This window comes from Kitasatospora sp. NPDC056327 (assembly GCF_042261735.1).
Classification (GTDB): Bacteria; Actinomycetota; Actinomycetes; order Streptomycetales; family Streptomycetaceae; genus Kitasatospora.
On the sequence record NZ_JBHJRC010000012.1, the window covers coordinates 5676 to 63346 of the forward strand.

Consider the following 57671-nt stretch of genomic DNA (forward strand, 5'->3'; position numbering starts at 1 on the left):
TTATAAACAATATTTTCTGGGCCGCCTGCTTCTGTTTTTAATCTCAGTCGGTCGGCGGCCTGCGCCCGCCCCCCCGCCGCCGGCGGGAGGGGCCCCTCCCGCCGGCGGCCGGGCTCACACCTCGACCAGCACCTTCCCCCGGTTCGCCTCCCGGTCCAGGTAGAGGCTCCGGTACGCCGCGGGGATCCCGTCGAACCCCTTGTGCACGGTCTGGTGGAAGCGGATCCCACCGTCCCGGACCAGCCCGCCCAGCTCCTGGTGCATCTGCGTCAGCAGCGGCTCGGTGAACCACTCCTGGGCGAAGATCCCGCGGATCGTGGTGCGCGGGAACATGATGTACGGCAGCAGCCGCGGCCCGGTCAGCTCACCGTTCACGGTGGTCGCCCACTGCCAGCAGACCGCCACCCGGCTGTCCACGTTCAGCATGGTGAACACCGCGTCCGTGATGCTGCCGCCCAGGTTGTCGAAGTAGCGGTCGACGCCGTCCGGCACCGCGGACAGCAGCGCCTGCCGGGCCTTCTCCGCGTCGTCGGTCTGCGCGTAGAGCACCACCTCGTCGAAGCCGAGCTCGCGCAGGTACTCGGCCTTGCCGGGCGAGCCGGTGGTGCCGACCACCCGGCCGGCACCGGCCCGCTTCGCCAACTGGCCCACCAGGGTGCCGATCGAGCCGGAGGCACCGCTGATCACCACGGTGTCGCCGGGCCGGACCTCCAGGAAGCGGGTGAGCGTGCCCCAGGCCGTCATCCCCGGCGCACCCATGATGCCGAGCGCGGTGGAGAGCGGCAGCCGCTCGTCGTACCAGGACGGGTCCAGCCGGCGGTAGGCCGGGAAGAGCATCGGGAAGATGCCGGTCGTCCACAGTTCCTCGGCGCCGTTGTGGACGACGTGGCTGCGCCAGCCGCCGAAGCCCTGCACCAGGTCGCCGACCGCGAAGGCCGCCTCCGGCCCGGCCTCGACCACCTCCATGATCGAGTCGGCGCCCATGTGGTGACCCACCGGCGTCTCCAGTGCCAGCCCGTTCTGGTACGGGTCCACCGAGACGTACCTGGTCCGGAAGAGCATTTCGTCCGGCCGCAGCCGCACGTCGACCTCCTCGGTCACCTTGCGGTAGATCCGGTTGACGTCGGGCACGCCGTCCAGGTGCTCCCGGACCACCCACTTCTCGATCCTCATGCCAGGGCTCCCGTCTCCACGTTCTCGCTGTCCTCGTTGCGCGCCGCCGCGCCGACGGCCGCCGGCACCACCCGCCGGGCCGGTTCCGCGGGACGGCCCACCGGGATCACCAGGTGCGTCGGCGGCGGGGCGCTCAGATCGGTCTCGGCCCTGAACTCCAGCCCGTCGTCCCGGCAGACGAACTGCATGACGTGCCGCCCCGCGGCGGCCGCCCGGATCAGCCCGCCGATGGTCGCCCAGACCCCGGAGAGGTAGAAGTTCGACAGGCCCGGCAGCACCGGGCCGCTCTTCTTGATCTCCTCCTCCACCGTCTCGGCGCCCTCCACGAAGGGGTTCCAGCCCGGGAAGGTGCCGTCGTAGACGCCGGTGTAGCGGACCTGGGTGAGCGGGGTGGACACGTCGGCGACGGCCACCGCGGCCTTGAACCCCGGGTAGCGCTCGTCCAGGAAGCCGACGATGCCGTTGCGGACCCGCCGCTTGGCCGCCATGTACTCCCGGCCGTGCTTGACCGGCAGGGTGTGCAGTTCCTCGCCCCGCCGCACCCGGGAGGACTGCTCCGGACCCTCGTGCAGCGCCCGCCAGGCGGCGATCTCGGAGAAGTACGTCGCGAAGACCACCGTGGAGTCCTCCGGCGCCAGCTCCGGGTAGTGCCGGGTGCGGAACTGCACGTTCATCGACGGGCAGCGGATGCCGGTCAGCCCGGCCGCCGTCCGCTCGTCCAGCAGGTGGGTGGTGCACGGGTCGCCCTCCGGGAAGGGCTTGCGCAGGCCCAGGAAGAGCGACACGTAGCCGGGCGACAGCTGGCCCGGCTCGTCGATCAGCGAGGTGTAAAGCCGGCGGTAGGTGTCGTTGAGGTACTGGCCCTTGAGCAGCTTCATCACCGTGGTGTGGCCGTCGGCGGCCGACACCACGATGTCCGCGTGGTACTCCCGGCCGTCGCTGAGCCGCACGCCCACCGCGCGGTCGTCCTCGACCAGGATCTCCTCGACCTTGGCGTTGTAGGTGATCTCGCCGCCGAGCCGGCGGTAGCGGTCCTCGATCGAGCGGGCCAGCGCGAGCGAACCGCCCTCCGGCACCCCCGCCGCGTGGTTGGCGTGCGAGGCGAGCTGGAAGTAGAACGGCAGCACCGGGAAGGCCGGGTGCTTCTCGTAGAGGATGAAGTTGAACGCCTCGCGCAGCAGCGGGTCCCGGAAGCGCTGCGAGAAGTCCGTCATCAGCACCGTGATCGACTTGCGGATGGTGTTGAAGTACGGGGTGAAGGAGGCCAGCATCCGCCAGCGCTCCAGCCGGCCCATCAGCCCGACCGGCTTCAGGAAGGGGTAGGCCGCCAGCGCCTTGCGGAACGTCCGGATGCCCGCGCAGAACTCGCGGATCGGCGCGGCGTCGGCCGGCGAGAGGCCGAGCAGGTGCGCCTCCAGCCGGTCCGGGTCGGAGTAGAAGTAGACCGCCCGGCCGTCCCGGCCCCGGACGATGTTGAAGACGTCGAAGTGCCGCATCTCCTTGCCCTGGAGCGCGCCCAGTTCGAGCCAGATCTGGTACATCTCGTTGCCCGGCCCGTTGCCGAGCAGCCAGCTGATGCACCAGTCGAAGGTGAAGTCGCTGCGGTCCCAGCCGGTGCAGGATCCGCCGGGGATCTCGTGCATCTCGAAGATCCTGGTCCGGTAGCCGTTCATCCGGGCGTAGCACCCGGTGGACAGCCCGCCGAGACCGCCCCCGACGACGATCATCGACTCCCGTCGGCGTGGGGTGTCCTTCTGCCGTGCCATGACTGGCCTTCCTCCTCGTCCTTGCCTTGCCGTGCCGTCCTTCTGCGGGGGTGTCACCAGGTGACCGGGAGCGCCTGGAGGCCGTTCACCATCGCGTCCTCCTTCCAGCGCAGCTCGTGCGGGGGGACGGCCGGGCGCAGGCCCGGGAGCCGGGTCAGCACCCGCTCGACGGCCACCTGGAGCTCCAGCCGGGCGAGGTGGGCGCCGATGCAGTAGTGCACGCCGTGGCCGAAGCCGAGGTGCGGGTTGGCCGGCCGGTCCAGCACCAGCCGCTCCGGCTCGTCGAACACCTCCGGGTCCCGGTTGGCGGCGGCGGTGGCGATCATCACCGCCTCGCCGGCCCGCACCACCACCCCGCCCAGCTCGACGTCCGCGGTCGCGTACCGGGGCAGGCTGAAGCCGGTGAGCAGCGGCACGTACCGCATCAGCTCCTCGACGGCCTTCGGGATCAGTTCCGGCTCCGCACGCAGCCGCGCCGCCTCCTCCGGGTCGGCCAGCAGGTGGTGGAAGAAGTTGCCGATCTGGTTGGTGGTGGAGACGAAACCGGCGATCAGCAGGTCGCAGGCGATGGAGAGCAGCTCCTCCTCGCCGATCAGCCGCTGCTCGCGGCAGGCCCGGACCAGGGTGGAGAGCAGGTCCTCGCCCGGCTCGCGGCCGCGCAGCTCCAGCACGCCGGCCATGTGGTCGATGAAGGCCTGGCCCTCGACCGCGAGCACCTCGCCGGGGGTGACGGCGGAGAGCACCGTCTCCGCCCACTCCCAGAGCATCCGGTGGTCCTCGGCCGGGATGCCGAGGACCTCGCAGATGATGGTGGTCGGCATCGGGATCGCGAAGTCCTCGACCAGGTCCGCGGGCGCGCCCCGGGCGAGGATGCCGTCGATCAGCTCGTCGGCCAGTTCGGCGGCCCGCTCGCGCAGCCGCTCGACCCGGCGGGCGCTGAACTCCTTGGCCACCAGCGCCCGCAGCCGGGTGTGCTCCGGCGGCTCGGTCGAGAAGAGACCGGCGCCGGTGCGGGACACCGGCCGCATCCTCGGCTGGTCCTCGCCCATCGCGGCGGCCAGGCTGAACCGCGGGTCGGCGAGCACCGTGCGGACGTCCTCGTAGCGGGTGACCAGCCAGGCGCCGTCGCCGTAGGGCATCCGGATCCTGACCAGCGGCTGTTCGCGCAGCTCGGCGTAGCGGGGGTCCAGGTCGAGGCCCTTCGGCACGAAGGGGTAGGTCAGCGGCGACTGCCGGCGGAGCATGGAGGGGTCCGTCTCTCGGGCGGGGGCGGGCAGGCCCGGGGCGGACCCGCTCGGGGCGGGCAGGCCCGGGGCGGTCTCAGGACGCATGGGTGGCGGCTCCGGTGAGGATCGACCGGGCGAGCCCGGCGTTGTGGGCGATGAACTCGTGGTCGAGCATCTCGGCGTGGGTGCCGAAGCCCTTGAGGACGGCCGTCCCGGTGGCCGAGCTGCCGTGCCAGGCGCCGTGCCGGCCGGCGTCGTAGAGCGCCACCTTCTCGTCGTCGGAGATCACGCCGATCACGGCACTGACCACCCCGAGGTTGGGCGTGCGGCTGCAGAACGACAGGTAGTCCCGGGCCTGTTCGCGGGTCTCCCGGGCGACCGCCGCCGAGCCGGTGTGCCGCTGGAGGTGCTCGGCCAGCTCCCGCTCGAAGGCCTGCAGGTGCTCGTCGCCGAGGTCGAAGGACTCCGGGATGCGGTGCGAGTCCATGATCACCACGGTCGGCACCGCCCGGCCGCGCCGCTCCAGCTCCTTGGCCACCTCGAAGGCGAGGTTGCCGCCGAGCGAGTAGCCGAGCAGGGCGCAGGGGCCCTCCGGCTGGAGCGCCTCGACGAGGTCCGCGTACCGGTCGACCTTGTCGTCCCCGGTCACGTAGTTGAAGGCGACCATCCGGTACTCCGGGAGGTGCGCCGCGAACTGCCGGTACACCAGCCCGTGCCCGCCGGCCGGCGGGAAGCAGAACAGCGTCTGCTGCTGCTCCCGGTTGAACCAGAGGTAGGGCTGGGCGCCCTCGATCCGGCCGGTGATGATGTGCTCGACCGTCCGCGCCATCCCGTGCAGGGTGGTGACCTTGAACAGCTGGCTGACCGGGATGCTGATGTTGAACTCGGCCTGGAGGCCGTGGATCAGCTCGATCAGCTTGATCGAGGAACCGCCCGACTCGAAGAAGTCGTGCTGGAGGCCGGGCTCCCCGATCCCGAGCAGCACGCGCCAGTGCTCGGCCATCCGGACCTCGTAGAGGGTGACCGGCGGCTCGGCGGCCTCCGCGGTGTCCGGGCGGGGCGCGGGCAGCGCGGCCGTGTCCACCTTGCCGTTGGCGGTCAGCGGCAGCGCGGGCAGTTCGGTGAAGTGCGTCGGGATCATGAAGGTCGGCAGGTAGCCGGCCAGGTGGCGGCGGAGTTCGCGGTGGTCGAAGCCCCGCCCGGGGGCGGGCACGCAGTAGGCGCAGAGCACGTGCTCGCCGTCGCGGTCCGGCCGCACGACGACCACCGCCCGCTCCAGCCCCGGCCATTCGGCCAGCTGGGTCTCGATCTCGCCCAGCTCGATCCGGTGGCCGCGGACCTTGATCTGCGAGTCGGCCCGGCCGAGCAGGTGCACCCCGCCGTCGGCGTCCCAGCGGGCGAGGTCCCCGGTGCGGTAGAGCCGCACCGGCCCGGTGCCGTCGGCACCGCCGAGCGGCAGGACCGCGAACCGCCGGGCTTCGCGCTCCTCGTCGCCGAGGTAGCCGAGCGAGACTCCCGACCCGCCGATCCACAGCTCCCCGGTGACACCGGGCGGCACCGGACGGCCCTGCGGGTCGAGCAGGTAGAAGGCGCTGTTGGGGAACGGCCGCCCGATCGGGACCATCCGGCCGGGCTCCAGACCGTCCGCCGGACCCTCGAACCAGGCGCTGTCGATGGTGGTCTCGGTCAGGCCGTAGGAGTTGACCAGCCGGGTGCCGGGCCCGCACAGGGCGCCGAGCCGCTGGTACTCCTCGACCTTCCAGACGTCGGAGCCGACCACCAGCAGCCGCATGAACGCCAGGTCCAGCCCGCCGCGCTCGCAGTGGTCCATGACCGTGCGGACCACCGCCGGGACGAACTCCGCGGCGTCCACCCGCTCCGCGCGCATCACCTCGTACAGCCGGGCGGTGTTGAACAGCAGCTCCCGGCCGACCAGCACCAGGGTGCCGCCCGAGCAGAGCGCCCGGACCACGTCGCCGGTGAAGACGTCGAACGACGGGCCGGCCATCTGGAGGTGGACCCGGACGTCGGTGTCCAGCCGGTACTCGTGGCGCCAGGCCTGGTACGCCGAGGAGAGGTTGCCGTGCGAGACCCGCACCGCCTTGGGCCGGCCGGTGGAGCCGGAGGTGTGGATGACGTACGCCGGGTCCCCGGTGCCCACCGGGGCGTCGGTGAACCCGTCCCCGGCCGCCCCGGCCCCGGCCGCCTCCAGTCCGGCGCAGGTGACCGGCCGGACGGGCAGCCCGGCGAGCCGGCCGGTATCCTCGCCGACGAGCAGCGCGGCCCCGGCGTGCTCCACCATGTACGCCAGCCGGTCCACCGGGTGGTCCGGGTCCAGCGGCAGGTAGGCGGCGCCGGTGCGCAGCACCGCGAGCAGGGCGACGATCAGCTCGGGCGACTTCGGCAGGCAGAGCGCCACCACCGTGCCCGGGCCGGCACCCAGCGCCCGCAGCCCGGCGGCGACCCGCCGGGAGCGCTCGCCCAGCTCGCCGTAGGACAGCCGGACCGCCGGGCCGGACTCGGCCGGCGCGACCACCGCGGGTGCCGCCGGGCCGGCCGCCGCCGCGCGCAGCACCAGCTCGTGCACCGGCTCGCCGAACGGCACCCGGCGGTCGGCGCCGCTCCACCGCCGGAGCACCGTGGCGCGCTCCTCGCGGCCGAGCAGCTCCAGCCCGGTGGCGGCCCGCTCCGGACCGGCCGTGGTCAGCGCGCCGAGCAGGTTGACGTAGTGGCGGGCCATCCGGGCCGTGGTCGCGGGCAGGAAGAGGTCGGTGTTGTACTTGAAGACGCAGTGGAAGCGGCGCTCGGCCTCGTCCTCGTAGGCGGACAGGGTGAGGTCGAACTGCCCCTCCTCCTCGGGGAGTTCGATGTACTCCAGGTGGTATCCGTACTTCTCGGTGGCCACCTTGTGGTGGAGCAGGATGAACATCGCCTGGAACACCGCCGAGCGGCTCGGGTCGTGCTGCAGCCCGAGCTTCTCCACCAGCAGCACGAACGGGTACTCCTGGTGGTCGAGCCCGCCGAGCACGGTGCTGCGCACCCGGTCCAGCAGCTCGGCGACGGTCGGCGCCCCGGCCAGCGAGACGTGCAGCGGCAGCGGGTTGACGAAGTAGCCGTAGACGCCGGCGAACTCCTCGTCGGTGCGGCCGGTCACCGGGCTGCCGACGATGATGTCGTCCTGGCCCGCGTAGGCGTGCAGCAGCAGGTAGTAGGCGCTGAGCAGCACCATGAAGACGGTGACGTTGTGCTCGCGGGCCAGCGCGTGGACGCGGGCGCTGAGCTCCTCGTCCAGGACGAAGAACTCGGAGGCACCGTTGTGGGTCTGCACCGCCGGACGGGGCTTGTCGGTGGGCAGGCTGAGGACCGGCACCTCGGCGGGCAGGTGGGTGCGCCAGTACTCCAGCATCCGCGGTGCCTCGCGGCCGGCCAGGAAGGCGTTCTGCCGGTTGAGGAAGTCCAGGTAGCGGGCGGTGACCGGCGGCAGCTCGGGCGCCCGGCCGCGGCGCAGCCCCTCGTAGACGGCGAGCAGCTCCTCGATGAAGGTGAAGGTCGAGATGGCGTCCGAGATGATGTGGTGGACGGCCTTCATGATCACCCAGCGGGCCGGGCCGCGCCGGAAGAGCCGGAACCGCACCAGCGGGTCGCGCTCCAGGTCGTACGGCCTGCGGTACTCGCGGACGATCATCGCGTGGACGTCGTCCCAGGCCAGGCCCTCGACGTCGAAGACCCCGAAGTCCGGGGCCACCACGTCGGAGATCCGCTGCACCGCCCGGCCCGCGTCCAGCACGAAGTTGGCCCGCAGGCTCGGGTGGCGCTCGACCATGGCCCGGAAGGCGAGGGCCATCAGCTCGGGCTCCAGCTCCACCCGGACCTCGACTGCGCCGCCGATGTTGTAGGCGAAGCCGTCCGGGTTCAGCTGCTTGAGGAACCAGAGCGCCTTCTGGTTCTGGGTCAGCGGGTGCGCCGACCCGTCCTCGTAGCGCTCGGCCTCGACGGCGCCCGCGCCGTCCGGGTCCTCGTCCAGCAGTTCGGTCAGCGACTCGTGCAGCCGGGCCGCCAGCTCGGCCACCGGGGTGTTGCCGAGCAGCGCCACCACCGGGAGGGTGACGCCGAGTTCACCGCCCAGCCGGGCCCGCAGCTCCATCGCGAGCAGCGAGTCCAGGCCGAGGCCGCCGAGCCCGTTGGCGGGGTCGATCTGCTCGGCCGGCACCCGCAGCACGGTGGCCGCCAGCGCGGTGAACCGCTCGGTGAGCAGTGCCAGGCGTTCCTCGTCGCCGGCCCCGCGCAGGGTGTCCAGCAGTCCGGTCCGCCCGGCCGGCGGGGCGCTCTCCCGGGCGGCGGCGGCGAGTTCGGCGACCAGCGGCGGCGGGGCGGGGTACCAGGAGAGGAACACCGGCCAGTCGACGACGGTGGCGACCAGCAGCTGGGCCCGGTCCTGGCCGAGCACCCGCTCCAGCACGGCCATCCCGGTCTCCGGGGCGAGCGAGCTCATGCCCCGGCTGTGCCGGTAGTGGTCGATGAGGCCGAGCTCCTCGATCATGCCGGTGGCCCAGGGGCCCCAGTCGAGGCTGAGCGCGGGCAGGCCGAGCGCCCGCCGGTGGTGGGCGAGGGCGTCCAGGAAGGCGTTGCCGGCGGCGTAGTTGGTCTGCCCGGCGGTGGTCAGCAGCGAGGCGATGGAGGCGAACAGCACGAAGTGGTCCAGCGGTTCGCCGGCCAGCTGCCGGTGCAGGGCGAAGGCGCCGAGCACCTTGGGACCGTGCACCGCGTCGAAGGTCTCCCGGTCCAGCTCGCCGACCAGGGTGTCCCTGACCTGCCCGGCGAGGTGGAAGACACCGCGCACCGGCGGCCGGTCCAGCCGCCGGTGGTCGGCCAGCCAGGCGGCCAGCGCGGCCTCGTCGGTGACGTCCAGCCGCGCCGTGACCGGCTCGGCGCCGAGCGCCTCCAGCTCGCGCAGGAACGCCGCCCGCTGCCCGGCCGGGCTCGCCGGGTCGAGGCCGCGCCACTGCTCGCGCGGCGGCACCGGGCTGCGGCCGGCCAGGATCAGCCGGCGGGCGCCGCGCTTCACCAGCGTGCGGCAGAGCAGCCGTCCGAGCGCGCCGAACGCCCCGGTCACCAGGTACGCGCCGTCCGCCCGCAACCGCGGCGCGAGCGGCCGGCTCAGCCCGGCGGCGGCCCGCAGCCGGACGGTCAGCCGACGGCCGTCGCGCAGGGCGATCTCGTCCTCGTCGGCGAGGGCGAACTCCCTCAGCAGCGCGTCGGCCTCGGTGGCGGCCCCGGTGGCGGCCCCGGCGGATCCGGCCCCGGTACCGGCGGTCCCGGTGTCGGCGGTACCGGTGTCGGCCGACACGGGCTCGGCGGTGCGCGGGCCCAGGTCCACCAGCTTGCCCCGGTGGCCGGGGAGTTCCTGGTGGCGCAGGACGCGGGTGATGCCCCAGGCCGGGGCGGCGAGGGGTTCGACGAGGTCGCCGGGGCCCGTGCACTGCGCGGAGCGGGTCACCACGTGCAGCCGGCTGTCGGGGAGCCCGGCGGCGAGCAGCGCCGCGAGGACGACCAGGCTGTAGGCGCCCTCGGCGGTGTGCCCGGCCACGGTCGCGCGGTCGGCGGCGGCCAGCCCGGGCCGGTCGAGGTTCCACAGGTGGACCACGGCGGCCGGATCGGGTGCGCCGGTCGCCCGGTGGTCGGCGAGCAGCCGGGCGAGGTCGCCCGCCGAGCCGGGATCGACGGTGGCCGGGCGGCCCTCGTCCGCGGGCCGGTAACCGGTGCCGGGGCGGACCAGCAGGCAGCTGCCGCCGCGCGCGGCGATCCGGTCGGCCAGGGCGTCGGCGACCCCGCCCCGGTCGGCGAACAGCAACCAGTGGTCGGGATGCCCGGCCGGTGCGCCGGCGGCGTCGGCGGCGGGCGGCAGCTCCGTCCAGACCGGCTCGGCGAGCCAGCCGTCGATGGTGCCCAGGCCCACGGAGGTGGCGGCCTGCTCGACGTCGGCGGCCCGGAACCCGGTGATCCCGCCGAGCGGGGCGCCGTGCTCGTCGTGCACCGCGAGGTCGCCGACGAGTTCGGTGCCGGCGTCCCGGGTGACGGTGGCGTGCACCCAGAGGGTGCGCTCGCCGACCGCGTCCAACCGGACCTCCCCGATCGCCACCGGCAGCCGGATGCCCGTGCCCTCGGGCCGCCCGGCCAGCAGCTGGGGCGTCAGCAGGGTCTGGAAGAAGGCGTCCATCACCACCGGGTGCACCTGGTGGTGCTCCCCCTGACCGGCCACCGCCGCGGTCGGGCGGATCCGGGCCAGCGCCTCGCCCGGCCCGACCCAGACCTCCTCGATGCCCTGGAACGCGGGACCGTAGTGGTAGCCCAGCCCGGCGAGCCCGGCGTAGCACTCGGGCCCGGTGAACCGGCGCACCGCCCGGCCGCGCACCGCCCCGACGTCCAGCGGCCGGCCGGAGCGGCGGCGCTGGCCCGGCCGGACGGTGCCGACCGTGTGCACGGTGCGCTCGGCGCCCTCGCCGGTGGCCACGGTGAACGTGCCCTGCTCGGCGGAGAGCGTGAGCCGCACGGCACGGCTCTCCCCGTCCGGCAGGAACAGCGCCCTGCGCAGCTCGACGTCGGCCAGCGCGGCGTCCGTCCCGCCGGTGAGCGCGCAGACCGCCTGGACGGCCATCTCCAGGTACCCGGCGGCCGGGAACAGCACGTCGCCCTGGATCCGGTGGTCCTCCAGGTACGGCAGGGCCTCGGCGTCCGGCCGGGCCTCCCAGGCCGGCTCGGCGCCGGGCAGCCGGCGGCCGAGCAGGGGGTGGTCCAGCCGTCCCCGCCGGACCTGCTCGACCGGGGCCGGCTCGACCCAGTGCCGGTCGCGCCGGAACGGGTAGCGCGGCAGCGGAACGATCCGCCCGGCGGGCTGGAGCACCGACCAGTCGACCGGCACGCCGAGGTTGTGCAGGGCGGCCAGCGAGGCGGTGAGGACGGCCCCTTCGTCCTCCTCGCGGCGGATCGAGGGCAGGATCCGCACCTCGGGCCGGTCCCCCGGGCCGGGGTGGGCCTCGACGGTCTCCTGGATCGAGCGGCCGAGCACCGGGTGCGGGCCGATCTCCAGGAACAGGCTGTGGCCGTCGTCGGCGAGCCGCTCCACGGCCTGCCGGAAGCGGACGCTCTCCCGGACGTTCTGCCACCAGTACCCGGCGTCGAGCTCGGTGCCGTGCGCGGTGCCCTCGCGCCCGGTGAGGTGGAGCGGGACCTGCGCCGGGCGGGCCTTGAGGTCGGCGAGCGACTCCAGCAGCTCGTCCTTGATCAGCTCCATCCGGGCGCTGTGGTACGGCACTTCGACGGTCAGCAGCCGGGCGAAGACCTGCTCGGCGGTGAGCGACTCGGCCAGCTCGGCCAGCACCGTCTCGTCCCCGGCGAGGGTGAGCGCGGTGGGGCTGTTGACGGCCGCGACCGAGACCGCGTCCCGGTACGGGCGGATCCGGCGCAGGGCCTCGGCCTCGGTGAGCGCGACGGCGAGCATGCCGCCGGTGCCGGCCAGTTTCTGCTGGAGCCGGCTGCGGTGCACCACCACCTTGACCGCGTCCGCCAGGTCGTAGACGCCGGCCTGGTGGAAGGCGGCGACCTCGCCGGTGGAGTGGCCGACGATCGCGTCCGGGCGCACCCCGCGGCTGCGCCAGAGCGCGGCGAGGCCGGTCTGGAGGGCGAAGTTGGCGGGCTGGGCCAGCCAGGTCTCGGCCATCCGGGAGTGCGCCTCGTCGGCGGTGAGCTCGTCGATCAGCGACCAGCCGGTGAGCGCGGCGAGGTGCTCGGCGCACTGCTCGACGGCCTCCCGGTAGACCGGCTCGGTGGCGAGCAGCTGACGGCCCATCGCCCACCACTGCGGGCCCATGCCGGTGAAGACCCAGACGAGCCGGCGGTGCCGGGCCTCGCGCCGCTGGTCGACGAGGACCCGGGGGTGCGGTTCGCCGCGCAGGTGGGCGCCGATCGCCTCGTCGAGGGAGTCGCGGGCGGCGTGCTCGCGGGCGTCGTAGACGACGGAGAGCCGGGCGTCGTGGTGCTGCCGGCGGTGGGCGAGGGTGTGGCCGAGGTCGGCCGGGCGGGCCGGGCTGCCGCCGCGCACTCCGGCCAGTTCGGCCTGGACCCCGGCGGCGAGTTCGGGCAGTGCGGCGGCGTCCCGGGCGGTGAGCGGCAGCACCGTCCAGAGGGGCGGTCCCCCGGCCGGCTCCCCGGCGCCACCGGCCCGCGCGGCGGGCTCCGGCGCGGCGGGCTCCGGCGCGGCGGGCTCCGGCGCGGCCTCCAGCAGGACGTGCGCGTTGGTGCCGCCGAAGCCGAAGGAGTTCACCCCGGCCCTGGCCGGCCCCTCGTGCTCCGGCCAGGGGGTGGCCTCGGTGGGGATCTCGTACGGCAGCGCCGCCGGGTCGATCGCCGGGTTGAGCCGTTCCAGGTTGATGTGCGGCGGCACGGTCCGGTGTTCGAGGGCGAGCGCGGTCTTGATCAGACCGGCCAGGCCGGAGGCCGACTCGGTGTGCCCGATGTTGGTCTTGACCGAGCCGACGTAGCACCTGTCGCCGGGGCGGCGGCCGACCGCGAGCGCCCGGGCGAGCGCGTTCGCCTCGATCGGGTCGCCGACCGGGGTGGAGGTGCCGTGCGCCTCGACGTACTGGAGGCCGCCGGGGGTGATCCCGGCCTCCGCGCAGACCCGCTCGATCAGCGCGACCTGGGCGTCCGGGTTGGGCACGGTGATGCCGTTGGTGCGGCCGTCCTGGTTGACGCCGCTGCCGATGACGACCGCGTGCACCGGGTCGCCGTCGCGCAGGGCGTCGGAGAGCCGCTTGAGCGCGACCACGGCGACGCCCTCCGCCCGGACGTAGCCGTCGGCCGAGGCGTCGAAGGTGCGCGAGCGGCCCTGCGGGGAGAGGAAGCCGCCCTTGGTCTCGGCGATGGTGTACTGCGGGGCGAGGTGCAGCAGGGTGCCGCCGGCCAGGGCCAGGTCGACCTCGCCGCGCTGCAGGCTCTGCGCGGCGAGGTGGACGGCGACCAGGGAGGAGGAGCAGGCGGTGTCGAGCGAGACGCTGGGGCCGCGGAAGTCGAAGCAGTGCGAGATGCGGTTCGACACCATCGTCATCATGGTGCCGGTGGCGGTGTGCGCGGCGATGGTCTCGAACGAGAGGTCCGAGAACTGGAGGATCTTGTAGTCCAGGGTGAACGCGCCGACGTAGACGCCGACCTCCCGGCCCGCCAGTTCGGCCGGCTTCTGCCCGCCGTCCTCCAGTGCCTCCCAGGCCACCTCCAGCAGCTTCCGCTGCTGCGGGTCCATGTGGTCGGCCTCCCGGCCGCTGATGCCGAAGAACGCCGGGTCGAACTCGTCGAACCCGTCGATGTAGCCACCGCGGCCGCCGACCAGCCGGCCGGGCCTGGCCCGGTCGCGGCTGCCGAGGGTGGCGACGTCGTAGCGGCTGCGCGGGGTGGGGGTGATGCAGTCCCTGCCCTCGACCAGGTTCTGCCAGAAGGAGCGGTGGTCGTTGGCCCCGCCGGGCAGGCGGCAGCCGATCCCGATGATCGCGATCTTCTCCTGCCCGCCGGTGGGGGCGGCGGACGGACCAGTGCTGCCGGCGGGACCGGCGGTGACCGAGGGACCTGCGGATGCCGGGGGTTCGGCGGGGTCCGGGGAGGTGACGAAGCGGGAATCCGTCATGCGAGTCGAGTCCTTGGGTCGCGGCGTTCGCGCGCGCGGCGGGGTGCGGGAGCGCCGCGCGCGCCGGGGAACTGCGGCCGTCCGCCGGTTCCGGGCAGGCCGGAAGCCGGGTCGGCCGACGGGAGAGCCGTCAGGAGGTGAGGTCCGGGGCGGGCGGTCGGGGAGGACGGACGGTTCGGGGCGTCAGGTCGGGCCGGCCGGCGACCCCTCCGGCCGCGCGGGTCGACGCCAGGCCTGGAGGTGGCTGGCGACCACCCGGCCGGTGGCGGGGAAGTCGCCCGGTTCGGCCAGCCCCACCGCGGCCGGCCGGCGCCCGGGCCGCCAGGTGAAGCTGCCGAAGGCGTGGTCCCACACCGAGAGGTCGGAGCCGTAGTGCCCGGCCTCGGCCAGGTCGGTGCTGTGGTGCAGGCGGTGCTGCTCGGGTCCCGCGAGCACGTGGTTCAGCACGCCGAGCCGGACGTCGATGTTGGCGTGCACGACGTAGCCCTGGGCGACGACGAACAGGCCCACCACGAACACCGCCGGCTCCGAGAACCCGGCCAGCGCCAGCGCGAACTGGACGCAGCCCTGGGTGAGCACGACGTCCAGCAGGTGGTTGACCCCGTTGTTGCCGACGTTCACCTTGTCCGGCACGTGGTGCACGCCGTGCAGCCGCCAGAGCCTCGGGCTGGTGTGGCACCAGCGGTGGACCAGGAAGTTGGCCAGTGAGCCGAGCAGCAGCGCGGCCGGCACCTCCGCCCAGAGCGGCAGGAAGGAGCCGGGCGGCGCCAGCCGTCCGACGATCGCGGACACGGGTACCTGGGACAGGGCCCCGCCGATCGCGGTGATCAGGAAGTAGACGCCGTAGGAACCCCATTCGCGCACACTCGGAGCCCATTCCGGTTCGTACGGAATCAGCCGTTCGAGCAGCGCCAGATAGGCGATCGTCCCGACCAGGAAGAGCTGGTTCGTCCGGGTGAGGTCCCAGCGCAGGCGCAGGGTCGCGACCGATATCACGACCATGACGACCAGCAGGAACGGGTAGGCGGCATGGCGCAGCACCGTTCGAAGCTGCTCACCCATGACGACCCCCTTCGCGGTCCGCGGTCGAACGATCACCGAAAGTGTTCGTTCAGATACTAATGGCGCCCGTAAGGCATGGCGAGGCATTTTCGAGGGGAATCATGAAATCCTCGATTTGTCTGATGATCTACAGGCGCATAATTCGCCAGCGGAGGCCCAGTTCCAGCCGCCCGCCGAATTTTAAATATGATGCGATAAAGAAATTCCCCTCATGATCGATCCGTGGTACCACTGGCGGCAGGCGATCGGAACCACGGAACGGAACCCCCATGGACCACCGGCACGGCCCCGCGCCCGGCAACTACTGGGACCCGCTGCCGACCGCGCGGCGGCTGATCGCCGAGCAGCCTCACCTGGACCTCTTCGGCGGGCGCTGGCCGGAGCGCAACTGGCGGAACGTCCCCGGCCCGTTCTACGGCGCCGACACCGACACCATGCGGATCGGCCGGCAGGACGCCCCGTTCCACCTCGCCTACGACGAGGACGGCCGGGACTTCGTCTACCGCCAGCCGACCGACCCGGGGCAGACCCGCGACCTGGTGCACGCCTGCCTCTTCGGCCACGGCGGCCACGCGATGGACGGCGACGACCACTGGACCGTCCCGGCCGTCCGGCAGTGGTGGCAGGAGCGCGGCCGGGTGCGCGAGTGGGCAGTCGGGACCGCCGACGCCCTGGCCGGGACCGGCGGCCCCTACCGGGCGCACCACCGGGACGCCGCCCAGGGCCTGCGCGACTACGCCGCCCACATCGAACGCGGGCTGGACGAGTACCTGCGCCGCTACCTCTTCTGGCTCGCCGAGCGCCGTCCGCGCCGTGCGGGCGAGGCCCGTCCGGAGCTGGAGCCGGCCCGCCGCAGGACCGCGGCGGCCCCGGCCGCCACAGCCGCCCCGGCCGCCCCGGGGAGCGGCGAACCGCTGCTCGCCGGCTACTTCGTGACCGTCCCCGAGCCGCTGACCGGCCTGGGCTTCCCGCTCGACCGGCTGACCACCGCCTGCGACTGCCTGAGCGACCGCCTCCCCCTGGACGGCTGCTGGTTCGACACCCCCCGGGCGGCCCTGGACGCCTGCGCGACGATCCGGGTCCCCGAGGGAGCACGGCTGTACGCGCTGCTGGTGCCCGCCGAACACACCGCCGGCTTCGTCTCCGACATCCGCGCGTCCGCGGTGGACGAGCCGGTCCTGCTCGGCCGGCTCGACCGCCCGGCCGCCGCCGGCCCCCCGCCCGGGCCGGCCGGGGGCGGCCGGCGGATCGGCTGGGAGGTGCTCGGCTACGACGGCGGCACGCTCCACGGCTGGCTCTGCAACGACCTCGCCCGGGACGCCGCCCGGGAGCTCGGCACGGCCCCCGACCGGCGCGGCCTCCTCCCCGGCCGGGAGTCCGCCGAACGCCTCGCCGCCTGGGCGAACGGGCGGGACGACACCAAGCCGGTCACCTGGTTCCCGGCCGCCCTGGTCGAGTGGGACACCCCGGTCGCGAGCGACTTCGTCCCGATCGTCGACGCGCCGCCGCCCCCGGTGCCGGCGCCCTGGTGGGAGCGCCTCCTCGGACTCTCCTGAGCCCGGCGCCCGCCTCAGCCCAGGGTGTGGCGCAGCCGGTACGGGACCGCCGTGGACGGGCTCCGCACGGCGAGCGCGGCGGCGTGGCGGGGCCCGGCGGGCAGGTCGGCGACGGCCCAGCCGGACGGCCGGCGGCCGGGGTCCCCGGTGCCCAGGTAGTCGGCGGCGGGCGGCCGGCCGAGCCCGACGCCGAGTCCCTTGAGGTAGGCCTCCTTGCGGGTCCACAGCCTGGCGAAGGCGCCGGGGCGCTCGTCCGGGCGCAGTCCGGCCAGTTCGGACCGCTCGGCCGGGTGCATCACGGCGGAGAGCGTCTCGACGCTGCCGGGCTCCGGCAGCGGCTCCACGTCCACCCCCACCGGGACCGCGGCGAGGCCGATGAGCACCCGGCCGCCGCCGTGCGAGAGCGAGAAGTGCGGGGCGTCACGGCCGGCCAGCCGGGGCCGGCCGTGCGGCCCCGCGCAGTCGGGGCACGGCTCCCGGGCGAAGACCAGCGCCGCCGGGTCGGTCCCCAGGTGCCGCCCGAGGACGTGCCGCAGGGCCACGTGCGCGGCGAGGTAGACGGCCCGGTCCGCGGCACGGACGAACCGGGCGGCCCGTCCGTGCTCCTCCTCGTCGAGGCCGCGCAGCTCGGCGGGGCCCACCGGCACGGCGGCGGCGTCGAGCAGCCAGAGCGCGGCGCCCTCCCGGTCCCGCGGGTCCATCCCTGCCTCCTGTTCGCTCCCCCCGGACGTGCCGCGGGCGGTCCGGGGGGAAGCCGGACCGCCCGCGTTCGCGCCCCGCGCGGGGCACCCTTCACCTGCCCGCGCGCGCCTCGCGGAACGGGCCGGTCTCGCCCACCGGCTCGGCGACGGCCGCCTCGACGCCCTGCCGCCCGAGCTTCTCCAGCACCGTCTCCAGCAGCTCGGTGTCGCAGTAGATGTGCAGCTCGGTGATCTTGCCCCACTTGATCCGGACCACGTGCACGCCCTGGTTCGAGTACTGGTTGCCCTCGCGGTCGGTGAGGTGGTCGACCCACTCGGCGAAGGCCACGGTGTCCCACGGCCAGCCCTTGGCGACGACCTTCTTCAGCTCGAAGCGCAGGTCGGGGATGACCTCCGCCAGCCGGTCGTACCACCGCTGGATCTGCTCGGTGGTCCGGCGCCCGCCCGAGAGGGCGTGCTGGCCGGAGAACCAGTGCTCCGCGTCGGGGGTGAACTGCCGCACGATGGCGGCGTAGTTGCCGCGGTTGACCTCGGCGAAGGAGTTGCGGAGGTTGCGCCGGACGATGGCGTGGTACACGTTTCCACCTCTGGTCGTAGTGGTGACGGTCGTTAGTGGTGACGGTGCGTCAGAACCTTACGACTTCTCGACGGCCAGCGGCGGTGCCCCGCCCTCGCGGAGCCCGAAGCGTTCGTACAGCCACCGCAGCGGTGCCGGCGCCCACCAGTTCCAGCGGCCGAGCAGGCGCATCAGCGAGGGCACCAGCAGCGCCCGGACGATGGTGGCGTCCAGCAGCACGCCCAGCGCGGTGCCGAGGCCGAGCTCCTTGATGAACACGATCTCGGAGGTGGCCAGCGCGCCCAGCGCGACGCAGAACAGCACGGCGGCGGCCGTGACGACCCGCCCGGTGCGGCCCAGGCCCTGGGCCACCGACTCGGTCTCGCCGGCCCCGGCGTCGCGCGCCTCCTTGATCCGGGCGAGCAGGAACACCCCGTAGTCGGTGGAGAGCCCGAAGACCATCGCGAACAGCAGCACCGGCTGGGTGGCGTCCAGGGCGTGCTGCGTGTCGGCGCCGAACAGCCCGGCGCCGTGGCCCCACTGGAAGACGAGGACCAGGATGCCGAAGGTCGCGGCGAGGGTGAGCAGGTTCATCACCACGGCCTTGAGCGGCAGCACCAGCGAGCCCGTCATCAGCAGCAGCACCAGCATGCTGCTGAGGAAGACGATCAGCGCGGCGGCCGGCAGCCGGCCGGTGAGGCTGTCCTTGAGGTCGACGAAGGTCGCGGTCTGCCCGCCGACCAGGACCTCGTCCTGTCCGGAGAGCGCGCGCACGTCCTTGACCAGGGTCTGGCTCCCCTCGCTGAGACCGGGCTCCTCGGGGACCGCCCGGAGCAGCCAGGTGTCGCCGTTCAGCTGCGCGGGCGGGGTGACCGAGGCGGCACCGGGCAGCGCGGCGATGTCGGCGCGCAGCGCGTCCATCCGCACCTGCGCCGCGCCGTGGTCGCCGCCCCCGGTGACGACCACGACCTGGATGGACTCCAGCGGGTCGGCGGGGAAGTCCGCGCGGAGCGTGTCGGCGACCGACCGGCTGCTCGCGCCGGTGGGCAGCGAGGCGGGGCCGACGGTGGTGAACGCGACCTTCAGGAAGGGGAGTCCGAGCGCCACCAGCAGCGCGCTCGCGGCGATCGCGACCAGCGGGGCCCGCCGCATCACGGCGCGGGCCATCCCGAACCAGCCGCCTTCGGTGTCCTCCGGCGCCTCCAGCGAGCGGCGCCAGCGGGCGGGGGCGAGGAAGTCGATGTGCCGGCCGAGCAGCCGCAGCACCGGTGGCAGCACCAGCAGCGCGACCAGCAGCGCGGAGGCGGAGACCAGCAGGCCGCCGACCGCCATCGAGTAGAGGAAGCGCTGGCGGAAGACGAACAGCGAGGCCATCGCGACGCTCACGGTCAGCGAGCTGAACAGGATGGTGCGGCCGGCGGTGTGCAGGGTGACCCTGATCGCCCGGTCGACGTCCGGCTCGATCGCCATCTCGTTGCGGAAGCGGGAGACGATCAGCAGGCTGTAGTCGATGGCGAGGCCGAGGCCCAGCGCGGTCACCAGGTTGAGCGAGAAGATCGACATCGGGGTGAACTGGTCCACCACCCGCAGGCCCAGCAGGGTGAGGAGGACGTTGAGGCCGCCGATGACCAGCGGCAGCGCGGAGGCCACCAGACTGCGGAAGATCCACAACGACAGCAGGAACAGCACCGGGAAGGCGAGGAGTTCGGCCCGCTGCAGGTCGTGCTGCACGGTGCTGACCACCTGGTTGCCGACCACCTCGCTGCCGCCCAGCCGAACGGCCGGGTCGCCGTGGAGGGCGTCGGACAGCCGGTCGACGGCGTCCTGGTACCGGTCCTGCGCGTCGTCCTTGAGCCGGCCGACCACGATGGTGCGCTGCCCGTCCCTGGAGACCAGGCTCGGGTCCTGCGAGGTGTAGTACGTCAGGACGTCGGCGAACACGGGGTCGCCGGACATCAGCGCGGCGACCTTCCCGACCTCCTCGCGGGTGCGCGGGTCGTCCACCGGGGCGCCGGTGCCGACGAGGGCGATGATGCCGCCGTCGCTCTGGATGCCGGTGGCCGCGCCGATCCGGTCGTCGGCCCGGACGCTGCCCGATCCCGGGGTGACGAAGTCCGGGTTGCCGCCGGTCAGCGATGTGACGACGGGTGCGCCGAAGACGGCCGCGAGCGCGGCCACCACGACGGCGCACAGCACCATCACCCGGGCGTGCCGGTTCGCCAGCCGAACGATCAGGTCCATCATGCGTGGCTCCTCAGCCGGTTCGCCGCCGGCGCGTTGGCCTTCTCCGCGGGAGCCTCGCCGCGCACCGGGGCCGGCGGTTCGGTGTTCATCCGGCGCACGAGCCTGCGCAGCAGCGCCCGGTAGGAGAAGTGCTCGACCTGGAGCCAGTGCCGCTCGGAGTCGTAGTACTGGATGCCGCCGTTCAGCTGGGCCGCCGCCATCGGCGTGGCCTTGTCCCGCTTGAACCAGGCGGCCCGCTGCGGGTCGGTGCGCAGCAGGTGCAGGTAGCGGGCCATGAGCTGGGACTGGTAGTCCATGATCGGCCAGTTGCCGGTGGAAGTCTGGAAATATCCGATGACGAAAAGGTTGTCGTATTCGGGGTGGAAGGCGCTGAGGTGCAACTGCGGAGTGCGCCCGCCCCAGTTCAGGTACTTGCGGTCGATGAAGGGGAATTCGGTCATCCGGTACCCGGTGGCGTAGACGATGACGTCGTACGCCTCCTCGCTGCCGTCGGTGAACTTCACCCGGTCGCCCCGCAGTTCGGCGATGTCGGGCCTGGCGTCGATGTCGCCGTGCCCCAGGTGGTAGAGCAGCGTCGAGTTGATGACGAAATGCTCCTCCAGCAACTTGTGTGACGGCTTGGGCAGTCCGTACTGCTCGGGCCGTCCGGCACTGTTGAGCCGCAGGAAGAGATTACCGAAGAAGCGCACCACGGGCCGGGGCATGCGCCATTTCAGGACGTTCTCGTACAGCACGTCCGTGGGCATCCCGAACAGGTACTTCGGCCAGTAGTAGCAGCCGCGGCGGACGCTCAGCGAGGTCGAGGCGGCGTTCTGCGAGGACTCCACGGCGATGTCGCAGCCCGACGTCCCGCCGCCGACCACCAGCACCCGCTTGCCGCGCAGCGGCCCGGGGTCGCGGTACTCGCAGGAGTGGAGGACCTCCCCGTCGAACTTCCCCGGGTACTCCGGGTACCGGGGGCTCCAGTTGTGACCGTTGGCGATCACCACCCCGGCGTACCGGCGCACTTCGCCCCCGTCGAGGGTGACGAACCAGTCCGGCGAGCCGTCCCGGCGCTCGATCCCCTCGACCGTGCGGCCGAACTGGACGTGCTCCTGGACGCCGAAGCGCTCGGAGTACGCGCGCAGGTAGGCGTGCGCGTGCTCGCGGCCGAGGTAGGTCGGGAAGTGCGCCGGTATCGGGAAGTCGTCGTACTGGATGTACGGCTTGGACGTGATGAGGTGCACCGAGTCGTAGGCGGCGCTGTAGGTGTTGCCGCCGTACCAGTTGCCGCCGACGTCGTCGGCGCGCTCGATCACGTCGAACTCGATGCCGAACTCCCGCAGGTTCTTGCCGGCGGCCAGGCCGCCCGCCCCGGCGCCCACGACGCAGTAGGCGTTCGACCGGTCCACGATCGTGGTCAACGGATCCCCCTGGTGGTGTCTTGTCGTGCCCTCCGGCACGGTGGATGGTCAGCGGTAACGCAGGCCCGTCAGCTGGAGCACGGGCGGACCGTCCCGGTCGTCCGCGGCCCGCCCGCGGCCGGCCCAGTCACGGCCGGTCCAGTCGCGGCCGTCCGGGGTGCCGACCAGCAGCGCGGCACCGGCGGTGGCCGGCGGCCCGGAGCGCAGCCGCTCCGCCGTGAGCCGGCGCGCACCCGCGGCGCCCCCGGCCCCGGCCTGGACCAGCCAGGCGGCGCGCAGCACGTTCTCCAGCTGGTTGAGCGGAAGGGCCGAGCCCGGCGCCGGCGAGGCCAGCAGCAGGTCCGCCGTGCGGCCCGGCTCCACCCGGCCGTGCACCCGGCCGGTGGCCGCCTCCCGCCGCCAGGCCGCCAGCCGGAAGGCGTGCCCGGTCCAGCCGAGCGCCCCGCCGCGCACCGACGGCACCCCGTCCCCGCCGTCCGGCACCGGCTCCGCACCCGCCCCGCCGTCCGGACCGGCCGGTGGGGCCGCGTCCCGGTAGACCAGCCCGGCGGCGGCCAGCCGCCGGCCGTCCCGCTCCAGGGTCACCGCGACCCGCCAGGAGCCGTCCGGCTCCCACCGGCCCTCGGCGTGCCGGACCAGCTCCGCCGTCCGGCGGCCGGGGCCGACCCGAAGCTCCGGCAACTCCACTTCCAGATCCACGAGTTCGGCGAAGCGCAGCCGGTCGCCCTGCTCTGGCAGCACCCAGTCGCCGGCCGCCCGCAGGTACTCCAGGCAGAGCGAGACCGGCAGCGCCGGCTCGCCGTCCACCCGGACGTCCTCGCAGCACGGCAGTTCCTCCGCCCGCAGCGAGTGCGCCGTGGTGAGCGCCCCGTACGGCCGGAAGTGCAGCGGCTCGCCCAGGTAGTGGCGGGCGGCGGCCAGCCGCTCGATGCCCGGCAGCCCGGTGTCCTGCTGGTAGCCGCGCAGCACGGACGGCAGCATCGCCGGACCGACGTCGCCGATGAACGTGGACTCGCCGGTGCCGCCGGAGAACAGCTCGCGCTTCCAGTGGTACAGGCCCTCGCGGACGTCCACCGCCGACATGTAGCGCAGGGTGGCCTCGTAGTTGGTGATCATCCCGAGGCGTTCCCAGGTCGGCCAGCAGACCGTGGACACCGGGGTGCGCCCGGTCCGTCCGGGCTGCTCGCCGTCCTGCGAGGCCCAGAGCCCGAGCCGGCTCAGCGCCTCGTTGGCGGCGCCGTAGTCGAGCTGGCCGACCATGCCGCCCCAGCGGCCGGTCAGCGAGCCGACGCTGCTGAAGAACACCGGCGACGGCCGCTCGCCCACCGCCCGCAGCAGGTTGAGGAAGCCCCCGACCTTGACCCGGACGACCAGCGAGACGATCTGCTCGGTCTTGCCCGGCAGCCGCACCGGGACGTCGACCCCGGCGTTGTGGACGACGCCCGCCAGCCGGTCGCCGGCCTCGCCGACCAGCCGGGCGACCTGCTCCGGGTCGGTGATGTCGCACTGCACGTAGTCGATCCGCAGACCGTCCGCGCGGGCCGCGGCGAGGTTGGCCCACAGTTCGCGCTCCTGGGCCAGCTTCTCCAGCTCGGCGCGGACCTGCGGTACCCGCCGGCCCGCCACCGCCTCGCGCAGCCGGTCGTCCCGGTACCGGCGGAAGTCCGGCTCGGTCAGCGCCAGCGCCGGGACGGCGTCCGCGTCGGGGGCCGCGCCGCGGCCGCTGACCACGACGCGGGCGCCGAAGTCCTCGGCCAGCGAGCGGGCCAGCGCGTGGCCGATGCCGCGCCCGCCGCCGGACATCACCACCGTGTCGCCGGGCCGCAGCCCCCGCTCCGGCGGGGCGGGCTGCGCGTGCCGGGCCCGCAGGCTGTAGCGGCGCCCGGCCCGGTGGCCGATCTCGAACGCGCCCCAGCGGTACAGCTCCCGGCTCACCAGGTCGGCGGTCTCGTGGACCGGCAGTCCGGCGGCGAGGTCGAGGATCCGGATGTTGCAGTTGGGCACCTCCCGGGGGAGGCCCTTGGCCAGCCCGGCCCACAGACCGCCGAGCGGCTGCTCGACCGGGTCCGGGCCGAAGCCCATCCGGCCGCCCAGCCGGGTGACCGGCAGGTAGAAGAGCCGGTTGGCGTCGGTCTCGGCCACCCAGTCCGCGAAACAGGCCTGGAGCATCGCGAAGGTCTGCCGGAACGGCGCCTCCCAGGCGTCCGGTCCGCCGTGGCCGAAGGGCTCCTCCAGGTTGAGGTCGACGATCCCGTCGATCCGCCCGGCGGCCGCGTACAGGGCGGCGGCGTCCCCGGCGAAGCCGCCCCGCCGCCCCTCGGCGGGCGGGGCGAGCCGGTGCACGACCGCCCCGGCGGCGGTCAGCGCCGCGCCGACCGCGGCGGCGGTGGCCTCCCGGCCACCGACCACCGCGATCGAGCGTCCGCGCAGTCCGGGGGCGGCGCCCGGCGGGAGCGCGGCGGTCTCCACCGGCTCCCACACGTGGCGCCGCACCGGGCGCACCGATCCGTCCTGCGGGTACTCCACCACCGGCGGGGCCAGGGCCTCCGCGAGGGTGATCGGTTCCTTGAGTGTCATCGGCGTGTCATCGCTTCCTGGGCTCCGCGACGAGGCGGATGCCGTCCACCGGGCGGAAGGAGACCAGCGTCCCCAGCGTGAGCGGGTGGTCGGGGACCACCCGCAGCCGGAAGCGCTGGGCCACCATGGCGAGCGTCAGGTGCGTCTGCACCAGCGCCATCTGGTTGCCGATGCACTTGCGCTGGCCGCCGCCGAACGGGAAGTAGGCGTACCGGGGCTGCTGGGCGCGGTTCTTCTCGGAGAACCGCTCCGGGTCGAAGCGCTCCGGGTCGACCCAGTAGTCCGGGTGCCGGTGGGTGACGTAGGGGACCATGAAGACGCTGCCGCCGGCCGGCACGTGCCAGCCGTTGACGTCGTCCTCCCCGACGGCGTCGCGCGGGTACACCCAGATCGGCGGGTGCAGCCGCAGCGTCTCGTCGGTGACCATCCGGGCGTAGGGCAGGTCGGGCAGGTCCTCGATGGTGGGCGTGCGCCCGCCGAGCACCCGCTCGACCTCCTCGTGCAGCTTCTCCTGCGCCTGCGGGTCCTTGGCCAGTTCGTACAGCGCCCAGGCCAGACCGGTGCCGGTGGTCTCGTGACCGGCCATGAAGACCGTCATGATCTCGTCCCGGACCTGCTGACGGGTCCACTCGCCGCCGCTCTCGTCGCGCGCCTGCAGGAGCAGGCTGACCAGGTCGGTCAGCCCCTCGTGCCGGCCCGCCCGGTGGGCCTCGACGATGTCGTCCACGACCTCGTACATCACCCGGCGCGCCTGGCGGATGCGCCGGTTGTACGGGATCGGCACGAACTCGGGGGTCAGCTGGTTGAGCGTGCCGCGGAAGACCATGGCCTCGATGGAGGTGACCATCGCCGGCCCCACCTTGTCGCTGAGCGGGTGGAGGTCGGTGTCGAACATGACCTTGCCGAGGGCGCCGAGGGTGAGGTCCATCATCTCCGGCACCACGTCGATGCCGTCCCGGCCGGCCGCCGCCTGCTCCCACCGGTCCAGGACCAGCGCGGTGGAGTCGGTCATGGTGGTCGCCATGTTGTCGATGGCGGTCTTGTGGAACAGCGGGTTGACGACCCGGCGGTGCTGCTTCCACTCCTCGCCGTCGAGCGTGAGCAGGCCCATGCCCATGAAGATCTTGAACGCGTCGTAGCCCTTGCCGCGGACGTAGTTCTGGTTGTTGTCCTGCAGCACGTACCGGATGTTGTCCGGGTGGTAGTTGAGGTGGACGGTGAAGTAGCCCAGCGGCAGCTTGACCATGTCGCCGTACGAGCGGTTCAGCTCGGTGAACAGGGCGGGCGCGTTGCGCTGGAACTTCCGCAGGTTGCCGGGGACGGTGCGGATGCCCCGCGGCCCCGGAGCGGGGCGGGCGAGCCGCGGGGCGGCGGGCGCGGGGCGGCGCGAGGGGCGCGCCGCCCTCCGCTCCACCGCCGTGCCCGGCGCCGGGTCCGCCCCGGTGTGCACGGCCGGGGCCGTGTCCGCGGCCGTGGCCGCGTCGTCGGCCGTGTTCACGGCCCTGTTCCGGTCGGTGCCCGTGGCGTCGTGGGGGGTCACCGGCGTCGGCCCACCAGCCGCGCCGGCCTCAGCTTTTCCCATCGGGGCCACCACCTCACCGATCTCGGCGGCGGGAGCCGCCGCGCCGTCGGCGGACGGCCGGGCCGGGACCGCCCCGGCCACCTCCGCCGGGGTCAGGAACCTTCCGGTACTGCGGTCCAGATAGCCCATCAGCGTCCAGTCCAGGTCCTTCATCTGGAGCAGGATCCGCCCGTCCGGCCGGACCGCCACGAAGCGGTTGCCGCGGCCCGCGTTCCGGCCGTCCGCCTCCGCGTCGGGCAGCACCGCGTACAGGTCGAGCCGCCCGTGGCGCTGCGCGACCTGGGCGTCCCCGCCGTGCTCGTAGACGTCGATCCGGCCGATGCCCAGGGGGGCGGCCAGCGGGATCAGGTCGCCGTCGACCAGGGCGAGCACCCCGGTCCTGGCCAGCCCGTCGAGCAGCACCACCGGGATCCCGAAGCTCCCGAAGACCCGGTGGTCGGCGGGGAGTTCGAGGTTGTAGGTGGCCCGCTTGCCGTCCGGGTGCAGCCGGGTGTCGGTGGTCGACACGAACAGGTCCGTCAGCAGCACCGGCGAACCCGGGATGTGGTACGGATCCGGGACGGAGGTCTCCGCCGCCGGGTGCCAGGCCTTCCAGTGCGGCGCCTCCGGCAGGTCGCCCGCCATCAGCACCCGCACCTCGAAGTGCAGCCGGTCCTTCACGAGGACGGTGCCGTTGGGCGCCACCACGTCGTGCGTGATCCGCACCGCCACCACCGCCTGGCCGAGGTCCGGCCGGCGCTCCACGACCTCGGCGCGGATCTTCTTCCGCAGCCCGGCCCGGTCCGTCTCGCGGACCTTGAGGAAGTGGTGGAACCGCAGGTCCTCGAAGGCGTAGACGGTGAGGTCCGGCACCAGCCAGGAGGCCGCCTCGAAGGCGATCTCGGTGACGAACGTCCCCGGCAGGGTGGGCGTCTCGCCGACCTTGTGGTGGCGCAGGTAGTCGTCCTTCTCCAGGTCGAAGACCCGCTCGAAGGTGACCGCGTCGGCCGTCCGCTCCAGCACCTCACCGAGGTAGAACGGCAGGGCCGGCGGCTCCCCGGCGGCCCGCTCCGGCTCCGGCAGCTCCACCCGTTCCTCGACGTCCGAACCACCGCGCGGCACACCCGGGTTGAGGAACCCGGGCAGCAGCCGGTCGACCGCCCGCCGCTCCGCGTCACCGAGGTGCACGGTGTACGGCGAGGGCTTGACCAGGTTGAGCTCGCGGATGAAGTGGTGCACGCCCTCCGCGGTGCTCATCGCGGAGTACAGGCCGCTCTTCTCGAAGTACGCCTTGGTCAGCTCGTTCGCGCCCAGGCCCACCTCGCCCCACAGGGTCCACCCGACGGTGAACTCGTGGGTGCCCAGCACCTGGTGGTGGTAGGTCGCCGCGGCCCCGAGGAAGTCGTTGCCCGAGGCGTAGTCCGCCTCCCCCACCTGGCCGGTCATGCCCAGCAGCGAACCGAAGTTGCACCAGGCGCGCGGCGGCCGGCCCCGCAGGGCGTGCTTGAGGTTGAAGTACCCCAGCACCTTCAGGTCGCGCACCTGCCGGAACTCCGCCAGGCTCTTGGTCGCGATCGGCGCCGAACGGTTCAGCCCCGCCGCGTTGACGAGCAGGTCGATCCGCCCGGCCTCGGCGTGGATCCGGTCCATCGCGGCCGTCACCTGGTCGCGGTCGGTCACGTCGCAGGGCACGTAGTGCACCGCGCCCGCGCCACTGTGCTCGGCGATCCGGCGCAGGTTCGCCCGGATCACCCGGGCCTGGCCGATCCGCTCGTACGCGCGGTTGAGCTGCGCGGGGTTGCGGCCGGTCCGCAGCGCGAGCTGCTTGCGGATGTAGTCGGCGCGGCCCTTGGCGAAGGCCTCGTCGTCCAGCTCCAGGTACTCGGCCGGGTGGGAGTCCACCGGGTTGCTGCCGAGCACGTACACCGTGGGCCGGAAGTGCCGGGCCACCTCGGCCAGCAGCTCGGCGGTGATGCCCCGCCCGCCGCCGACCGCGACCACGACGCTGTCGGGCCCGAGCGCCGCCTCGCCCGGCGGCACCAGCTCGCCCGGCTCCTCGGCGAGGGTGACGGTCAGCCGCCGCCCGCCGTCGTAGAAGGCCGACGGCACCCCGCGCCGGAACGCGGACTCCCGGGTCGCCTGGGCGACCCCGGTGGCGGCCTCCCGGGCGTCGGTGACCAGGGCGTACGTGACGCAGTGCGGCGCGTACTCCAGGTGGATCACCTTGAACAGACCGATGAACATGCCCGTGAACGGGTGCGGGGTCCGGTCGGTCGTGGCCCCGAGGAACAGGCCCACGACGCTCGCGCCGCCGGCCTCGTCGGCCAGCGCCCCGTGCCGCTGCTGCACCGTCAGGAACACCAGCTCGTGCAGGGCGCCGAACGCCTCCGCCTCCGCCGGTCCCGCCGTCTTCGCGCCGGACAGGTCGGTGACCACCCGGACGTGCCGGATCCGCCGCTGCGGGTCCGCCTCGTCCAGTAGCCCCTGGAGGGCGTCGGCGTCCGGCACGTGCCGGACCCCGGGACCGCCGGGCACCGTGGAGAGCACCAGGGTGCCCGCCGGGGCCCCGGCCGCCCGCACCGTCTCGGGACGGTCGGTCAGCACGACGGTCGGCTCCGCGGGCCAGAACGGCACCTCGGCGCGGACCGGCTCGCCCGGCGTCGGGGTCAGCCCGGGAACGTGCCGGGTGATCACCAGCGGGTGCCGGTCGTCGTAGTGCCGCTCGTCGTAGAAGGCGGACGGCACCTGGGTGCCGTCCTCCGCCTGCGGCGCCGCCGCGACCGGGGCGGAGACCCGCACGGTGAGGTCCGGCGCGCCGTTCTCGCCGCGGCAGACCACCAGCGCGTCCCGCTCGGCCGGCTCCTTGGCGAGCGCCTGGAGGATGCCGATCGCACCCTCGGCGCCCAGGTAGCACGCCTCCCGGTCGCTCCGCACGGCGCCGCACTCGATGGCCGGCACGGACGACGCCGGCGGCTCGTCGGGGCACGGCGTGTCCAGGTAGCCGAGCACCTCCAGGCCGGCGGCCGCGGCGGTCTCCTCGGTCACCAGGGCGAACAGGAAGGCGCCCTCGGCCAGGACGCTGCCGCCGTCGAGGGCCTCGTCCAGCAGCTCGCGCACCTCGTCGGTGCTGTTGCCGTTGATGCCGCCGACCAGCGCCATCGTCAGCTCGCCCTGCCGCAGGTAGCGGATGGCCACGTCGATCGCGCTCAGGGTCGAGGTGAACCCCGTGTCGACCGTCATGTTGAGGCCCTTGAGGTCGAAGTAGTTCGCGACCCGGGCCGGGATGACGTTCGGCATCATGCCGGGGAAGGAGTCCTCGTTGGACGGCGGGACCAGCCGCCGGACCTCCGTCCTCAGCAGCTCCATCGCCCTCGGCAGCCAGGGCGCCGAGGCCAGCGACGGGTCGGCCTCCAGGGCGATGGTGAGGTCGTCCAGGTAGCAGCGCAGCGCGTAGAGCGTCGCGTTGCGGGTCGCCCCGAGGTGGCCGAGCACCACGCCGGTCGTCTCGCTGTTGTCCTCCCAGAACGACCCCAGGCCGTCCCGCAGCCGGTGGGCGCACTTGAGGATCATCAGCTGGCAGCGGTCGATGCCCCGCATCATGCCGGGGGGCATCCGCACCTGCTTGAACGACGGCAGCGGATAGGTGTCGCCGAAGGAGACGTCCTCCGGCCCCGCCTTGCCCAGCCAGGAGGCCAGGTCGTCGGCGGTCTCGGTGCCCGGCACGTGCGCGGTCCGGGCGACGATCGCGATCCGCTGCGGCCGTTCCTGCCGCGCCGCCGCGGCCGGTCCGGCGACCCGGGCCGCACCCGCGGCCGGCGGGTCCTGGACCACCAGGTGGGCGTTGGTCCCGCCGAAGCCGAACCCGGAGACGGCGGCCGTGCGGCGGCGGTCGCCGCGCGGCCACGGCACCGCCTCGGTCGGGACGACCAGGTTGGAGGTGCCGATCGCGAAGTCCGCCGGGGTCTCGGTGAACCGGTGCTGCGGAGGGATCACGTCGTGCCGGAAGCCCAGCACGACCTCGATCAGCGAGGCCACGCCGGCGGCCCAGCCGGTGTGCCCGATCACGGACTTGTTGGAGGTGACCACCACCGGCGCCCGGCCGGGCTCGTGACCGCCCAGCGTCTCCCGCAGGGTGGTGAACTCCGCCAGGTCGCCCGCCGGGGTGCCGGTGGCGTGCGCGACGATCCAGTCCGGCCACACGCCGTCCATGCCCGGCCGGTCCAGCGCGCGCCGGATCGCCAGCTTCTGGCCGGCCGCGCTCGGCGCGTAGATCGCCTTGCCCTTGCCGTCGGAGGACGAACCGAAGCTGCGCAGGGTGGCCAGCACCCGGTCGCCGTCCCGGCGGGCCTTGCCCAGCCGCTTGAGCACGACGGTGGCGGCGCCGTCCGAGAACAGCACGCCGTCGCTCGCCGTGTCGAGCGAACGGACCTCGCCGCTCACCGACAGGCCGTTGAGCTTGGCGAACAGGATCGAGCCGCGCGGGCCCACCGCGAACGAGCCGCTGCAGACCGCGATGTCGTGCCGGCCCTCCAGCAGGCCCTTCAGCCCGAGGTCCACCGCGTAGAGCGAGGACGAGCATGCGGTGTCCACCAGCAGCAGCTCGGCGGAGCCCGGCAGCACGTCGCGCATCGCGTTGAGGCCGACCCGGTGCGGGAAGAACTGCAGCGGCTCGGGGCCGCTGCGCGAGTAGTGCCCGGCCAGCCGGCGCTCAAGGGCGGCGAGCGCGGTGGCACGGTCCGCCTCCGACAGGCCCAGCCCGTCCAGGATCGGCGTGATCCGGCCGAGCACACCGGCCCGGACGGTCGCCTCCTCCAGGTGCTGGCTGCCGTCGGCGGTGTAGCCGACCAGGAACGAACAGCGGTCCTCGGGACCGTGCTTGACGCCCTCCATGGCCTGCAGCAGCGAGTGCCGCAGCCACAGCGTGGTCGACTCGACGGCGTCCGGGTCGATGCCCGCCTCGGCCAGCTCGCGGGCGAGCTGCGGATGGGGCACGAAGTCGGTGATGAACGCGGAGCGCTTGGAGTACGTCTTGTCCTCGTCGCGCTTGTCGGCCGAGTGGAACTTGTCGTTGTCCCAGCGGTCCGCCGGGATCTCGACGAACCGCTCGGCGCCGTGCATCAGTTCGTGCCAGTACTCGTCGGGGTCGTTGGCCCCGGGCACCACGATGCCCATGCCGACGATGGCGATCTCGTCGTCGTCCTCGTAGCCGTCCCCGCCGGCCGCCGCGGCCCCCACCGCCGCGGCGACCGGCTCCCGGACGGGCCGCGCGGCCGGTACCGGCCGCGTGACCGGGGCGGCCTGGGCGGCCTGGGGTTCGTGGGTCCGGACCGCCGGGACGACCGGGGAGACCGTCCCTGCGGCGACCGGCGCCTGCGCCTGACGCGGCGTCACCGCCGCCTGCACGGCGGCCGTCACCGGCCCGTGCTCCCGCTCCTGCTCCTGCTCCTGCTCGCCGGACTCCCCCACCGGGATCGTCGGCGCGACCGGCTCGACGAGCGCGCGCGGCGGCGAGAGCAGGGCCTGCCCGGTGGACAGGCCGCCGTCCGCCAGGATCACCTGACCGGTGATCCAGCTCGACCGCGGCGAGGCCAGGAAGGCCACCACCTCGGCCAGCTCCTCCGGGTGGCCGAGCCGCCCCATCGGGGTGGCCTCGATGGTCGCCCGCTGCATCCGCTCGGCGTCCGGGAACAGCCCGACGACCTCGCTCTGCAGCATGCCGGCCGCGGCCGTGTTGACCCGGATCCCGTCGCGGGCGTAGTCCACCGCCAGGTAGCGGGTCATCGCCTCCACGGCCGCCTTCGCCGGTCCGCAGGCCAGGTAGTTGGCCATCACGAACTGGCCGCCGCCCAGCGTGGAGATGTTGACGATGCTGCCACCGCCCCGCCGCGCCATCAGCGCGGCGGCCCGCTGGGCGCACGCCAGCCCGCCCTTGAGGTTGGTGTCGAGCGCCCGGTCGAGCAGCTGCTCGGTGACCTCCCCGCTCGGCACCAGGGCACCGTTGGCGGCGTTGTTGACGAGGATGTCGAGCCCGCCGAAGCGCTCCTCGATCTCGTCGAACATCCGGTCGACCTGACCGCGGACGGCGACGGAGGCACGGATGACGTGCACCCGGCCGCCGGCCCGCTCGATCTCCGCCGCGGTCTCCCGGGCGGGCCCGGGCGAGTGCAGGTGGTTGATGACGACCAGCGCGCCGTCGGCGGCGAGCCGCTTGGCGATCACCTTGCCGACGTTGCGCGCCCCTCCGGTGACCAGGGCGATCTTTCCCTGAAGTTCCTGGGACATGTGACTCACACCGATCCGCCCGAGGCGATGATCAGGTCGGCGATCTTGCCCAGGGTGTTGTAGGCGGCCGGACGCACGTCGGAGGGCCGCGGCGGCAGCTCGTAGCGGTTGCCGACCCGCACCAGCAGCTCCGTCTGCTTCACCGAGTCGACGCCCAGCTCGGCCTCCAGGTCGGTGCCCTCCTCGAAGACCTCGGACGGGTACTCCAGCGCCTCGGCGTAGATGTCGGCGAGCTGGCGGACCAGGGAGTCCCGGTCCACGGCCACCGGCGCGCCCGCGGCGGCCGGCGCCGCGCTCCGCTCCTCGGTCTTCTCCTCGCTCCTGGCACCCAGGTAGGTCAGGTACGCCTCCCGGGCGAACGCCCGGACGTCCCCGCCGCGCCCGTTCCAGAACGCCTCGAAGTCCCCGGCCGGCACGTCGGACAGCAGCGCGGCCCGCAGCTGGTCGGCCGGGGAGGCACCGCCGGCGCCCGGGGTGACCGCGCCCACCGAGGCGAGCCGGTCGAGGGCCTGGCGCAGCACCGCGGCGCCGCCCGCCTCGGGCAGCAGGGTCGGCAGGGTGGTGACCGGGGTCGGGACGGTCCGGCCGGTGATCCGGCCGAGCGCGTCCAGCGCACCGCTCTCGACGAACACGGACACCCCGGAGGCCGCCAGTTCGCGCACGGTGTCACCGAAGCGCACCCGGGTGGTGAAGTGCCCGGCCAGCAGCTCGGTCAGCCGGTCGCCGTCCTCGTAGGCCCGGCCGAGGATCGGCGAGTGGACGGTGCTCTGCAGCGGCCGCTGGCGGATGTCCGCGATGCGCTCGGCGAACTTCTCCGCCGCCGGGCCGAGCAGCGGGCTGTGGAACGCGTACGGCGACTTGAGCCGGGCGAAGTCCGTCTTCAGGACGGCGGCGAGCCGGCCGATGGTGTCGAGCGTCTCCGCGCGGCCGGACAGCACGGTCTGGCCCTCGTGGTTCTCCACCGCGATGCCGCTCAGCGGGTCGCCGACGAGGTCGACCAGCTTCTGCGCCCGGTCGGCGTTGGTGCCGATGGCGGCCATGTAGGCGTCGCCCAGGCCCGCCTCGCGCAGCGCGATGCTCCGGTGGCAGACGATCTCGGCACCCTCGGCGGGGCTGAACGCGCCGGCCGCGACCAGCGCCGCGATCTCGCCCAGGCTGTGCCCGATCAGCACGTCCGGCTGCAGCCCGCGGCCCCGCAGCACGGTGTACGTCGCCGTCGAGACGGCGTAGATGGCGAGCTGGAGCGCCTCCGGGGCCTCCCGGAGGAGCTGCTCGGTGTCGGGCGTCCCGGCCGCGAACAGCAGGTCGACGGCGCGGTCGCCCAGCAGCGGACGGGCCGCGTCACCGATCTCGTCGAGGACGGGGCCGACCTCGGGGAACTCGTCCCGCAGGTCGGCGAGGGCACGGCCGTAGAAGGCTCCCTGCCCAGGAAAGAGGACGGCAATCGAAGTTTCAGGCATGATGCACACTTCCCCCAGACTCATTTGCGTGATCAGCTGCACCGGCGGTTCGCGCCACAATTCCTTGACCGAGAAGACCGTATTCATGCCCCACGACCCGAGTGAGACGATTCCGGTTAATCCTCGGTTAAATCAGGAGCGCGAACGCCGCCGAATTCGATGCCTTCGAACGCCGCACTAAATATTCGGCGCCCGGAAATGCATCAGGAGACCCCACCCGGCCGGCGCACCCCGACAGTGCGCACAAGGAGCCGAGCAACCGGCCTGCAGAGTACGGTCGTTGGGATCCGTCGACACCACACGACACCGGGCAGCCGTCGCCGCCCACGCTGCTGCACGCCAGTCGAACAAGTGGAATGACCGACCCCGGTTCCGCAATTGTCAGTCACTGCCACATTTACGCTCATCGTCCCCCATATAGCCCCGCACCGCGGCGCGGCGGCCATACACTTTCACCCTAGGAATCAGCCTGACGGGAAGTCAAGAACTTTCTTGACCGACTCGACGGTAACCAATCCTGACCTGCGGAGAAGCTTCGTCATGGTTTCGTCACAGGCCATTTTCTCCAGTTCATGACAAGTCGTGTGCCATGAAACACGGCGAAACGGAAAGCCTTCCGGACACGCCCCGCGCCACCCCTCCACGTGAAGGCCCGGTGAATCCCCCAACACCCCCTCCACCCCACCCGGCCCGCGCCAACGCGAAGAGCCCGGCCCTCACGATGCGCCGGCTCGCGCCGCTGTTCGGGGTCTCAACCGCGGCGGTGTCCCGCATCGTCCAGCGCCTGGGCCCGCTCCTGGCACTTCGGGCCGCTCCACGCCCGGCACCGGGCGTGGAGCGGCTGTGGATCGTGGACGGGACCCTGATCCCGGCCCGCGACCGGACGGTGGGGGCGTCGAGCCGCAACTACCGGCTTCTCCGCGAACGTGCAGGTCATCATCGACGCCGACACCCGTCTCGTGGTCGCCACCGCCCTCCCCGTACCGGGCAACAGGGCCGACGCCCACGACTGGCGCTCGCGCACCGCGCATTGGGCGGCGGTCTAGCCGACATCCCGGGCCCCCGGACAAGGTCCACTGGACGGTGTCGCGGCGTCACTGGAGCAGGATGGCGCTCTGGGCGGCGACGAGCATGTTGCTGGCGGGGAGGAGGGCGCCTCCAGCGCATTCGGGTCGTTGTAGTACTCGGTCCTGCCAATGAGTGGCGATTCCCCTCCAGTTCGGAGGCGACCAGGAGGGGCAGGACAGCATGCAAGCCGAGAGTAGCGGGCGTGCCTGACTGTTTGTCAGATCTCCATAGCTGCAACCGGCACTGTCGCGCGGGCAGCCATCACGGTGGCCAGCACATGTTTGTTCGTGATCCATTCGGTGTCACCGGCGGATACCGAGCGCTGTACGGCTTCGAGGACGGCTCCGTCGGCCGCAACGGGCTTGGCCAGGCGTGCTCGCATGTAGTGCTTGAAGAGCGCGGGCAGCAGGTCCGGGCCCGTGGCGGTCTTGGTCTTCAGGGAGAGGAGCGGGAGGAACCACACTTCGAAGTCATCCTTGACCGCCTGAGTGGCGCGGTACGCCTCATGCAACGGCTGCAGGCTTGCCGTGTGGTCGTACGGGAGGTGGCCGTGCAGGGCGTACTGGAGCCGGGTGCCGTCGTGTTCGCGGAAGCGCTGGCCATGGGCCGCGATGTGGTTGGCCGCGTTCTCGGTGATGGTCATGACGGCCGTGTCCGCTTCGTGCCGCCGGGCTGCGGCGAGGACGGTGGCGTGGATGCCGACGCGCGGGTCGAGGACGAGGCTGTTGAGGCCGAGTGGCGAGAGGTCGATGCCGTGGTCGCGGGTTCGGGAGAGGATCAGGCGCCCTGCGACGTTGCCGGCGGTGTGCTGGAGGTGCTTGGGCTGCTGGCGGTGGCTGGCGTGGATGTCCGAGCGGTCGAGGACGGGGCGGTCCCTCGCGAGTTCGGCGAAGAGGTGGAGGCCCGTGCGGTCTTCGGTGTCGGTGCTGCCACAGGCATTGCAGGGGTGGCTGCCGGTGCCGGTCATGTGACCGCAGGACCGGCACGTGGGGACGGTCTCGCGGCTGATGGTGAGGGTGCCGGCGCGGAGGTTGTTCTCGATCATCTCCAGCGCGAGGTTGGCGACCTCCGCGTCGGTGTCGGTCAGGATGCCGCCCGCCGGGGACTGTCCGGACGTGTACTTGGCGGCAATCAGGTCAGCCTCGAACCGCTGGCGGGGGATCATCGGGCCCTCGGCCTGGCGGTGGCGGAGGTCTCCGGTGAGGGTGACGGTGTTCCACAGGTGGGGTGCGGGCGGTAAGCCCAGGATCGCGTTAAGCGCGGCGGCGAGGCGGATGCCCACGGCCTTGCCGGGGCGGGTGTCGAAGGTGAAGGGGCCGTTCTGGACGGGCCCGTTGAGGAACAGGTGTCGCACAGGCTCCTCCTAGATCGGCGGGGTGGTGGTTCCGGTCCCGGTGAACCGGCCGTCTCGCAGTTCGTAGTGAAGGATCGCGGCGTTGGGCATCTTGCCCTTCCGCTCCTCGGCGAGGATCTCGGGCAAGGTGCAGGCTTCGAGCAGGGATCGAAGGGCCACCGCGGCGGTCTGGTGGGTGAAGGCGACAACGGTGCGCGAGTCCTGGAGTTCGGCCCGAGCGAGGGCGGCGAACTCGGCGGCCCGCTTGAGCACGCCCTCGGCGAGCGACTCGCCTCCGCCTGGCGCGGTCCACACGTGCTTGCGCAGGCGGCGGTCCTCGGCGAGGGCGGGGTAGCTCTCGTACAGCTCGCGCTTGGTCATGTAGGTGGCGTCGCCGTAGTGCTGCTCGTCCAGGAGCGTGGTCTGCTGGGGCCAGCCGTCAGGGAGGGCGGGCAGGGCGATCGCCGCGGTGTCGATCGCCCTGCGGTAGGTCGAGGTGTAGACGTGCGGCTCGGGGCCCGCGAGCTGCGGGAGGACCTCGGCGAGCCACTGGGCCTGCCGGAAGCCGCGCGGGGTCAGGCCGACGATGGTGCGGGAGATGGCATGGGCGGCGGCTCCGCTGTAGGGGCGGGGGTCCTGGTAGAAGCCGTTGTACTTGTCGGCGTTCTCGACGGACTCGGCGTGTCGGATGACGAGCAGGGGCAAGACAAGGCTCCTATCCGGCGAGGTTGGCGACGTAGGAGCCGCTGACGGTCCAGGGAGTGAGTTCGATGCCGAAGCCGCTGTGTTCGCCGTCCTGGGTGTGGACGAGCTTGCCGGACAGGTGCACGGTGTCGCCGGACCTGAAGGCGCCGGTGTAGGCGCCGAGGTAGGAGCGCATGTGGGTGATCCGGCGGGCGAAGGAGTCGGCCTCGTCGATGGTCGAGCTGAGGATGGTCTTGACCTTGATCCCGTAGACGGCCGGGGTTGTGAGGCCCTCGGCGTGGTCGGTGATCTTGGCGAGGAGCGAGATCTCGCCGATCTCCTTGGAGGAGATCCGGGCGAAGGTCCTGTCGCGGTCGGAGCGGATGGGTTCGCAGTTGATGTGCGCGCCGGCGTTGGCGGTGAGTCCTTGGAGTTTGCGGCGTTCCTGCTTGATGAGGGTGTCGAAGGAGCTGCCCTCCATGTACTTGGCCCGGCGGATGTACAGCCGGGTGAGGTCGTCCCCGTCGTACGGCCGGATCAGGTCAACCTGCTGGAACAGCTCCTGGGCGGCCTGGTAGCCCTCCGGTCCGTAGCAGACGAGGTCGATGTCCGAGCGCTCGTTGAAGCAGCCGACGAGGAAGGAGCCGGTGACGCCGATCAGGCCCTGGGCGTCGTTCGCGGTGATCCACTCGGTGATCGCCAGGAGGTCCTTGCCTGCCGGGTTGTCGGCGACCGCGCCGGGGTCCTCGTGGATGGCGGCGAGGGCCTGGCGGCAGGAGTAGTGGACGGCCACGTCCTCGCGCGGGATGCCGGTGATGATGCAGCCGAGGGTGTCGGAGTAGACGTAGCACTCCGGCCTGCCGGCGAGGATGCCGAAGGACTTCGACACGACGCTGTTCTGCCGGTAGGTCCGGTCGAAGAGCCGGCGGTCGCCCTTCTCGTCAGGGTGGTACTTGACGTAGCCGAGGTAGTGGCTGCCGGGGTGGCTGTCGCCGATGACCTTGAAGACGACTCCGTGGTGGTCCATCAGGTAGTCGCGGTCGCGAACGGTGGGAACCGGCCTACCGGTGTTCAGCGGTGAACCGTTCCAGAGTGGGGAAGGTGCCGGTGTCGATCGTGTTGGACGACTCATACTGATCAAGTCCCATCGTGAAGAGGGTGCGGCGGTACTGCCACTTGATGTGCTTGTCGTGCCGCGTGGGGTCGGTGGGCCGCATGAGGGCCAGGAAGAAGAAGCACTTGACGAGCAGGAAGTCGCCCAGGTGCTCGCTCACCCGCTGCCCGATCAGGGACGCTGTGGTCTCGTCGAGTGCGCCGGTGTAGGCGGCGCGCTGTTCCGGGGTGATGCTGTAGCCCTTGTCTCCGCCCTTGAAGGCCACGATGTCGAGCGCGGGGTAGACGTCGTAGCCGAGCGGGACCGGTCCGTGGTGCTGCCAGTCGATGACGCCGGCCTGGAGGACGTTGGGCAAGCCGTAGTCGAGATGTCCGTGCACCATCGGGAGCCGGGCCAGCCGGTCGAGGGCGTGCTTGACCGCTTCGTGGACGCGCGGGGTGTCGAAGTCCGGGTTCTCCTCGAAGACCTCTGCCGCGAAGGCCGCCTTCTCGAACCACGGCGTGGCGGGGAGGGGGTGCCTCGCCTGGGCCTGCAGGAGCTTCGATCCGACGGCCGCCGCCGTGCTGATCACCTGGTAGCTGACCTGACCGTCCTGCCTGGCGTCGGCCAGCGCCTCCTCGTGAAGCGAGCTGTCGCCGATGGCGCGCTCGACGACGAAGTAGCGCCCGTCCTCCGAGCCACTGTCGACGATCTCCGGCAAGGGGTAGCCGAGGCCGGCGGCCAACTGCTGGAATTCGGTCTCCGCCCGCAGATCCTCGCCGCCGGTTCGCTTGTAGAGCAGGCCGTCAGCCGACCTCCACACCGCACCTTCGGTGGCGGTTCTGTCCTTCACGAACTCCCAGTCGCTCATCCATCCATCCTTCCGTAGCGCCGAGTTGGCATGGAGCAGATACGGCTGTGTCAGGCAGGCCGCCTGGGGTTGGGCAAGCCGCCCCCGGGGGAAAGGGCGACCGGCCCCGTCACCGCACGGCCGGTGTGCCTGCATCGGTACGGGCGGAGTCGTTGGGCCCGCCTGGCCCAGCGCCCGCGCGTACAGGTGGTTAGAGCCGCGCATGCGAGAGGCCGCAGATGGGCCTCAGCCATGCGGGAGCGGGGAACCGCAAGCTGCGAGGGTGGTCAAGCTGCTGACGACCAGACAACTCCAGCTCGATGCACCACGGTTAGGGCATGGGCTCCGCGCGCATGATCCATGCAGATCGTGCATGACGGGTTGTCCTGGTGCGGCTACGCTCGGCTCGCCAGGGCAGGATCAGCATTGGCAGGAGAGCCATGTCGCGGACGGCCAAAGGACACTCCGCTGCGGGTGGGATCGGAGAGGTGATCCGCCGCGCGCGAGTGTTGAGCGGCCGGTCGCAGGCGGACGTGGCCACCGAACTGGGCTACCACCAGTCGAAGATCAGCCGGTTGGAGAGCGGCAAGGGAACGCAGGACATCGACGTCCTGCGCGCTGTCGCAGCTGTGCTCGACATCCCGCTGGGAAGCCTGGGCCTGTCCTCCCATACCAGTGCGGACAGCAGGACGGACGAGATGCACCGTCGCAACTTTCTGGCCGCGAGCGTCGCCGCGCTCGCGACCCCGACGCCCCGTCCCCGCGTGGGGATAGAGCTGGTCCAGGCGCTGCTGCCTGGACCTGTTCCAGCCGATCACGCGCCACAACCCCGGGCCGCACTCGCGGCCCGGCTCTCCCAGGCTCGGAGGCTCTTCTACACCTGCCGGTACGCCGAACTCGAAGGCGCTCTGCCCTCGCTGATCGCCGACCTTCGTCAGGCCCAGGATGCCTCCCGCGGCGACGATCAGGTCCTGTCCGGCCTCCTCGCGACGGCGTACCAGACCGCGGTCAGCCTGCTGCTCAAGCTCGGCGACCACGGCAACGCCTGGCTGGCGGTCGGCCGTGCCATGGCCGAGGCCGAACGGAGCGCCGACCCCGTGGTGATGGCCTCCAGCGTCCGCGTCCAGGCGCACGTCCTCGCGCGCGACCGGCACACCGCGCCCGCCGTCACCCTCATCCGGCACATCGCCGACCAGCTTTCCGGCAGCTACGACCGGCGCCCGCCCGAGTACCTCGCCGCGCTGGGGCTCATGCTCCTTCGCGGGGTGACGGCCGCAAGCGCCGGCGGTGACCGCGCCACGACCGCCGAGTTCCTCTCCGAGGCTCAGGAGGTCGCGCGCTACGTCGACCTCGACAGCCCCGAAGCCTGGGCAAACTTCAGTCCGACCAACGTCGCGCTCCACTCGGTGAGCGCCTCGGTCGTCCTGGGCGACGCCGGAGCGGCGCTGGAAGCCGCCCAGCCGCTGATGCGCAGGCGCATCCCGGTTCCCGAGCGCCGGGCGGCACTGTGGGTGGAGGCTGCACGGGCCTACAGCCAGCAGGGCAGACTGGCCGAGGGATACAAAGCGCTCAGGATCGCGGAGAGCTGTGCCTCGGAGGACATCCGCCGACGGCCCAGCGTGCTCAAGCTGGCCGGTGACATGGCCGCTCGCGACCGGCGCGGCGCCGTCCCGGAGCTTCGCCGTTTCTGCCAGGAGTTGGGAGTCCAGGTTTGACCGAGCACCGCGAGCCGTTCCTCTACGTCGTCGTCTGCGCGTCGGGCATCGCCGACGGAGTGAGCGAACTGATCACCGCCGCCCACGCCGAGGGCTGGGGAGTCGGCGTGATCGCGACCCCGAACGGACTCGGATTCATAGACCAGGAAGCCGTCGAAGCCCAGACCGGCCACCCGATCCGCTCCGCCTGGCGCACACCGAGCATCCCCCAGCCACTGCCCCCGGCCGACGCCATCGCCGTCGCCCCGGCCACCTTCAACACCATCAACAAGTGGGCCGCCGGCATCTCCGACACCCTCGCGCTCGGCATCCTCTGCGAGGCGTACGGCCTCGGCATCCCCGTGGCCGTCCAGCCCTACGTCAACTCCGCCCAGGCCGCGCACCCCGCCTACGCGGAAAGCCTCACCCGCCTCCGGTCGATGGGCGTCCTGCTCGGCGATTACGTCCCCCACAAACCCAAGGCCGGCGGAGGCCGCGACAAATACAACTGGACCCACGTCCTCGACCTCCTCCGCCCCGCGAAAGCCTCAGTGACAAAGGAGGCGTAACGATACTCCCGCCTCCAGAGGGCCCACCAGGTGCCGCTGCCGCGATCGTGATCCGATTCGAGCCAGTGCAGGCATAACTGGATTTCGCGCTCAAAGACCGACTGAACAACAGTGGGCGCCCACCAACTGGTGACCGCCCCGTGTACTCGATACGCACGATGAACGCCGAGCAGAAGGCCCCGAATGAACAAGGCGAAGACCACAGCCAAGAACACCAAGGTCCAATCGGAGAGCGGCACCGGCACTCACGCATCGCACACAGGCGATCCCGCAGCACACCGCCAACGCCTGCCCGCACACCCGGAAACAACACAAGGCCCAGGTCAGCGGCTATCTGACCTGGGCCTTCACTGAGCCGCCTATGGGATTCGAACCCATGACCTACGCATTACGAGTGCGTTGCTCTGGCCAACTGAGCTAAGGCGGCACCGCTGCCGGTTGTCCCGGCAACGCGGGCCAGTCTACACAGGTTCGCGGGTGATCCGTAACGCGGTACCGGGGCGGCGGCGGGGCGCGTGGTGGGTGGGGTGCGGGCGGGGTGCGCGGGTCAGGCGGAGGAGACGGCGAGCTTGGCGGCGAACCCCGCGAAGAGGGCGGCGACGCCACCGGTGAGGCCGGCGGAGAGGCGCTTGCGGCGGCGGAAGGCGGAGGCGAGCGAGGTGCCCGCGAAGATCAGCAGCGACAGGTACAGGAAGCTGAAGGCCTGCAGCACACCGCCCAGGAGGGCGAAGGACAGCACCGGGCTGCCGTAAGAGGGGTCCACGAACTGCGTGAAGAAGGAGAGCAGGAAGAGTATGGCCTTGGGGTTCAGCAGGCTGATCACCAGCGCGCGGCGGAACGGGCGTTCGGCGGCGTCCGGGATCCCGGCGTCCGCGGCGGGCTCGGCGCCCGCGCGGTGCTCGCGCCACAGCCCGCGGGCGGCGCGCAGCATGCCGATGCCTATCCAGAGCAGATAGGCGGCCCCGCCGAACTTCACCACGGCGAAGACCGCCGGGTTGGCCTTCAGGAGCGAGGACGCGCCGAGCGCGGTCAGGCTGATGAGCGTGAAGTCTCCGACGAAGACGCCGGCCGCCGCCCGGTAGCCGGTGCGGACGCCCTTGCGGGCGGCGACGGAGAGCACGTAGAGGGAGTTGGGGCCGGGGAGGAGGACGATGACGAGGGCGCCGAGGACGTACGTCGCCAGGTCGTTGACTCCGAGCACGATGGGCTCCGGTGGGGGTGGGGAGAGGTGAGGGGCGCTCATCGTAACGTCGCACCGCCGGGCGCCCGAAGGATTTCCCGTCGCCCGGTTTCCCCTCTCCTCCCGGCTCCCGCCCGTCAGCTCCCGCAGCGCGTCCCGTTCGCCGGCGCCTCGCCGTCCAGCAGGTACCGGTTGACCGCACCGTCGAGGCAGGCGTCGTGGCGGCCGTACGCGGTGTGCCCGTCCCCGTCGTAGGTCAGCAGCCGCCCCGACTCCAGCTGCCCGGCCAGCGCCTGCGCCCACCCGTACGGGGTCGCCGGGTCCCGGGTGGTGCCGACGACCACGATCGGCGCGGCGCCGGCGGCCCGCACGGTGTGCGGCGTCCCGGTGGCCCGGACCGGCCAGTAGGTGCAGGTCAGCGCCATCCAGGCCATGTCCCGGCCGAACTGCGGCGAGGTCCGCTCGAACTCCGGCACCGCCCGCGCCGCGTCGTCGGGACCGGTGAACGGTGCGGGCAGGTCGAGGCAGTTCACCGCCATGTTGGCGAACATCAGATTGGGGTAGGAGCCGTCCGCCTCCCGCCCGTAGTACGCGTCGGAGAGCTTGAGCAGGCCGGTGCCGTCACCGGCCCGGGCGCCGGCGAGCGCGGTGCGCAGCCGGGGCCAGAGGAAGTCGGCGTACATCGCCTGGACGACCCCGGTGGTCGCCTGCGCCTCGCTCAGCCGCCGGTCGCCGTCGGCGGTCGTCAGGGCGTGCGCGTCGACGGCCGCGAACAGGGCGGTGAGCTGCTCGCCGGCCTGTTGCTCGGTGCGGCCGAGCGGGCAGTCCTCGCGCTCGGCGCAGTCCTTGGCGAAGGCCGCCCAGGCGGTCTCGAAGCCGCCCGCCTGGGTGCGGTTGCCGGACAGCGAGTCCAGCGAGGGGTCCATCGCGCCGTCGAGCACGATCCGGCCGGTGCGGCCGGGGAACAGGCCCGCGTACGTCGCGCCGAGGAAGGTGCCGTAGGACTTGCCGACGTAGTTGAGCCGCTCGTCGCCGAGCAGGGCGCGCAGCACGTCGAGGTCGCGGGCCGCCTCGACGGTGCTCAGGTGGCCGAGCCGGTCGCCGGAGCGCTGCCGGCAGCCCTCGGCGAACTCCTTGGCGGCGGCCACCAGGGCGTCGACCTCGGCCGGGTCGTCGGGGGTGATGTCGACGGCGGTGTACGCGTCCATCCGCTCCCCGCTCAGGCAGCTGACCGGGGCGCTGCGGCCGACCCCGCGCGGATCGAGGCCGACCAGGTCGTAGCGGGCGCGCACGCCGGGGTCGTAGGTGCGCGCCACGCTCTCGACGTACTCGACGGCGGAGCCTCCCGGGCCGCCCGGGTTGAGCAGCAGCGAACCGATCCGCCCGCCGGACCCGGTGCCCCCGGTCGCCCCCTCCGGCACGGCCGGGGCGCGGACGGCGGACAGCGTGAGGTCGCCGCCGTCGCCGGGGCGGTCGTAGTCCAGCGGCACCCGGAAGGTGGTGCACTCGTGGCCGTCGTCGCAGGGCTGCCAGGCGAGCTTCTGCCCGTAGTAGGGGGCGAGCGCGGCCGGCACGGCGGCCGGCAGCGGCTCCAGCGGGGTGACCGGCGCCGACGGGCTCCCGTTCACGGCGGTCCCGGACGCGCCGGCACCGGACGGAGCGGTCCCGGACGGAGCGGTCCCGGACGGAGCCGCGCCCGACCCCGCCCCGGCCGACGCAGCGCCGGACGCGACGGTGTCGGAGGAGACGGCACCGGGCGTCCCCGCCCGGCCGTCCGCGCAGCCGCCGGCGACCAGTCCGGTCGCCACCAGCAGCGCGGCCGCCGCCGTTCCCCCGCGCCCGCCGCGCCGCCCGGTCCCCGCCCGGACCGGGGCGTCCTGCCGCTCGTCGGCCCGCATCAAGGATCCCCTCAGCCGTTCGCACCCGGCGCCCTCGCTGCCTGCCGGGGTACCGGAAGCGTAGTGCCCGCCCCGGTCCCTCAAGACGTCCTGCCGAGCGCCTCGCCGAGGTACTGCGCCGCCTGCCGGACCAGCCGCAGCCGGATCCGCTCCGCCGAGTAGTCCGTCGCGTTGTCGGAGATCCGCACCTCGGCGCGGGCGGCGGCGCCGGTGCCGGTGCGCAGCGCCGACTGGAGCCCCCGGGCGGCGTCCAGGCCCGCGGTGTCCGCCTTCCCGGCGGCGAGCAGCAGCCTCGGGGTGCCGGTGGCGGGCGCCTCGGCGCCGGTCCGGGCGAGCGCGGCCGCGTCGTACCGGCCGGAGACGGCCGCCGCCGCGCCGTACAGGTCGGGCCGGGCCAGGCCGGCCGCCGCCGCGCAGGGCGCGCCGTCCTCCACCCCGAGCGTGCCCCAGGCGGCCGGGCCGGGCGGCAGGGTGCGGAAGGTGGCCGCGACGGTGGTGCGCAGCGCGGCGTCGTCGGCGACGGCCATCGGGGCCGCGGCGACCAGCTCGCAGGGGTGCCCGGTGCCGTTCGGCGCCTCGGGTGCGACCAGGATGAACGGCTTGGACCGCCCGCTCTGCACCGCGGAGGCGAGGCCCTCGAAGACGTCCGGGACCTCGGTGTCGGCGGTCCTGCGGGGAGTGGCGGCCTGCATCACGACGACTGGGAAGCGGGCGTTCGGGTCCTTCGCGTACTGGGCGGGCAGCCAGACCCTGACGTTGCGCGGATGGCCGTCCGGGCCGGGCACGGCGGACTGCAGCAGCTCGCCGCCGCCGGGGTGACCGACGCTGTCGAACCGGCTGACCACCGGCACCGGGGCGGGCGTCGTCACGGGAAGCGCGGCGGTGTCGGCGGTTCCGGCGGCCCCGGCCGTCCCCGCGGACTCCGCCGGCGGGAGGGCCTGCAGGCCGCCGCCCGGGGCCGCGCCCTGACCGCCGGCCGCCACGGGAGCGCCCGCGCCGTCGAACCGGTCGGCGGCGCCGGGCCGCCCGTCCGCCGCGCCGTCCGCCGCGCCGTCCGGCTCGCCGAACGTGCCCAGCGCCGTCAGCAGCGTCAGCACGGTGACGCAGACGCCGCAGACCATCGCCGCGGCCGCCCGCACCAGCATCGGCCGCTGATCACCGCCCAGCTCGTACGTCTCGGCGGCCAGCAGGTCCCGCCGGCGCAGCAGAGCACCGCGGGTCAGCCAGACCCCGCCCGCGGCGGCGGCCAGCAGGGGAACGATCAGGAGCGAACGGACCATGGGGACGCACCACCTCGGAGGAGGGACCGGACGACCCGTCGGGCCCGGCACCGTAAGGGACGGAACGGCCCCGGCGTCGGGGCGCAGTCGGCCCCCAGCGTGCAAGACGACCCGCGCGCCGTACGCGGGTGCGCCCGGCGCGTATCGCTCATTCACTCGAAGGTGGGACACCGCACTGGGGCGGGAGGCCCCGCCCGGCCCTGCCCTGCCTGCTGTGCGGGCCGGGTGTACGGGCCCGCACAGCGCCCCGCACTCCCCCGCGGATGCCCTCCCCCGCCCCGCGCCCCCGGCGGCTCAGCCCGCGCGCAGCGCCACCGTCATCGCCTCGACGGCGAGCAGCGGGTCGACGTTGCGGTCCAGCGCCCGCCGGCAGGCGAGCACCGCCTCGATCCGGCGCAGGGTGGCCTCCGGCGGACCGCCGTGGGCGACCCGGTCGAGCGCCTGCCGCTGGTCCTCGTTGGCCAGCGCCCCGGTCGAGCCGAGCTGGAGCGCGAGGACGTCCCGGTAGAAACCGAGCAGGTCCAGCAGGGCGACGCCGAGCGTCTCGCGGCGGGTCCGGGTGGCCCGGCTCTTCTGCCGCTTCTCCAGTTCCTTGACCGCTCCGGCCATGCCGCGCGGCGCCTTGATGCCGTCGGCCGCGCCGTAGGCGGCCTTGAGGTCGTCGGTCTCCTTGGCGTCCTGGGTCTCGGCGAGCGCCTCGGCGTCGGCCTTGGCGGTGTCGACCAGGCGCTGGGCCGCGGCCAGGCAGCCGCCGATGTCCCCGACCTCCAGCGGGATCCGCAGAACGTCGGCGCGGCGGGTCCGGGCCTGCTCGTCGACGGCCAGCCGGCGCGCCCGCTCGACGTCGCCCTGCCCGGCCAGCGCGGCCAGCCGGGCGGTGTGCGGCTCGACGCCGTCCCGCCGCACCAGCATGTCGGCGACGGCGTCGGCGGCCGGGGTGCGCAGCACCAGCAGACGGCAGCGGGAGCGGATGGTCGGCAGGACGTCCTGCACGGAGGGCGCGCAGAGCAGCCAGACGGTCCGCGGGGACGGCTCCTCCACGCCCTTGAGCAGCGCGTTGGCGGCGGCCTCGGTGAGCCGGTGCGCGGCATCCACCAGGATCACCGACCAGCGCCCGCCGGTCGGGTAGCTGGAGGCGCGCAGGACGAGGTCGCGCATGTCGCCGACGCCGATGGACAGGCCGTCGGTGCGGACGTACTTCACGTCGGCGTGGCTGCCCGCCAGCACCGTGTGGCAACCGTCGCAGAAGCCGCAGCCGGGGGTCCCGCCGAGCGCGAGGTCGGGGCTGGTGCACTGGAGGGCGGCGGCGAAGGACCGCGCGGCGGTGGTCTGACCGGCCCCGGGCGGCCCGGTGAACAGCCAGGCGTGCGTCATCAGCGAGGCGTTGGCGCCCGCCTCCGGCCCGGCGCCGCGCCCGGCGCCGACGATCGCCCCGGCCGCCCGGGCGGCGGCGGTCAGCTGCTCGACCACCCGTTCCTGGCCCACCAGGTCGTCCCAGACGGCCACTGCTGCTCCCCAGCTCGGTACGGACCGCCGCCCGCGTCCGCGACGGCGGCGGGAACCCGGGCCTCGCCGGGCACGCCGCCGGCCACCGTGTCCCGGTCCCGCCGTCGAGCATACGTGCCCGCCACGACACCCCCGGGCGGCACCGGAGCCCCGGGCCACGGGCCGGGCCGCAAGCCGGGCCCGGGCCGCGGGACGGCGCACCCGGCGCCGACGGGTCAGCCGCGGCGGCCCCAGCGGCGGCCCTTGCCCCTGCCGCCGTCCTGGCCGGCGTCGCCGCCGGCCGGCCCGCCGTCACGGCCGCCACCGCCCTGGCGCGACCGGTCGTCCTGACCCCAGTGGGCCCACTCCTCGCGCGAGCCGAGCAGGGTGTCGGTGAGGCTGGGCAGGTCGTCCAGCGGAGTCTCCTCCGCCCACTCCGGCCGCGGCCGGGCGTCACCGGCGGGCGGCTCCTCCTCAGGGTCGATCACCGGCAGCTCGCGGGTGCTGTCCACCGGCCGGTCCGCCGGCTCCGGGCGGGCGGCGGCACCCGGCCGCTCGTCCCGCCACAGGCCCGGGGACACCTGGCCGGCGGGCGCGGAGCCCGGTCCGACCCGGGGCAGCACGGCCGTCCGGTCGTCGTCCGCCGCCGGGATCCGGGGCAGCACCGCCGTCTCGTCCGCCGCCGCACCGGGCGCGTCCGGCACGACCGGCAGCTTCGCCGTCGCCGTGACGTCCCCCGCGCCGGCCGGACCGGTGCCCCGGCCCCGCAGCGAGAGCTCCTGGGTGGCCTCGTTGCCGCCCGCGCCGTCCCGCACCGCCCGCAGCTCGGTGGTCGCGTCGTCCGCCGCGCCCGCGCGCTCCGCCGCCTCGGCTGCGGCCGCGGCCGCCGCCGCCAGTGCGGCGGCCTGCGCCAGCCGGGCCTCCTCGGCCCGCTGCAGCGCCTCCTCCGCCCGGCGCCGCTGCTCCTCGCGGGCCAGCTCGCGCTGCCGCTGGAGCTCCGCCCGGGCGGCCGCCTCCTCGGCGAGCCGCTTGCGCTCGGCCTCCTCCGCGGCCCGGCGCGCCTCCTCCTCCGCGCGCCGCCGCGCTTCCTCCTCCGCCCGGCGGCGGGCCTCCTCCTCGGCCTTCTTCCGGGCCTCCTCGGCGGCCTTGCGCTCGGCCTCGGCGGCGACCCGCGCGGCCTCCTCCGCGGCCAGCCGCTCCTTCTCCGCCTGCTCGGCCCGCAGCTGCGCCAGCACCTCCTGGCGCTTGCGCTCGGCGGCCTCCTCCTCGGCCTTCTTCCGGGCCTCCTCCTCGGCCCGGCGGCGCGCCTCCTCGGCCGCCTTCCGCTCCTGCTCGGCCCGGGCCGCCCGCTCCTGCTCGGAGAGCGGCAGCTCGCGGTCCAGCCGGTGGCGGATCGCGGTGGTGACGGCGCCCGGCGCCTGGCTGCCGTCGACGACCAGGTAGCGGGCCGCGTCGGCGGCGGCGAGCGCCAGGAAGCCGGACCGGACCCGCTGGTGGAACTCGGTCGGCTCGGACTCCAGGCGGTCCAGCGCCTCGGTGAACCGCTCCCGGGCCCGGGTCGGGTCGACGTCCAGCACGACGGTGAGGTCGGGCAGCAGCCCGCCGGTCGCCCAGCGGGAGATCCGGGCCACCTCGGTGGCTGCCAGGTCGCGGCCGGCCCCCTGGTAGGCGATGGAGGAGTCCATGTACCGGTCGGTGATGACGACGGCGCCGCGGGCCAGGGCCGGGCGGATCACGTTCTCGACGTGCTCGGCCCGGTCGGCCGCGTAGATCAGGGCCTCGGCGCGGTGCGACAGACCGGTGTTGCCGACGTCCAGGACGAGGCCGCGCAGCCGCTGCCCGACCGGGCTGCCGCCGGGCTCGCGGGTGAGCACGACCTCGTGGCCCTTGCCGCGGATCCACTCGGCGAGCGCCTGGGCCTGGGTGGACTTGCCGGCGCCGTCGCCGCCCTCCAGGGCGATGAAGAAGCCGGTGCCCGCCCGGTGCGGGGCCGGGCCGGTGGCACCGCGCAGCGCGTCGGCGAGGTCCCGGCCGAACGGCACGGTGCCGCGCCGGTCGTCGGTGCGCAGCAGGAGGACGGCGGCCAGCACCAGGGTGAGCAGTCCGGCGGTGGCGACCGCGAGGGCCGCGCCGCCGTGGATGAACGTGAACGAGCCGGGCTCGACGGTGCCGTACTCGACGGTGCCGTAAGCGGCGGCGATCAGCGGGACGCCGACCAGCGCGGCGCCCGACACGACCCGCAGCACCGCGTACAGGTGCTCGGTGACCGCGGGCAGCCGGACCTCCTCGACCTCCTGGGCGAGCAGGGTGCGGCCGGTGGAGATCACCGTGCCGGCGGCCAGCGCGGCCAGCACGGTGAGCAGCAGGACGAGCACGAAGTCGACCACCAGGCCGGCCAGGATCAGCGCGACGCCCTCGGTGAGCAGGGCCAGCGCGAGCAGCCGGCGGCGGGAGAGCGCGGGCAGGACGGCGCGGGAGAGCCGGCCGCCCAGCGCCGGAACGCCGATCGCGGCCAGCACCAGCAGGCCGTAGCCGATCGGCCCGGCGCGGTGCTCGGCCGCGGTCGGCAGCGCCAGCGCGGCGACGCCGGCCATCGTGGCGTACCCGGCGGCGACGGCGAAGGTGAAGTAGGGCGCCGAGCCGGTCCGGCCCTTGGCCAGGGCGGGCCCGGGGGCCGCGTCGGTCGGGGCGCGCAGGCCCCGCAGCGGCGGGACGGGCGACACCCGGCCGGGGCCGACGGGCAGCTGCTGGAGGTGGACCCGGACGGCCGAGAACACGAACAGCCCGGCCGCGCCGAGCGCGGCGAAGGTGGTCTGGTGGGCCCGCAGCCAGTCCGAGCCGAGCGCCGCGAAGACGTTGTTCACCAGGGTGAGCACGACCAGCAGCGCGGCGCCGAGCGGCACGGTGGCCCAGCCGGTGCGGCGGTCCAGGATCCGCACGGTGGCCAGGTCGGCGGCGGACGGGCGCCGCTCGGCCGGCGGGGCGTAGGGGTCGGCCGGCGGGAGCAGGCCGGGCACGGCGGCGGCCCCGGCGACGGCCCGGACCCGCTCGGCGGCACCGGTCAGGAAGACCGTGGCGAGCAGTACCCAGGTCGCCGAGGCGGAGGGCTTCGCGCCGGAACCCAGCCAGACGATCCACCAGGGGGCGACCCCGATCAGGACGGCGCGCAGCGCGTCGGCGCCGAGCATCGTCCAGCGCCGGTCGAGCCTGCCGTCGAGCAGCCCGTGCACCGGGCCGAGCAGGGCGACGCCGACCAGGGCGGTGGCGGCCAGCCGGGTGGCGAGGACCGCGGCGACGGCGAACGCGAGGCTGCGCGGCGGGTCACCGAGCGGTCCGCCGAGCACGGCGGCGATCACGGTCAGCACGAGCAGCACCAGCAGGCCGAGCCGGTCGGCGGTGCCGCCGATCAGCTGGGTGGTCCACAGCCGCCGGTAGGGGCGCAGCCGCAGCAACGCCCGGATGCGCTCGCCGGTGGTCCCGGCGGGCGCGGTCTCCGGCCGGGCGGGCGGGCCGGGTACGGCGGCCGCCGCGGCGCTGGGGGTGGGCTGCTCCTCGCTCGTCATACGGTCAGCGTAGCGGTCGGGGCATGGCGCAAAAGAGGGGAGCACGGCCGGGAACCGGCGCCGCGACCGGGTTGTGACGGACCGCGCACACCCCTGTCACGCCCCGTCCCGGGCACCGCGCGGACCGCCCGGGAACGGTTCGGGCCCGTGCCGCTGGGGGCGGACACGGGCCCGGGTGCGACCGACCGGGGATCAGCCCTCGTCGGTGGCGGTGGTCCGGCTCGCGGCGGTCTTCTTCGCCGCCGCCGTCTTGGTGGCGGTCTTCTTCACCGTGGTGGTCTTCTTCGCCGCCGTCTTGGCCGCCGCGGTGGTCTTCTTCGCGGCGGTCTTGGCCGTGGTGGTCTTCTTGGCGGCCGCCTTCTTCGCCGGGGCCTTCTTCGCCGTCTTCTTCACCGGCCCGCGCGCCCGCTTCTCGGCGAGCAGCTCGTAGCCGCGCTCGGGCGTGATGGTCTCGACCGCGTCGTCCTTGCGGAGCGTCGCGTTGGTCTCGCCGTCGGTCACGTACGGACCGAACCGGCCGTCCTTGACCACCACCGGACGCTCGCTGACCGGGTCGGTGCCCAGCTCCTTGAGCGGCGGTGCGGCGGCGGCCCGGCCGCGCTGCTTGGGCTGCGCGTAGATCGCCAGCGCCTCCTCCAGCGTGACCGTGAACAGCTGGTCCTCGGAGGTGAGCGAGCGGGAGTCGGTGCCGCGCTTCAGGTACGGGCCGTAGCGGCCGTTCTGCGCGGTGATCTCCACGCCCTCCTGGTCCGCGCCGACCACCCGGGGCAGCGACAGCAGCTTGAGCGCGTCGTCCAGGGTGACGGTGTCCAGCGCCATCGTCTGGAACAGCGAGGCGGTGCGCGGCTTGACGGCGTTCTTGCCCGTCTTGGGCGTTCCTTCGGGCAGGATCTCGGTGACGTACGGGCCGTAGCGGCCGTCCTTGGCGACCAGCATGTTGCCGCTGACCGGGTCCGGGCCGAGCTCGTAGTCGCCGCTGGGCTTGGCCAGCAGCTCCTCGGCCAGCTCGACGGTCAGCTCGTCCGGCGGCAGGTCGTCCGGGATGTCGGCGCGTCGGCCGGGCTCGCCCTCGACCTCGGAGGCGCGCTCCACGTACGGGCCGTAGCGGCCGACCCGCAGGGTGAGGTCGTCGCTGATCCGGAACGAGCTGATCTCGCGGGCGTCGATCGCGCCGAGGTCGGTGACCAGTTCCTTCAGACCGCCCAGGTGGTCGCCGTCGCCGTTGCCGGCCTCGGCGGCACCGCCCGCGGCCGCGCCCTCACCGGCGCCCTCGCCGAAGTAGAACCGCTTCAGCCACGGCACGGACTGCGCCTCGCCGGCCGCGATCCGGTCGAGGTCGTCCTCCATCTTCGCGGTGAAGTCGTAGTCGACCAGCCGGCCGAAGTGCTTCTCCAGCAGGTTGACCACGGCGAAGGAGAGGAACGACGGCACCAGCGCCGTCCCCTTCTTGAAGACGTACCGGCGGCCGATGATGGTGTCGATGATCGAGGCGTAGGTGGAGGGGCGGCCGATCTCCCGGTCCTCCAGTTCCTTGACCAGCGAGGCCTCGGTGTAGCGGGCCGGCGGCTTGGTGGCGTGGCCCTCGGGGGTGAGCTGCTCGGCGGCCAGCGGATCGCCCTCGGCGACCTGCGGCAGCCGGCGCTCGCGGTCGTCCAGCTCGGCGTTCGGGTCGTCCGCGCCCTCGACGTAGGCCTTGAGGAAGCCGTGGAAGGTGATGATCTTGCCGGAGGCGGAGAACTCGACGTCCCGGCCGTCGGCGGCCCGGCCGCCCACCTTCACGGTGACCGACTGGCCGACCGCGTCCTTCATCTGGGAGGCGACGGTGCGCATCCAGATCAGCTCGTAGAGCCTGAAGTCGTCGCCGGACAGACCGGTCTCGGCGGGGGTGCGGAAGCGGTCGCCGGACGGGCGGACCGCCTCGTGCGCCTCCTGCGCGTTCTTCACCTTGGAGGCGTAGGTGCGCGGCGCGTCCGGCAGGTAGTCGGCGCCGTAGAGCTGGGTGACCTGCGCCCGGGCGGCGCCGATCGCGGTCTCCGACAGCGTGGTGGAGTCCGTTCGCATATAGGTGATGAAGCCGTTCTCGTACAGCTTCTGGGCCACCTGCATGGTCCGCTTGGCGCCGAAGCCCAGCTTGCGGCTGGCCTCCTGCTGGAGCGTGGTGGTGCGGAAGGGCGCGTACGGCGAGCGGCGGTACGGCTTGGACTCCACGCCGCGCACCGAGAACGCGGTCTGCTCCAGGGCGGCGGCCAGCGCGCGGGCGGCCTGCTCGTCCAGGTGCAGGGTGTTGGCGCTGCCGGCCTTGAGGCGGCCGTCCTGGCCGAAGTCGCGGCCGCTGGCGATCCGCTTTCCGTCGACGGCGGAGAGCCGGGCGCCGAAGTTCTCCGGGTTGGCCGCGTCGGCCGGGGTGCGGCCGGTGCCGAAGGTGCCGGTCAGGTCCCAGTACGAGGCCGAACGGAACGCCATCCGCTCGCGCTCGCGCTCGACGACCAGCCGGGTCGCGACCGACTGCACGCGGCCGGCCGACAGCTTCGGCATGACCTTCTTCCAGAGCACCGGCGAGACCTCGAAGCCGTACAGGCGGTCGAGGATGCGGCGGGTCTCCTGGGCGTCGACCAGTCGCTGGTTCAGCTCGCGCGGGTTGGCCACCGCCTCCTGGATGGCGGTCTTGGTGATCTCGTGGAACACCATGCGGTGCACCGGCACCTTGGGCTTGAGCACCTGCTGGAGGTGCCACGCGATGGCCTCGCCCTCGCGGTCCTCATCGGTGGCGAGGAAGAGCTCGTCGGACTCCGCGAGGAGCGACTTCAACTTGCTGACCTGGGACTTCTTGTCCGCGTTGACGACGTAGATCGGCGCGAAGTCGTGGTCCACGTCCACACCGAGCCGGCGCACCTCACCGGTGTACTTGTCCGGGACCTCGGCGGCCGTGCTCGGGAGGTCGCGAATGTGTCCGACGCTCGCCTCGACGATGTAGCCGGGGCCCAGGTAGCCCTTGATCGTCTTCGCCTTGGCCGGCGACTCGACAATGACGAGTCGCTGTCCGTGCGCGGTCTCGCTGCTCGGGGACACCTTCGCTCTTCTCTCCCGGTCGTTATGTGAGCTGGTCGGCGCTGGCAGCACGGGCTGCGCTCCGCCCGACCCCTCCACCGTCCCGGGGCTGCCGCTGTACGACGACCCCACCAGCGGAGTGTGACCGTACCCCGGCCACCCTTGTCAAACGGACGGATCCCGTGATTTCACCGGCAAGGCCGACCGACGCCACTCGAACGGTAACCCGACGACGACGGATCGTGCTCCGCGGAGGGGGGCTTCGGCGGGTTTCGAAGGATGGAATGACGGATTTCAAAATCTGTCAACGGAATAACGACGCCCCGTGGATGCCCGGCGGCGGGCGGTCGGCGGTGCGCGGCGGCCGGCCCCGCGGACGACCCGGTGGGCCGTCGGGCCGTCAGGTCCGCCGGCCGGTCGGCCGCTAGCGGGCGAGCAGCAGCAGGAGTGCCCCGGCGGCCAGGCAGCCGAGACCCAGTGCCGTCCACAGCAGGTCGGCGACCACGGCCCGGGAACCGGCCTCCCCCCGGGCGAGCACCGCCAGACCGGGACGGCGCGGATCGTAGGCGATCCGGACGGCGGTGCCCGGGACGAGGCCCGCCGGGCGGCGCAGCGGCGTGTGACCGCGCGGGCGGGTCAGCACCAGCTCGCACGCCTCGACGGCGAGGCCCCCGCCGACCCGCGACGCGGACCCGCGCGGACCCGCGGAGGCCGGGCCGACCAGGGCCGGTTCGGTGGCGAAGGATATGAGGGGCGCACTGTCGAGCTCGCCGTGCGCGTCGGACTCCGCGACCACCGTGGCCACCGTCGACACCCCCCGACGGCGCACACGGTGGCGCAGGCGCACTTCGGCGGCGCACCAGAACAGAAGTGCGCCGCCGAAGAGGGCGAGTACCGCGCCCCCCAGCGTCGCCGTCGTCGTCTCCACCCCTGCCCCCAAGCCCCAGCTCTGTCCACAGCCTGTGGACAGAGCCTCACAGCCCGGGCCGAACGAGGGGCAGATGTTCGGCGAACATCCGGCGAACCGGGGGGATCGGAGGTGTGAACCGGCCGACCGCCGGCGCGCGGGCCGCCGGCGCGCGGGCCGTCGGCGCGCGGGCCGTCGGAGCGGCGGCCGTCAGAGCACCGGCCGGATGAACCCCTGTTCGGTGAGCAGCCGCAGCGACTCCGGCACCCGGTCCCGCAGCACCACCCGGTCCTCGCCGAGCAGCTGGGCGATCGCGTCGACGATCTCGCCCGCCGCCAGCGTCCCGTCGCAGACCCCGACGAAGCCGGCGCCCACCGTGTCCACCTTGGTGGCCCGCCGCATCCCGCGGTTGTGACGCAGGATCACGTGCTCGGGGTCCTCCGCCCCCGGCGCGCCCACCTGCTCCTGGACCACCTCGTCGGCCAGCACGTAGCGCGCCGCCAGCAGGCCCGCGTCGTCGTGCTCGCGCAGGAAGTCCTGCCGGTCGAACCACTCCTCGATGTGCGGGCCGAGCGGCTGCTCCACCGGGTGCGGCCACTCCTCCACCCGGACGGTCGGCCGCTCGGCACCGCCCGCCCGCAGGGTGATCCAGCCGAAGCCGATCCCCTCCACCCCGCCGGCCTCGAAGGCGTCCAGCCACTCCCCGTAGCGGGCCCGGTAGTCGCCGCCGGGGCCGCGGTGGTCGCCGCCGTCGCGCAGCCACAGCTCCGCGTACTGGGCCACGTCCTGCACCTCGCGCTGGACCACCCAGGCGTCCAGACCGGTTCCGGCCACCCAGCCCGCCAGCCGGTCCTGCCAGTCCTCGCCCCTGACGTGCTGCCAGTTGGCCAGCAGCTGACAGTAGCCGCCCGGCTCCAAGTGGGCGGCGGCCGAGCGGACCAGGCTCCGGCAGAGGTCGTCCCCGGCCATCCCGCCGTCCCGGTAGGTGAACCGGCCGGCCGGCGAGATCACGAACGGCGGGTTGGAGACGATCAGGTCGAACCGCCGCTCCCCCACCGGCTCGAAGAGGCTGCCGGCGGCGGTCTCCGTGTTGTCGAACCCGGACAGCGCCAGGGTGAGTTCGCTGAAGCGCAGCGCCCTTGCGTTGAGGTCGGTGGCGGTCACCCGCTGGGCGTGCCGGGCGGCGTGCAGCGCCTGCACGCCGGAGCCGGAGCCGAGGTCCAGCACCGAGCGGACGGGTCGGCGCACCGTGATGTTGGCGAGCGTGGTGGACGCGCCGCCGACGCCGAGCACCAGGTCCTTGCGGGCCACGCCGTGCGCGGTCTCGCCGGAGCCGATCCCGCCCGCGCCGCCGACCGCGCAGCCCAGGTCGGAGACCACCCAGGCGTCCGAACCCGGCAGCCCGGCGACCTCGTTGGCGTACGGGCGGACGTCCACGGTGGCGCGCACCAGGTCGCCGTCCGGCCGCAGCCAGCCGTCGGCCAGGCAGTCCTCCACCGGCAGCGCGGCAGCCGCCGCCCGGTAGGGCACCGGCTGCTGCAGCAGGAAGAGCCGCACCAGCGTCTCCAGCGGGCTGCCGCCGCGTGTCGCGCGCAGCGCGGGCACCGCCTCGCTGCGCGCCAGCGCCGCGTATCCGGTGGGCCCGAGCAGGTCCAGGCAGCCGTCGGCGGTGTACGAGGCGGCGAGCAGCGCCTCGCGCAGCTTGGCGAGGCGGGTCGGGTCGAGAACGGGGCTACTGATCACCCCGCCATTGTCCCCCGCGCGGTCGCCCGTGCTCTGCCGGCCACCGCCCGGCCGGCCCCGTACGCCCGGCCGTCCGCCCGGCCGCCCCGGCGCGGGCCCCGCCGCTCACGCCCGCAACGCCGGCAGCCCCCTCGGCCGGGGCCGAGGGGGCGGTGCGGTTCGGTGCGGCTCGGTGCGGTGCGGTGCGGTGCGGTGCCGCAGGGTGCCGTAGGGAGGCGTGCGGCGCGACCGGGTGCGGTACGGCGACCGGGCGCGCGGTGGGCCCGCCCGGGGGCGCGGTGCCGCCGTCAGCCCGCCGCGGCGGTCGGGGCCGGGGTCGACGGCGCCGGGGTGCCCCCGGCATCGGTCGCCGCCGGGCTCGCGGCGTCGGTGGCCCCGGCCGTCGGGGTGGCCGCCGGGCCGCCCGTCGACGAGCCGGTGGGAGCGGCGGCGACCGAACCCGGCTTGCACCCCTCCTGCTTGGCCATCGCCGCGCCCAGGTCGCCGCGCTGGAGCTTGCCCTGCGCCTGCGTGGAGAGCGCGGAGAGCTGCTCCACCTGGTCGGCGACGCTGCGCAGCGCGTCCGCGAACTTCGACTGCTCGGTGTTGGGGAGCGCGTCCAGCTTCTTCTGGACCTCCAGGTAGCCGTCGGCCGCCTTGGTGAGTTCGGCGACGGTGTCCTTCTGCAGGGTCGCCCCGTCGTCCACCTTGGGGGCTCCGGCCTTGTCGATGGCCGCGGCGATGTCCTGGTTGGTCTTGGCCAGCCGGCCGATGTCCGCCGAGAGTCGCTTCTGGAGGTCCGCCGGGGCCTCGCCGGCCTTCACCTGGCCGGTGTCCGCGAGGGCGGTCTGCGCCTGGGCGATCGGCTCCCTCGCCGCGCCGCACACGTTCGCCGCCCAGGACTCCAGCTGCTTGCTGTTGTCGTCGCCGCAGCCGACGGCGCCGAACGCGAGCAGCGCCCCGAGCGCGGGTACGGCCAGCAGTCGCTTGTTCACCGGGAGAAGCCCTTTCGGTTTCGGTCGTCGAACTGCGAACCTACACGGCCGCCGTTCGACCCCCGGGTCCCGCCCGGTCCCGCTCCCCGCCGTCCGCACACGGTGCCGTGCGCGCGTCGCCCGCGCGCACGGGGACGACCGTGCCCTGCTCCCCGGGCCCACTCCCCCGGGTCTTCCCCGGCGGTCCCGCGGACGGTGCCGCTCAGAGCGCGAGCGCGTCCACCGAGACCGGCCAGCTCATCCGGATCAGACCACCGCCGGCGCCGCTGCTGACCTCCAGGTCCTCGACCAGTCCGGTCAGCACCGCGAGTCCCAGGGTGTCCTCGTCCGGGTCCGTGCCGTCCTCCGCCGCGGTCGGGACGGTGTCGAGACCGGCCTCGTCCTCGACCTCGATGAGGAAACGCTTCTCCTGGTCGATCAGAGCGACCCGGACCGCGCCCTTGATGTCGCCGCGCCGGTGCAGGCCGACCGCGCGGGAGCACGCCTCGCCGACGGCCAGCCGCACCTCGTCGAGCACCGACTCGTCGACCCCGGCTCGTCGGGCGACTGCCGCGGCCACCAGCCGGGCCGTCCGCACATGCTCGGGCAGCGCGCTGAATCGAAGTTCGACGGTTGCCATCTCTTCCCCCTCGGGGTGCTCCGACCGGGGGCCGGGCATCCGGCCCCTGCGGGCCGGTGTCGACCGGCCCAGGAACGACCGGACGGGCCGGGGCACGGGGCCCCGGCTCACCGGACGCATTGGGATCGGGCGGGCCGGCCCTGCCAGGCCGGCCCGGCCCGGGTCAGTCTCCCGACGGATCAGTCGGTCGCCTGGACCGCGTCGTCGACCGAGTTGTGGATCGGGAAGACCTTGGTCAGGCCGGTGATCCGGAAGATCTTCAGAATGCGCTCCTGGTTGCACACCAGGCGCAGCGAGCCCTCGTGGGCACGCACCCGCTTCAGACCGCCCACCAGCACGCCGAGGCCCGTGGAGTCCAGGAAGTCCACGCCCTCCATGTCGACGACGAGGTGGTAGCTGCCGTCGTTGACGAGCTCGACCAGCTGCTCGCGCAGCTTGGGGGC

Annotated in this window: 30 protein-coding genes, 1 tRNA gene and 1 pseudogene (1 of these 32 only partly in view); 4 read left to right on the forward strand and 28 right to left on the reverse strand. The window is 73.7% G+C overall.

Translation table 11 applies throughout. From position 1 onward, the window contains the following. Positions 1-114: 114 nt before the first annotated feature. From ACFCX4_RS03485 to ACFCX4_RS03505, 5 genes are all read right to left on the reverse strand, one after another. Positions 115-1173 carry an MDR family NADP-dependent oxidoreductase gene (locus ACFCX4_RS03485; RefSeq protein ID WP_376138538.1) on the reverse strand — a complete coding sequence of 353 codons (1059 nt, stop codon included), beginning with the start codon at positions 1171-1173 and terminating at the stop codon, positions 115-117. After that, positions 1170-2939: a phytoene desaturase family protein gene (locus ACFCX4_RS03490; RefSeq protein WP_376138540.1), complete on the reverse strand. Its 1770-nt coding sequence runs from the start codon at positions 2937-2939 to the stop codon at positions 1170-1172. The genes ACFCX4_RS03485 and ACFCX4_RS03490 overlap by 4 nt, the downstream gene beginning before the upstream one ends. A 53-nt stretch (positions 2940-2992) precedes the next feature. Further along, positions 2993-4183, reverse strand: coding sequence for a cytochrome P450 (locus ACFCX4_RS03495; protein WP_376138542.1), 1191 nt, complete (start codon positions 4181-4183; stop codon positions 2993-2995). A gap of 76 nt (positions 4184-4259) precedes the next feature. After that, on the reverse strand, positions 4260-13838 hold the full coding sequence (locus ACFCX4_RS03500; protein ID WP_376138544.1) for an amino acid adenylation domain-containing protein: 9579 nt from the start codon (positions 13836-13838) through the stop codon (positions 4260-4262). A gap of 183 nt (positions 13839-14021) precedes the next feature. Continuing rightward, positions 14022-14900 carry a sterol desaturase family protein gene (locus ACFCX4_RS03505; RefSeq protein WP_376138546.1) on the reverse strand — a complete coding sequence of 293 codons (879 nt, stop codon included), beginning with the start codon at positions 14898-14900 and terminating at the stop codon, positions 14022-14024. A 269-nt stretch (positions 14901-15169) separates the two neighbouring features. Between ACFCX4_RS03505 and ACFCX4_RS03510 the strand changes: the two genes are divergently transcribed. Next, on the forward strand, positions 15170-16456 hold the full coding sequence (locus tag ACFCX4_RS03510; protein WP_376138547.1) for a hypothetical protein: 1287 nt from the start codon (positions 15170-15172) through the stop codon (positions 16454-16456). A gap of 14 nt (positions 16457-16470) precedes the next feature. Here the strand turns inward: ACFCX4_RS03510 and ACFCX4_RS03515 are convergent, their stop codons facing one another. From ACFCX4_RS03515 to ACFCX4_RS03545, 7 genes are all read right to left on the reverse strand, one after another. Continuing rightward, complete coding sequence (locus tag ACFCX4_RS03515; RefSeq protein WP_376138549.1) at positions 16471-17157, reverse strand: 4'-phosphopantetheinyl transferase family protein; 687 nt, start codon at positions 17155-17157, stop codon at positions 16471-16473. 91 nt (positions 17158-17248) lie between these two features. Continuing rightward, on the reverse strand, positions 17249-17734 hold the full coding sequence (locus tag ACFCX4_RS03520; protein WP_376138551.1) for a nuclear transport factor 2 family protein: 486 nt from the start codon (positions 17732-17734) through the stop codon (positions 17249-17251). Positions 17735-17791: 57 nt separating this feature from the next. Beyond that, on the reverse strand, positions 17792-19957 hold the full coding sequence (locus ACFCX4_RS03525) for an MMPL family transporter (RefSeq protein WP_376138553.1): 2166 nt from the start codon (positions 19955-19957) through the stop codon (positions 17792-17794). After that, positions 19954-21360 (reverse strand): flavin-containing monooxygenase, encoded by a 1407-nt coding sequence (locus ACFCX4_RS03530; protein WP_376138555.1) that lies wholly within the window; start codon positions 21358-21360, stop codon positions 19954-19956. Before ACFCX4_RS03530 ends, ACFCX4_RS03525 begins: the two co-directional genes overlap by 4 nt. Positions 21361-21408: 48 nt before the next feature. Next, positions 21409-23937 (reverse strand): KR domain-containing protein, encoded by a 2529-nt coding sequence (locus tag ACFCX4_RS03535; protein WP_376138557.1) that lies wholly within the window; start codon positions 23935-23937, stop codon positions 21409-21411. Between the two features lie 7 nt (positions 23938-23944). Then, positions 23945-31780: a cytochrome P450 gene (locus ACFCX4_RS03540; protein ID WP_376138559.1), complete on the reverse strand. Its 7836-nt coding sequence runs from the start codon at positions 31778-31780 to the stop codon at positions 23945-23947. A 5-nt stretch (positions 31781-31785) separates the two neighbouring features. Beyond that, positions 31786-33240, reverse strand: a complete 1455-nt coding sequence (locus ACFCX4_RS03545) for an acyltransferase domain-containing protein (RefSeq protein ID WP_376138561.1) — start codon at positions 33238-33240, stop codon at positions 31786-31788. 715 nt (positions 33241-33955) lie between these two features. On the opposite strand from ACFCX4_RS03545, the pseudogene ACFCX4_RS03550 reads away from it, so the two are divergent. Next, positions 33956-34259 (forward strand): annotated as a pseudogene (locus tag ACFCX4_RS03550) (transposase family protein); the annotation flags it as partial. Positions 34260-34525: 266 nt separating this feature from the next. Here the strand turns inward: ACFCX4_RS03550 and ACFCX4_RS03555 are convergent. From ACFCX4_RS03555 to ACFCX4_RS03570, 4 genes are read right to left on the reverse strand one after another with little or no spacing between them, the layout of a single operon-like run. Beyond that, positions 34526-35662 carry a hypothetical protein gene (locus ACFCX4_RS03555; RefSeq protein ID WP_376138563.1) on the reverse strand — a complete coding sequence of 379 codons (1137 nt, stop codon included), beginning with the start codon at positions 35660-35662 and terminating at the stop codon, positions 34526-34528. Between the two features lie 9 nt (positions 35663-35671). Beyond that, positions 35672-36346, reverse strand: a complete 675-nt coding sequence (locus ACFCX4_RS03560; protein WP_376138565.1) for a histidine phosphatase family protein — start codon at positions 36344-36346, stop codon at positions 35672-35674. A 10-nt stretch (positions 36347-36356) separates the two neighbouring features. Further along, positions 36357-37352 carry a nucleotidyltransferase domain-containing protein gene (locus ACFCX4_RS03565; protein WP_376138567.1) on the reverse strand — a complete coding sequence of 332 codons (996 nt, stop codon included), beginning with the start codon at positions 37350-37352 and terminating at the stop codon, positions 36357-36359. Positions 37353-37386: 34 nt separating this feature from the next. Further along, complete coding sequence (locus ACFCX4_RS03570; RefSeq protein WP_376138569.1) at positions 37387-38241, reverse strand: phosphotransferase; 855 nt, start codon at positions 38239-38241, stop codon at positions 37387-37389. Between the two features lie 467 nt (positions 38242-38708). On the opposite strand from ACFCX4_RS03570, the gene ACFCX4_RS03575 reads away from it, so the two are divergent. Further along, entirely contained in the window at positions 38709-39983 is a 1275-nt protein-coding gene (locus tag ACFCX4_RS03575) for a helix-turn-helix domain-containing protein (protein WP_376138571.1), read from the forward strand. Next, complete coding sequence (locus ACFCX4_RS03580; RefSeq protein WP_376138573.1) at positions 39980-40531, forward strand: flavoprotein; 552 nt, start codon at positions 39980-39982, stop codon at positions 40529-40531. The genes ACFCX4_RS03575 and ACFCX4_RS03580 overlap by 4 nt, the downstream gene beginning before the upstream one ends. 353 nt (positions 40532-40884) lie before the next feature. Here ACFCX4_RS03580 and ACFCX4_RS03585 read toward each other — a convergent pair. The 12 genes from ACFCX4_RS03585 to bldG form a co-directional block, all read right to left on the reverse strand. Further along, positions 40885-40958 (reverse strand) — tRNA-Thr (locus ACFCX4_RS03585). A 120-nt stretch (positions 40959-41078) separates the two neighbouring features. Next, the gene (leuE, locus tag ACFCX4_RS03590; RefSeq protein ID WP_376138575.1) at positions 41079-41732 is read right to left on the reverse strand and encodes a leucine efflux protein LeuE; all 654 of its coding nucleotides are present in this window, start codon (positions 41730-41732) and stop codon (positions 41079-41081) included. A gap of 116 nt (positions 41733-41848) precedes the next feature. Next, complete coding sequence (locus tag ACFCX4_RS03595; RefSeq protein WP_376138577.1) at positions 41849-43609, reverse strand: alpha/beta hydrolase; 1761 nt, start codon at positions 43607-43609, stop codon at positions 41849-41851. Positions 43610-43689: 80 nt separating this feature from the next. Continuing rightward, positions 43690-44889, reverse strand: a complete 1200-nt coding sequence (locus tag ACFCX4_RS03600) for a hypothetical protein (protein WP_376138579.1) — start codon at positions 44887-44889, stop codon at positions 43690-43692. A 294-nt stretch (positions 44890-45183) separates the two neighbouring features. Further along, on the reverse strand, positions 45184-46395 hold the full coding sequence (locus tag ACFCX4_RS03605) for a DNA polymerase III subunit delta' (RefSeq protein ID WP_376138581.1): 1212 nt from the start codon (positions 46393-46395) through the stop codon (positions 45184-45186). Positions 46396-46610: 215 nt separating this feature from the next. After that, complete coding sequence (gene tmk, locus ACFCX4_RS03610; RefSeq protein ID WP_376138583.1) at positions 46611-49937, reverse strand: dTMP kinase; 3327 nt, start codon at positions 49935-49937, stop codon at positions 46611-46613. Between the two features lie 192 nt (positions 49938-50129). Next, positions 50130-53006 (reverse strand): type I DNA topoisomerase, encoded by a 2877-nt coding sequence (gene topA, locus ACFCX4_RS03615; RefSeq protein WP_376138585.1) that lies wholly within the window; start codon positions 53004-53006, stop codon positions 50130-50132. A gap of 403 nt (positions 53007-53409) precedes the next feature. Next, the gene (locus ACFCX4_RS03620) at positions 53410-53913 is read right to left on the reverse strand and encodes a DUF3592 domain-containing protein (RefSeq protein WP_376138587.1); all 504 of its coding nucleotides are present in this window, start codon (positions 53911-53913) and stop codon (positions 53410-53412) included. 189 nt (positions 53914-54102) lie between these two features. Continuing rightward, positions 54103-55635 (reverse strand): methyltransferase, encoded by a 1533-nt coding sequence (locus tag ACFCX4_RS03625; RefSeq protein ID WP_376138589.1) that lies wholly within the window; start codon positions 55633-55635, stop codon positions 54103-54105. Between the two features lie 287 nt (positions 55636-55922). Beyond that, positions 55923-56609 (reverse strand): hypothetical protein, encoded by a 687-nt coding sequence (locus ACFCX4_RS03630; RefSeq protein ID WP_376138591.1) that lies wholly within the window; start codon positions 56607-56609, stop codon positions 55923-55925. 202 nt (positions 56610-56811) lie between these two features. Continuing rightward, positions 56812-57228 carry an ATP-binding protein gene (locus tag ACFCX4_RS03635; RefSeq protein ID WP_376138593.1) on the reverse strand — a complete coding sequence of 139 codons (417 nt, stop codon included), beginning with the start codon at positions 57226-57228 and terminating at the stop codon, positions 56812-56814. Between the two features lie 179 nt (positions 57229-57407). Then, positions 57408-57671: the 3' portion of an anti-sigma factor antagonist BldG gene (bldG, locus tag ACFCX4_RS03640; RefSeq protein WP_344342978.1), read on the reverse strand. The gene runs 78 nt beyond the window's last position; 264 of the gene's 342 nt are visible here — the last part of the coding sequence; its start codon lies beyond the right edge, outside the window — the gene reads right to left on this strand; its stop codon occupies positions 57408-57410.

Coding starts and splice junctions, on each gene's coding strand:
- ACFCX4_RS03490 (WP_376138540.1), bottom strand. CDS start 2,939: ATGGCACGGCAGAAGGACACCCCACGCCGACGGGAGTCGATGATCGTC.
- ACFCX4_RS03510 (WP_376138547.1), top strand. CDS start 15,170: ATGGACCACCGGCACGGCCCCGCGCCCGGCAACTACTGGGACCCGCTG.
- ACFCX4_RS03495 (WP_376138542.1), bottom strand. CDS start 4,183: ATGCTCCGCCGGCAGTCGCCGCTGACCTACCCCTTCGTGCCGAAGGGC.
- ACFCX4_RS03545 (WP_376138561.1), bottom strand. CDS start 33,240: ATGCCTGAAACTTCGATTGCCGTCCTCTTTCCTGGGCAGGGAGCCTTC.
- ACFCX4_RS03500 (WP_376138544.1), bottom strand. CDS start 13,838: ATGACGGATTCCCGCTTCGTCACCTCCCCGGACCCCGCCGAACCCCCG.
- ACFCX4_RS03595 (WP_376138577.1), bottom strand. CDS start 43,609: ATGCGGGCCGACGAGCGGCAGGACGCCCCGGTCCGGGCGGGGACCGGG.
- ACFCX4_RS03535 (WP_376138557.1), bottom strand. CDS start 23,937: ATGACACTCAAGGAACCGATCACCCTCGCGGAGGCCCTGGCCCCGCCG.
- ACFCX4_RS03515 (WP_376138549.1), bottom strand. CDS start 17,157: ATGGACCCGCGGGACCGGGAGGGCGCCGCGCTCTGGCTGCTCGACGCC.
- ACFCX4_RS03635 (WP_376138593.1), bottom strand. CDS start 57,228: ATGGCAACCGTCGAACTTCGATTCAGCGCGCTGCCCGAGCATGTGCGG.
- ACFCX4_RS03565 (WP_376138567.1), bottom strand. CDS start 37,352: ATGGACCACCACGGAGTCGTCTTCAAGGTCATCGGCGACAGCCACCCC.
- ACFCX4_RS03600 (WP_376138579.1), bottom strand. CDS start 44,889: ATGGTCCGTTCGCTCCTGATCGTTCCCCTGCTGGCCGCCGCCGCGGGC.
- ACFCX4_RS03505 (WP_376138546.1), bottom strand. CDS start 14,900: ATGGGTGAGCAGCTTCGAACGGTGCTGCGCCATGCCGCCTACCCGTTC.
- ACFCX4_RS03575 (WP_376138571.1), top strand. CDS start 38,709: ATGTCGCGGACGGCCAAAGGACACTCCGCTGCGGGTGGGATCGGAGAG.
- ACFCX4_RS03525 (WP_376138553.1), bottom strand. CDS start 19,957: ATGATGGACCTGATCGTTCGGCTGGCGAACCGGCACGCCCGGGTGATG.
- tmk (WP_376138583.1), bottom strand. CDS start 49,937: ATGACGAGCGAGGAGCAGCCCACCCCCAGCGCCGCGGCGGCCGCCGTA.
- ACFCX4_RS03485 (WP_376138538.1), bottom strand. CDS start 1,173: ATGAGGATCGAGAAGTGGGTGGTCCGGGAGCACCTGGACGGCGTGCCC.
- ACFCX4_RS03540 (WP_376138559.1), bottom strand. CDS start 31,780: ATGTCCCAGGAACTTCAGGGAAAGATCGCCCTGGTCACCGGAGGGGCG.